The 57671-nt window shown below is 42.4% G+C and carries 52 protein-coding genes, 12 tRNA genes and 1 riboswitch (1 of these 65 running past the window's edge); of the genes, 11 read left to right on the top strand and 53 right to left on the bottom strand.

Annotated features, from left to right (window positions below):
- From ilvD to IGJ05_RS00285, 8 genes are all read right to left on the bottom strand, one after another.
- Positions 1-835, bottom strand: the 5' portion of a protein-coding gene (gene ilvD, locus IGJ05_RS00320; RefSeq protein WP_438724971.1) for a dihydroxy-acid dehydratase. It extends 854 nt beyond the left edge of the window; the window shows 835 of its 1689 coding nt (coding positions 1-835); its start codon is at positions 833-835; its stop codon lies beyond the left edge, outside the window.
- A 568-nt stretch (positions 836-1403) separates the two neighbouring features.
- Complete coding sequence (locus IGJ05_RS00315) at positions 1404-1679, bottom strand: HU family DNA-binding protein (RefSeq protein ID WP_003126821.1); 276 nt, start codon at positions 1677-1679, stop codon at positions 1404-1406.
- A 234-nt stretch (positions 1680-1913) separates the two neighbouring features.
- Positions 1914-3224, bottom strand: a complete 1311-nt coding sequence (der, locus tag IGJ05_RS00310; protein ID WP_081116288.1) for a ribosome biogenesis GTPase Der — start codon at positions 3222-3224, stop codon at positions 1914-1916.
- 163 nt (positions 3225-3387) lie between these two features.
- Positions 3388-4602: a 30S ribosomal protein S1 gene (gene rpsA / locus IGJ05_RS00305; protein ID WP_005229333.1), complete on the bottom strand. Its 1215-nt coding sequence runs from the start codon at positions 4600-4602 to the stop codon at positions 3388-3390.
- 212 nt (positions 4603-4814) lie between these two features.
- A complete protein-coding gene (gene cmk / locus IGJ05_RS00300) occupies positions 4815-5486 on the bottom strand; it encodes a (d)CMP kinase (RefSeq protein WP_225001229.1) in 672 nt (223 codons plus the stop codon).
- Positions 5487-5591: 105 nt separating this feature from the next.
- The gene (locus IGJ05_RS00295; protein ID WP_015510072.1) at positions 5592-6215 is read right to left on the bottom strand and encodes a LysM peptidoglycan-binding domain-containing protein; all 624 of its coding nucleotides are present in this window, start codon (positions 6213-6215) and stop codon (positions 5592-5594) included.
- A 72-nt stretch (positions 6216-6287) separates the two neighbouring features.
- Entirely contained in the window at positions 6288-7670 is a 1383-nt protein-coding gene (locus IGJ05_RS00290) for a RecQ family ATP-dependent DNA helicase (protein WP_010749234.1), read from the bottom strand.
- On the bottom strand, positions 7664-8659 hold the full coding sequence (locus tag IGJ05_RS00285) for a helix-turn-helix domain-containing protein (RefSeq protein WP_081116290.1): 996 nt from the start codon (positions 8657-8659) through the stop codon (positions 7664-7666). The genes IGJ05_RS00290 and IGJ05_RS00285 overlap by 7 nt, the downstream gene beginning before the upstream one ends.
- 26 nt (positions 8660-8685) lie before the next feature.
- Here IGJ05_RS00285 and IGJ05_RS00280 point away from each other — a divergent pair, with 26 nt between their 5' ends.
- Positions 8686-8901, top strand: coding sequence for a ferredoxin (locus IGJ05_RS00280; protein WP_005229322.1), 216 nt, complete (start codon positions 8686-8688; stop codon positions 8899-8901).
- A gap of 59 nt (positions 8902-8960) precedes the next feature.
- Here IGJ05_RS00280 and IGJ05_RS00275 read toward each other — a convergent pair whose 3' ends face one another.
- The 14 genes from IGJ05_RS00275 to tuf form a co-directional block, all read right to left on the bottom strand.
- Positions 8961-9554 carry an ECF transporter S component gene (locus tag IGJ05_RS00275; protein ID WP_010749232.1) on the bottom strand — a complete coding sequence of 198 codons (594 nt, stop codon included), beginning with the start codon at positions 9552-9554 and terminating at the stop codon, positions 8961-8963.
- A 150-nt stretch (positions 9555-9704) separates the two neighbouring features.
- Positions 9705-9829, bottom strand: a riboswitch (FMN riboswitch).
- A 79-nt stretch (positions 9830-9908) separates the two neighbouring features.
- Entirely contained in the window at positions 9909-10625 is a 717-nt protein-coding gene (locus tag IGJ05_RS00270) for a pseudouridine synthase (protein ID WP_081116291.1), read from the bottom strand.
- Positions 10626-10627: 2 nt separating this feature from the next.
- Positions 10628-11212: an SMC-Scp complex subunit ScpB gene (scpB, locus tag IGJ05_RS00265; protein ID WP_005229316.1), complete on the bottom strand. Its 585-nt coding sequence runs from the start codon at positions 11210-11212 to the stop codon at positions 10628-10630.
- Entirely contained in the window at positions 11205-11954 is a 750-nt protein-coding gene (locus IGJ05_RS00260) for a segregation/condensation protein A (protein WP_005229314.1), read from the bottom strand. The genes scpB and IGJ05_RS00260 overlap by 8 nt, the downstream gene beginning before the upstream one ends.
- Before the next feature lie 14 nt (positions 11955-11968).
- A complete protein-coding gene (gene xerD / locus IGJ05_RS00255; protein WP_015510075.1) occupies positions 11969-12859 on the bottom strand; it encodes a site-specific tyrosine recombinase XerD in 891 nt (296 codons plus the stop codon).
- A gap of 234 nt (positions 12860-13093) precedes the next feature.
- A complete protein-coding gene (gene fur / locus IGJ05_RS00250; RefSeq protein WP_015510076.1) occupies positions 13094-13543 on the bottom strand; it encodes a ferric iron uptake transcriptional regulator in 450 nt (149 codons plus the stop codon).
- Positions 13544-13652: 109 nt separating this feature from the next.
- Complete coding sequence (locus IGJ05_RS00245; RefSeq protein ID WP_081116293.1) at positions 13653-14516, bottom strand: CvfB family protein; 864 nt, start codon at positions 14514-14516, stop codon at positions 13653-13655.
- 34 nt (positions 14517-14550) lie between these two features.
- Complete coding sequence (locus IGJ05_RS00240; RefSeq protein WP_010749225.1) at positions 14551-14868, bottom strand: AzlD domain-containing protein; 318 nt, start codon at positions 14866-14868, stop codon at positions 14551-14553.
- Positions 14861-15568 (bottom strand): AzlC family ABC transporter permease, encoded by a 708-nt coding sequence (locus IGJ05_RS00235; protein ID WP_081116294.1) that lies wholly within the window; start codon positions 15566-15568, stop codon positions 14861-14863. The genes IGJ05_RS00240 and IGJ05_RS00235 overlap by 8 nt, the downstream gene beginning before the upstream one ends.
- 118 nt (positions 15569-15686) lie before the next feature.
- Positions 15687-17582, bottom strand: coding sequence for a cell division site-positioning protein MapZ family protein (locus IGJ05_RS00230; RefSeq protein ID WP_438724970.1), 1896 nt, complete (start codon positions 17580-17582; stop codon positions 15687-15689).
- 308 nt (positions 17583-17890) lie between these two features.
- Positions 17891-18997 carry an RNA polymerase sigma factor RpoD gene (gene rpoD / locus IGJ05_RS00225; protein ID WP_005229298.1) on the bottom strand — a complete coding sequence of 369 codons (1107 nt, stop codon included), beginning with the start codon at positions 18995-18997 and terminating at the stop codon, positions 17891-17893.
- 23 nt (positions 18998-19020) lie between these two features.
- Positions 19021-20856 carry a DNA primase gene (gene dnaG, locus IGJ05_RS00220; RefSeq protein ID WP_231472943.1) on the bottom strand — a complete coding sequence of 612 codons (1836 nt, stop codon included), beginning with the start codon at positions 20854-20856 and terminating at the stop codon, positions 19021-19023.
- A 158-nt stretch (positions 20857-21014) separates the two neighbouring features.
- Positions 21015-21644: a lysozyme family protein gene (locus IGJ05_RS00215; protein WP_225001225.1), complete on the bottom strand. Its 630-nt coding sequence runs from the start codon at positions 21642-21644 to the stop codon at positions 21015-21017.
- 212 nt (positions 21645-21856) lie between these two features.
- Positions 21857-23044 (bottom strand): elongation factor Tu, encoded by a 1188-nt coding sequence (tuf, locus tag IGJ05_RS00210; protein WP_005229289.1) that lies wholly within the window; start codon positions 23042-23044, stop codon positions 21857-21859.
- Positions 23045-23290: 246 nt separating this feature from the next.
- Between tuf and IGJ05_RS00205 the strand changes: the two genes are divergently transcribed.
- Positions 23291-23650 carry a YxeA family protein gene (locus IGJ05_RS00205; protein ID WP_015510082.1) on the top strand — a complete coding sequence of 120 codons (360 nt, stop codon included), beginning with the start codon at positions 23291-23293 and terminating at the stop codon, positions 23648-23650.
- Positions 23651-23845: 195 nt separating this feature from the next.
- Here IGJ05_RS00205 and IGJ05_RS00200 read toward each other — a convergent pair whose 3' ends face one another.
- Positions 23846-24850, bottom strand: a complete 1005-nt coding sequence (locus tag IGJ05_RS00200; RefSeq protein WP_005229284.1) for a nucleoid-associated protein — start codon at positions 24848-24850, stop codon at positions 23846-23848.
- Between the two features lie 163 nt (positions 24851-25013).
- Here IGJ05_RS00200 and IGJ05_RS00195 point away from each other — a divergent pair, with 163 nt between their 5' ends.
- From IGJ05_RS00195 to IGJ05_RS00185, 3 genes are all read left to right on the top strand, one after another.
- The gene (locus tag IGJ05_RS00195; RefSeq protein WP_375352071.1) at positions 25014-25859 is read left to right on the top strand and encodes an aldo/keto reductase; all 846 of its coding nucleotides are present in this window, start codon (positions 25014-25016) and stop codon (positions 25857-25859) included.
- 26 nt (positions 25860-25885) lie between these two features.
- Positions 25886-26167, top strand: a complete 282-nt coding sequence (locus tag IGJ05_RS00190; RefSeq protein WP_015510084.1) for a hypothetical protein — start codon at positions 25886-25888, stop codon at positions 26165-26167.
- A 114-nt stretch (positions 26168-26281) separates the two neighbouring features.
- Entirely contained in the window at positions 26282-27001 is a 720-nt protein-coding gene (locus IGJ05_RS00185; protein WP_225001223.1) for a hypothetical protein, read from the top strand.
- Positions 27002-27039: 38 nt separating this feature from the next.
- Here IGJ05_RS00185 and IGJ05_RS00180 read toward each other — a convergent pair whose 3' ends face one another.
- Positions 27040-29514 carry a hydroxymethylglutaryl-CoA reductase, degradative gene (locus tag IGJ05_RS00180; RefSeq protein WP_225001222.1) on the bottom strand — a complete coding sequence of 825 codons (2475 nt, stop codon included), beginning with the start codon at positions 29512-29514 and terminating at the stop codon, positions 27040-27042.
- A 192-nt stretch (positions 29515-29706) separates the two neighbouring features.
- Between IGJ05_RS00180 and IGJ05_RS00175 the strand changes: the two genes are divergently transcribed.
- The 4 genes from IGJ05_RS00175 (at position 29707) to IGJ05_RS00160 (ending at position 34100) form a co-directional block, all read left to right on the top strand.
- Positions 29707-30867 carry a hydroxymethylglutaryl-CoA synthase gene (locus tag IGJ05_RS00175; RefSeq protein ID WP_010749215.1) on the top strand — a complete coding sequence of 387 codons (1161 nt, stop codon included), beginning with the start codon at positions 29707-29709 and terminating at the stop codon, positions 30865-30867.
- Positions 30868-31366: 499 nt separating this feature from the next.
- Positions 31367-32344: an ABC transporter substrate binding protein gene (locus tag IGJ05_RS00170; protein WP_438724969.1), complete on the top strand. Its 978-nt coding sequence runs from the start codon at positions 31367-31369 to the stop codon at positions 32342-32344.
- Between the two features lie 29 nt (positions 32345-32373).
- Complete coding sequence (locus IGJ05_RS00165; protein ID WP_005229245.1) at positions 32374-33294, top strand: ABC transporter permease; 921 nt, start codon at positions 32374-32376, stop codon at positions 33292-33294.
- Entirely contained in the window at positions 33294-34100 is an 807-nt protein-coding gene (locus IGJ05_RS00160; protein WP_015510090.1) for an ABC transporter ATP-binding protein, read from the top strand. Before IGJ05_RS00165 ends, IGJ05_RS00160 begins: the two co-directional genes overlap by 1 nt.
- Positions 34101-34175: 75 nt before the next feature.
- On the opposite strand, the gene IGJ05_RS00155 is transcribed toward IGJ05_RS00160, so the two are convergent.
- The 10 genes from IGJ05_RS00155 to arcA all read right to left on the bottom strand — a co-directional run bounded on the left by IGJ05_RS00155 (position 34176) and on the right by arcA (position 44307).
- Positions 34176-34820, bottom strand: coding sequence for a V-type ATP synthase subunit D (locus tag IGJ05_RS00155; protein WP_005229243.1), 645 nt, complete (start codon positions 34818-34820; stop codon positions 34176-34178).
- Positions 34820-36208 (bottom strand): V-type ATP synthase subunit B, encoded by a 1389-nt coding sequence (locus tag IGJ05_RS00150; RefSeq protein ID WP_005237151.1) that lies wholly within the window; start codon positions 36206-36208, stop codon positions 34820-34822. Before IGJ05_RS00150 ends, IGJ05_RS00155 begins: the two co-directional genes overlap by 1 nt.
- A complete protein-coding gene (locus IGJ05_RS00145) occupies positions 36208-37983 on the bottom strand; it encodes a V-type ATP synthase subunit A (protein ID WP_438724968.1) in 1776 nt (591 codons plus the stop codon). The genes IGJ05_RS00150 and IGJ05_RS00145 overlap by 1 nt, the downstream gene beginning before the upstream one ends.
- A gap of 31 nt (positions 37984-38014) precedes the next feature.
- On the bottom strand, positions 38015-38329 hold the full coding sequence (locus tag IGJ05_RS00140) for a V-type ATP synthase subunit F (protein ID WP_016613063.1): 315 nt from the start codon (positions 38327-38329) through the stop codon (positions 38015-38017).
- Positions 38322-39323 carry a V-type ATP synthase subunit C gene (locus IGJ05_RS00135; protein ID WP_438724967.1) on the bottom strand — a complete coding sequence of 334 codons (1002 nt, stop codon included), beginning with the start codon at positions 39321-39323 and terminating at the stop codon, positions 38322-38324. The genes IGJ05_RS00140 and IGJ05_RS00135 overlap by 8 nt, the downstream gene beginning before the upstream one ends.
- A gap of 14 nt (positions 39324-39337) precedes the next feature.
- Positions 39338-39928, bottom strand: a complete 591-nt coding sequence (locus tag IGJ05_RS00130) for a V-type ATP synthase subunit E (RefSeq protein WP_438724966.1) — start codon at positions 39926-39928, stop codon at positions 39338-39340.
- A 16-nt stretch (positions 39929-39944) separates the two neighbouring features.
- A complete protein-coding gene (locus IGJ05_RS00125; RefSeq protein ID WP_005229236.1) occupies positions 39945-40418 on the bottom strand; it encodes a V-type ATP synthase subunit K in 474 nt (157 codons plus the stop codon).
- Positions 40402-42393, bottom strand: coding sequence for a V-type ATP synthase subunit I (locus IGJ05_RS00120; RefSeq protein ID WP_438724965.1), 1992 nt, complete (start codon positions 42391-42393; stop codon positions 40402-40404). Before IGJ05_RS00120 ends, IGJ05_RS00125 begins: the two co-directional genes overlap by 17 nt.
- A complete protein-coding gene (locus tag IGJ05_RS00115; RefSeq protein WP_438724964.1) occupies positions 42394-42705 on the bottom strand; it encodes a hypothetical protein in 312 nt (103 codons plus the stop codon).
- Positions 42706-43089: 384 nt separating this feature from the next.
- Positions 43090-44307: an arginine deiminase gene (gene arcA, locus IGJ05_RS00110; RefSeq protein ID WP_438724963.1), complete on the bottom strand. Its 1218-nt coding sequence runs from the start codon at positions 44305-44307 to the stop codon at positions 43090-43092.
- A 433-nt stretch (positions 44308-44740) separates the two neighbouring features.
- Here arcA and IGJ05_RS00105 point away from each other — a divergent pair, with 433 nt between their 5' ends.
- Positions 44741-46738, top strand: a complete 1998-nt coding sequence (locus tag IGJ05_RS00105; RefSeq protein WP_438724962.1) for a beta-galactosidase — start codon at positions 44741-44743, stop codon at positions 46736-46738.
- 535 nt (positions 46739-47273) lie between these two features.
- Here IGJ05_RS00105 and IGJ05_RS00100 read toward each other — a convergent pair.
- The 7 genes from IGJ05_RS00100 to IGJ05_RS00070 form a co-directional block, all read right to left on the bottom strand.
- On the bottom strand, positions 47274-47891 hold the full coding sequence (locus IGJ05_RS00100) for a hypothetical protein (RefSeq protein WP_438724961.1): 618 nt from the start codon (positions 47889-47891) through the stop codon (positions 47274-47276).
- A 147-nt stretch (positions 47892-48038) separates the two neighbouring features.
- Complete coding sequence (locus IGJ05_RS00095) at positions 48039-48647, bottom strand: helix-turn-helix domain-containing protein (RefSeq protein ID WP_438724960.1); 609 nt, start codon at positions 48645-48647, stop codon at positions 48039-48041.
- A 95-nt stretch (positions 48648-48742) separates the two neighbouring features.
- Complete coding sequence (locus tag IGJ05_RS00090) at positions 48743-51103, bottom strand: lectin-like domain-containing protein (protein WP_438724959.1); 2361 nt, start codon at positions 51101-51103, stop codon at positions 48743-48745.
- Between the two features lie 5 nt (positions 51104-51108).
- Positions 51109-52131 carry a DUF916 and DUF3324 domain-containing protein gene (locus IGJ05_RS00085; RefSeq protein ID WP_375352182.1) on the bottom strand — a complete coding sequence of 341 codons (1023 nt, stop codon included), beginning with the start codon at positions 52129-52131 and terminating at the stop codon, positions 51109-51111.
- 128 nt (positions 52132-52259) lie between these two features.
- Entirely contained in the window at positions 52260-53087 is an 828-nt protein-coding gene (locus tag IGJ05_RS00080; protein WP_438724958.1) for a WxL domain-containing protein, read from the bottom strand.
- A gap of 46 nt (positions 53088-53133) precedes the next feature.
- Positions 53134-53952, bottom strand: coding sequence for a WxL domain-containing protein (locus IGJ05_RS00075; protein WP_438724957.1), 819 nt, complete (start codon positions 53950-53952; stop codon positions 53134-53136).
- A gap of 12 nt (positions 53953-53964) precedes the next feature.
- Positions 53965-54333 carry an LPXTG cell wall anchor domain-containing protein gene (locus IGJ05_RS00070; protein ID WP_225001433.1) on the bottom strand — a complete coding sequence of 123 codons (369 nt, stop codon included), beginning with the start codon at positions 54331-54333 and terminating at the stop codon, positions 53965-53967.
- Between the two features lie 731 nt (positions 54334-55064).
- Between IGJ05_RS00070 and IGJ05_RS00065 the strand changes: the two genes are divergently transcribed.
- Positions 55065-56360 carry an ISL3-like element ISEfa11 family transposase gene (locus IGJ05_RS00065; protein WP_438724956.1) on the top strand — a complete coding sequence of 432 codons (1296 nt, stop codon included), beginning with the start codon at positions 55065-55067 and terminating at the stop codon, positions 56358-56360.
- A gap of 151 nt (positions 56361-56511) precedes the next feature.
- Here IGJ05_RS00065 and IGJ05_RS00060 read toward each other — a convergent pair.
- The 12 genes from IGJ05_RS00060 to IGJ05_RS00005 form a co-directional block, all read right to left on the bottom strand.
- Positions 56512-56596: transfer RNA gene (locus IGJ05_RS00060), tRNA-Leu, on the bottom strand.
- Positions 56597-56623: 27 nt separating this feature from the next.
- Positions 56624-56694, bottom strand: a tRNA-Cys gene (locus IGJ05_RS00055).
- A gap of 41 nt (positions 56695-56735) precedes the next feature.
- A tRNA-Gln gene (locus IGJ05_RS00050) sits at positions 56736-56807 on the bottom strand.
- 10 nt (positions 56808-56817) lie between these two features.
- Positions 56818-56890, bottom strand: a tRNA-His gene (locus tag IGJ05_RS00045).
- A gap of 29 nt (positions 56891-56919) precedes the next feature.
- Positions 56920-56993: transfer RNA gene (locus IGJ05_RS00040), tRNA-Trp, on the bottom strand.
- A gap of 5 nt (positions 56994-56998) precedes the next feature.
- A tRNA-Tyr gene (locus IGJ05_RS00035) sits at positions 56999-57079 on the bottom strand.
- Position 57080: 1 nt separating this feature from the next.
- Positions 57081-57156: transfer RNA gene (locus tag IGJ05_RS00030), tRNA-Phe, on the bottom strand.
- Between the two features lie 36 nt (positions 57157-57192).
- Positions 57193-57266 (bottom strand) — tRNA-Asp (locus tag IGJ05_RS00025).
- 4 nt (positions 57267-57270) lie between these two features.
- Positions 57271-57343: transfer RNA gene (locus IGJ05_RS00020), tRNA-Val, on the bottom strand.
- Between the two features lie 23 nt (positions 57344-57366).
- Positions 57367-57438: transfer RNA gene (locus IGJ05_RS00015), tRNA-Glu, on the bottom strand.
- Between the two features lie 11 nt (positions 57439-57449).
- Positions 57450-57538: transfer RNA gene (locus tag IGJ05_RS00010), tRNA-Ser, on the bottom strand.
- Positions 57539-57586: 48 nt separating this feature from the next.
- A tRNA-Asn gene (locus tag IGJ05_RS00005) sits at positions 57587-57660 on the bottom strand.
- Between the last annotated feature and the right edge of the window lie 11 nt (positions 57661-57671).

Genomic DNA, 57671 nt, shown 5'->3' with positions numbered 1-57671 from the left:
CTAAGGTATGCAGCACTGTGTTGGTGGAACCCCCCATCGCCATGTCTAAAGCGAAGGCATCATCAATAGCTTCTTTGGTCACGATGTCTCGAGGTTTCACTTGTTTTTCAACAAGATCCATCAACTTAAAGGCGGCTTGTCTAACTAGTTCTCGTCGTTCTTCAGACACGGCGAGGATCGTACCATTGCCTGGCATTGCCAATCCTAAGATCTCTAGGAGACAGTTCATTGAATTGGCAGTAAACATCCCTGCACAGGAACCACAAGTCGGACAGGCATTTTGCTCCATAAATTCAAAGTCTTCTTTCGTCATGTTGCCAGTCTTGTAAGTCCCCACGGCTTCAAACATGGAAGACAAGGTTATCTGGTGGCCCCGTGGATCAATACCGGCTTTCATTGGACCGCCAGAACAAAAGATCCCCGGTACGTTCGTCCGCATCGCTGCTAAAATCATGCCAGGAGTGATCTTGTCGCAATTCGGGATATAAAATACGCCGTCAAACCAGTGAGCATTGATCACGGTTTCTGCGGAATCAGCGATCAATTCTCGGCTGGGTAGCGAATAACGCATGCCAATATGGCCCATCGCAATGCCATCATCCACACCGATCGTATTGAACTCAAAAGGGATGCCGCCAGCTTCACGAATCGCTTCCTTAGCGATATCTGCTAACTCCCGTAAATGCACATGTCCAGGCACAATATCGATATAGGAATTACATATCGCAATAAATGGCTTGTTCATGTCATGGATATTTTTTACTTGTCCTGTGGCATAGAGCAGACTCCTAGCTGGCGCTGCATCGATCCCTTTTTTAATCTGATCACTTCTCACACTCATCATCTCCTGCATTTTGGAATAAAAAAAAGCATCCCGGTTATAAAAAACTGGGATGCTTTGCCAGAATCCCATTTTACTTACGCAAATAGGACTCAAACAAACGGATAATTTTTGCTTCCGTGTTCTAAGTCCTGGTATCAATAATAATGACTAATAAATATTGATTAAAATTGCGCATAGAAAATGGCTCCTTCATTAGAAATAGTAACGTTCTTGTAATTGTTTACCAATATACCCTTTGCAAAAACACTTGTCAACGAATTTTCTGAATTTTTTTTCAATAATGACAATTCCAAGGAACCCTTTCTCACATTAGATGTCATTTAATCGCTTGCTTCTTTTGATAAAAATGACTTTTAAAACACCTTTATTCTTGCTTGAGAATTAAAGTGTGCCCGCAACCCTTGTTTTTTTTTAGACCAAAAGAAAAACAAAAAATATTTTTGAATTTTCTGACAATAATAACCGTTTCTTTTCCCATTCGATCCGCCTGCATGGTGGCAGTCCCTAGTTAGACAAAAGAAAAAACCCTTGATTACTCAAGGGTTTCTACAAGACTCAATTATTTCACTGCGTCTTTAAGAGCTTTACCTGGTTTGAATGCAGGTACTTTGCTAGCAGGGATCTTGATTTCTTCACCAGTTTGTGGGTTGCGTCCTTTGCGTTCTGCACGAGAACGAACTTCAAAGTTACCAAAGCCGATCAATTGAACTTTTTCACCGTTAGCTAAAGCGTCTTGAATTGTTGAGAATACAGCGTCTACTGCTGCAGTTGCGTCTTTCTTAGTTAAGTCAGTAGCTGCTGCAACTTTTTCGATTAATTCTGCTTTATTTGCCATGGATGGTTTCACCTCCTGATATTTTTTTTGATGTCATGCATCAACAAAAATCTTGAGTGGTCCAAGGTTTTTGTCAAATATTGATTACCATCAATATTCTGATATAACGTTATCATAAGAACCTTGTAATATCAAGGATTTTAACGTTTTTAGGGGGTTTTTTTTTGGTTTTTTCCCATTTTTCTAGAAAAGGACAGATTTCTTTGTAAAAAGAAACAAAGTATGATAAAATCTCTATTTTCTTCTGCGAGGAATGATCCGAATCGGCGTTCCTTCAAAAGTGAATGCCTTGCGGATTTGATTTTCTAAGAAACGTGCATAAGAGAAATGCATCAGTTCTTCTTCGTTGACAAAAATAACAAAAGTTGGCGGTTTGACAGCCACTTGCGTCGCATAAAAAATCTTCAAACGTTTGCCTTTGTCTGTTGGTGTTGGATTGATCGCCACCGCATCCATAATGACGTCATTCAACAACGCAGATGGAATACGCATGTTTTGATTCATGCTGACTTCTTCGATCAACTGCGGCAACTTATTCAAGCGCTGTTTCGTCACTGCGGAAACGAAAATGATTGGTGCATAATCCAAATATTGGAATTCATCTCTGATTTCTTCTTCAAAATCACGCATCGTATTCGTTTCTTTTTTCAATGTATCCCATTTATTGACAACGATAATGATTCCACGGCCTGCTTCATGGGCATAGCCAGCGATCCGTTTGTCTTGCTCGCGAATCCCTTCTTCGGCGTTCAAGACCATCAAGACGACGTCTGAACGTTCAATGGCCCGCATCGCCCGCATCACACTGTATTTTTCAGTAGATTCGTAGACCTTCCCTTTTTTACGCATGCCGGCGGTATCGATCATGGTAAATTCTTGACCGCTTTCGCTGGTAAAATGGGTATCGATCGCATCACGAGTCGTTCCTTCGATATCTGAAACGATCACTCGCTCTTCCCCTAGAATCGCATTGATCAAAGAGGATTTCCCGACGTTTGGTCGACCGATCAAACTAAACTTGATGATAGAATCGTCTTCTTCTTCCGCTTCATTGGTAAAGTGTTTGACTGCTTCATCAAGAACATCCCCGATCCCTAATCCATGACTTCCTGAGATTGGGTATGGATCGCCTAGACCCAAACCATAAAATTCATAGATGTCGGTACGCATCTCGGGATTATCAACTTTGTTGACCGCTAAAATCACGGGTTTGTTGCTTTTGTATAACAAACGAGCCACAAGCTCATCAGCATCTGTTACTCCTTCACGAGCACTCGTAATAAAAACAATGACATCTGCTTCATCGATGGCGATTTCTGCTTGATGCTTGATTTGATCCATAAACGGCTCATCACTTAAATCGATCCCACCTGTATCGATTACGCTAAACTCACGGCCTAGCCATTCACCAGTGGCATAAATACGATCTCTGGTCACTCCTGGAGTATCCTCAACGATCGAAATTCGTTCTCCAGCTATCCGGTTGAAAATGGTCGATTTCCCCACATTCGGACGTCCAACGATCGCTATTGTTGGATTTGTCATTTTTTACCCTCCATTTAAAAAAGCAGTCCTTGTACGCTGCTTCTTGTATTCAATCTTACTTAGTTTACCTAAAGCCATGGAAAGTTGCAAGCTTTCCTGGCAAACAAAAAACCAGCTTATAACAAATTCAAACATCGAATCGTTATAAGCTGATGGCATACAATTACTCTTCGTCGCTGTCTTTTAAGGCATCGCCTAAGATATCACCCATGGTAAACCCAGTTGATTCTTCTGGCAATTGATAGTCGTCCTCTGAAACTTCTTGTGTTTCATTGGTATTTTCGGCTTTTTCTAATGCTTTGATACTTAATGCGATTCGGTGTTCTGAAGGGTTCACTTCGAGCACTTTCACTTGCACTTCATCGCCTTCTTGTAAGACTTCATGTGGTGTCGCAATGTGTTTATGGGAGATTTGTGAAATATGGATCAGCCCTTCAACACCTGGGAAGACTTCCACAAACGCACCGAAGCTTGTCAAGCGTTTAACAGTCCCCGTCAAGACACTGCCAACAGCCGCTTGCTCTTCAATATTGGTCCAAGGTCCAGGCAATGTGTCTTTGATCGAAAGTGACACACGTTCTTTGTCTGCATCAACAGATAAGATCCGGACATTGACGGTATCGCCAACAGATAAAACATCACTCGGTTTGCCAACATGTCCATGAGAAATTTCAGAGACATGGACAAGTCCATCGATGCCGCCAAGGTCTACGAAGGCACCAAAGTCGGTCAAACGCGCTACTTTTCCTTCTACTTCTTGTCCTTCATATAAATCAGCTAATAAAGCTTCTTTTTGTTTTGCTTTTTCTGCTTCGACAACTGCTTTATGAGAAAGGATCAAACGGTTTTCTGAAGGCTCGATCTCAACGATTTTGAAGGTCAATGTTTTCCCTTTGTAATCTTCGAAATCCGCAACAAAATGGTCTTCGACCATTGATGCTGGGACAAACCCACGAACACCTACATCAACCACTAACCCGCCCTTAACGACGTTGGTGACTGGTGCTTCAATGATTTTTCCTTCTTGGAAATCTTTTTCGATATCTTCCCAAACTTTTTTCGCGTCTAAGCGACGTTTAGAAAGGAGATAGCTGCCGTTTTCTTTGTCTTTACCAATTGCTGAAATCACAACCAATTCTAAGACATCCCCAACTTTGACTGCTTCGTTGATGTCTTCAACAGGTAAAGTTGATAATTCTTTTGCAGGAACAACGCCTTCAACGCCGGCGCCTTCGATCCCTACGATCGCTTGTTTATCCTCAATGGCCAATACCTCACCTTTAACGATATCTCCAACTTTTACTTCTTGGAAATTGTCTAAAGCGGCTTCCATTGATTCATTTCCACTCTCAACCTGATTATTTTCAAATTCTGTCATCTCTCATGTCCTCCTAACCAACAATTCTGCAATAATTGCACTACATCTTTTAGTTTAAAATAGAATGAAAAAAAAATAAAGCGATTTCTCTTATTTTCCTAAAAAACTACGGTTTTTTCGTTAAAAAAGTCTTTTCACCTCTGTTTTCTTACTCACTTTCATCTTTTGGTTTCGAAAAATAAAAAAACAATGGGGAACACCCATTGTTTTTGTTAATCAATTTTTTCTTTGATGGTTTTTTTGATTGCTTCGACGACTTGCTCGATCGTTAAACCAGACGTATCGATTCGAACCGCATCCTCCGCTTGTTTCAAAGGGGAGACTTCTCTGTGAGAATCCAGATAATCTCTTTGCTGGATCTCTTCTTTCAACGTCTCATAATCGGTTTTGATCCCTTTTTGCTGATTTTCTTTAAAACGGCGCTGTGCGCGTTCTTCCACACTTGCTACCAGAAAAATCTTGACTTCTGCTTGTGGTAAAACCGCCGTACCAATATCGCGGCCATCCATCACGACACCGCCATCTTTAGCGATCATCTGCTGTTGTTGGACGAGTTTTTCGCGGATCGCAGGGTATGCCGACACCTTCGAAACTGCGTTGGTTACTTCTGGCTGACGGATCGCTTCGGTGACTTGCTCTCCTCCTGCAAAGACCTCTTGACCGTGTTCAGTCGGTTCAAAAGTGATGGGGTATTGATCGATCAAAGCAGCGACCGCCGCTTCATCTTCAAGTGAACAGCCCGTTTTTAAAGCTAAATACGTGATGCTTCGATACATGGCACCAGTATCCGTATAAATAAATCCCAGGTCATTCGCGATGATTTTTGCCACTGTGCTTTTCCCAGATGACGCAGGACCATCAATAGCGATGTTGATTTTTTTCATTTTTCTTACTCCTCGTTTCCCAACGATGTGTATTCCTTCATCGTTTCTGCTTATCGCCCACCTTGGCTTCTTTCTTTCAAGAAAAAAAACCGCCAAAGCGGTTTTTTATTTAATTCGTAAGGTGTCGCCAGGGTAAAGCATGTAGTTGTTTGGATCAATCCCATTTAATTGATATAGGGTTTCAACTGAGATGCCTGTACGGGCTGCCACTTGTTCAGGACCTTCGCCAGCTTGGACTGTCGTGTATTCCTCGGTACCAGTTGCGCCTTGACCTTGATCAGTTTGCGTATTCTCTTGTCCCGCATTGTTTTCTTGTTGCGCCGGTTCACTACTTGATGGCGTCGTTGAAGCTGGTGCAGAACTACTGCTACTTGATGAAGAACTTGATTCACTTGTTGACGAACTCGTTTCACTTGTCGATTCCGTAGTGGATGATTCCGTCGTTGATGATTCGGTTGTTGAAGACTCTGTCGTACTTTCTACAGTACTGCTCGAACTTGCTGTGGTTGGGGCATCATTGTTATGGTTCAATACCCAAATACCGGCACCAACCGGAATTGCCACGATCAAGAAAAGCAAAACTAAAACGATCGTCAAAAAGAGTGAATTCCCACGCTTTTGTTTTCTTTGTTGGGATCTTGATGCAGAATCATCGTATTCTGTATCATAGATTGGTTGTTCCCACGGTTCTTGATTTTCTGAATTGTAGTCATTGTCTTTCTTGCTCACTCGTATTCCCTCCTAGTTTCCTTCCGATGTATTATACCATAGGTAAATAAAAACTGTCCTACAAAATACGATTCAATTTATATCTTTAAAAATTTTTATTAAACGTTCCTGCCAATGATGGGCTTCCTTTTTCTCGGGCAGCTGTTCTTCACCCGCTATTTCGATCCCGTCATTGTCGCAACAATAAGGATTCTCCTGGGCTTCCTCTCCGAAATGCGCCAGTAAAAATTGCCGGCGACAACCTGTAAAATGAATATAAGCCAACATTTTCTGTAATTGTTCTTGTTTTTGCTGTTCATTGCGTTTCAATGTTTCCAGCCAAAAGGAAGTCCCCAACTCTTTCATTTTTTGCTGCCACTTTTCTTGCAACGGTGTCAAGGGTTCTTTCCTCTTCTCCTGAACCATTCGTTCTAAAGCAAGGCGTTCTTCTTTATTTTCTCGCTGAAAGAAGTAATGGATCTGCTCATCATGTTCCTGATAAAGCAAAATCGCATTGCTTTGTTTGCCATCACGACCAGCTCGCCCGATTTCTTGACTGTAATTCTCTAACGAATCAGGTAGATCATAATGGATCACAAAGCGAATATCTTCCTTATTGATCCCCATCCCAAACGCATTGGTAGCAACGAGTAATTTTAATTTATTCTGAGAAAACTGCTGCTGCAACGTTTTTCTTTGATCACTCGCGAGACCACCATGATAATAGCCTACCAAATAGCGCTGACGCAGTTTGTTATAGACTTCTTCGACTTTGCTTCTTGTGGAACAGTAGATGATCCCAGCCCCGCCTAAGCGGCTGAGATAGTCTGCTAATGCCGCATCTTTGTCTGTCGTTTGCTCTACGAACAAGCCGATATTGCTGCGGTTCATCGAATAACGGTAGACATTGGCGTTCTTTGCTAATAATACTTGCCGTATGTCTGCTTCCACTTGTGCTGTTGCAGTAGCCGTCAAGGCTAACGTAACGGGTGCCTTCAAGCGTTTCTTTACTTCACCAAGCTGCAAGTACTCTGGTCGAAAATCAATGCCCCATTGCGAAACACAATGGGCTTCATCCACCACGAGCATGGCGATCTTAACCTGTTCCAATTGATGCAAAACAGCTTCTTGTACGATCATTTCTGGACTTAAAAACAAAAACTTGTACTTCTGCAAATGCTGCATCACATACTGGCGATCGGCAAGGTCCAATTGACTATTAAACGCAATCGCGCGTTTTTCCCCTTGCTTTTGTAAGCCGTAGACTTGATCTTCCATCAAAGAGACTAACGGCGAGATAATGATCACGATCCCGTCTACTAGGTACCCTGGCAGCTGATAGCACAGACTTTTGCCATTCCCAGTAGGCAGAATCGCTAACGTATCTTGCTGTGCTAAAACACTTTCGATGACTTCTTTTTGTCCTTGGCGGAATGTTTTGAAACCAAAATACTGATTCAGTGCATCTTCTAACATCGAATCCCCCGCTTCTGAGCAATCTGTAACAAACGAATCGTCAAAAAATCAGTCGTAAGAAGCGCCTGTAATTCTTGATAGCTATTTTTCCAAGAAGCTTCTGGCAGCTTTTTCAACAACGCTGTATCAAAGCGCTGAAAAGGAAACGTTGGATCAAGCAATGCCCACTCAATCAAATGATCATTAACAGTTCCTCGTTTGATCCTTCTTTTTTCCATAATCTGCTCGACAGAATCGCCTCGCAAAAACAATGCTCGGCTTTCCACCATACTTTGGTTTAAATTTCTCTTTAGAAAAGGCGACAAGCCTCGAAACAGGATCGTCTGGGGCGTTTTTTCGATCAAGGTTAAAAATTGATGGATCGAAGCTCCTACATAAAGAGTGTCCCAAGGCTTACTTTGAACATTTTCTGGTAAAAGCTGAAAAAACGCCTGCCCTAGAATATCTGGACCAGATAAGGTGCCCGCTAAAAAATCTGCCATTTCTGCGGGAAGCTGGTCAAAAATTGCTGATAGCTCTTGATACAGGCACTTTTTGATGTCAGGATTGTGACGGATCAGCTGACGGACAGGTTCTGTATAGAGTGGCGTGTTTTCAACGGGAATATACTGATTGGTCACGCCTTGATACGCAGCTGCTTGAACCAGCAGCCGAACAAAACGCCAAGCCTCCTCCGTCGTTCGTCCATAACGAAAGTAATTCGCATAACGCAACAATCGTTCACCTGGCTGCTGGCTGTTTCTAGCGGTCGTTTTGAGCAGCAGACCATCTGAATCTCGACTTAGAGCCCCTCGTTGGATCAAGTCAGCGAGCGTCTGTTGATACGCTTTCTCATTCAACTGGGGCAACGATTGAAAGAGACCTAAGCGATCATAAAAAAAGGCATAACTCAAGACAGAGCTAGTACGCTTACCAATGAGAATTTGATAAAGTGTTGATGGGCGCAGCTTGTCAGTATCAGAAAACAGCGCTAAAATAAAAGAATCCATATTTCCCCTCCAGAAAGGACTAAAAAATGTCACAACGCTGTAAAATTATTCCTGAGCGCTGCATTGCTTGTGGCCTATGTGCGATCTATGCCCCCGAGATCTTCGATTATGATGAAGACGGGATCGTTTTATTTGCCCAAGAACCGAATGCTCGGCAACAGTTTATCATAGAAGACCAACAAGAAAAAGTCAAAACTGCTTATCGCAAATGCCCTACCCGTGCGATTATCATGGAAAAATAAAAAAAGCCGACTTGCCATTGACAGACCTTTCGTCTGCAACAGCAAGTCGGCTCATTTTTTTATTTTCCTATAGCAGAATGATGGGGCTGCTTACGAGCCAACCATGGCAACAGTTTGGCGTGAAGTGCTAAAAAGACGGCACTGACGATTGCGCCTTTTACCAAATTGAAAGGTAAGATCCCGATCGCCACATATTGCGGCAAAGACATTCCTAAAAATTGATCGGCTGTGACCCCGAAAAAGCGCAGGTAAAGCGGTGTGATCACAAATAGGTTCGCCACACTCATAAAAATCGTTACCGACAAGATACCGCTGATGACACCAACCATTTTGTTTTTGGTGTGAATACCTTTGCGGAAAAAGTAGTACATTGGCAAAGTAAAGGCACATGATGCTAAAAAGCTTGCCGTATCCCCCACCATATCAGCAGGTGAAAAACCAGATAAGAACAAATGCAGCACCGAACGAATGAAAGCAGTCAATACCCCACTCCAAGGACCAAATAAAAACATCATGATCATCACGGGAATATCACTAAAATCGATCTTTAAAAAGCTGAATGCTGGGAAAATCGGAAAAGCGATAAATTGCAAAATTGTTCCCATAGCAGCACACATGGCGATTGTCACCATTTTTCTTGTTTTGTTGTTCATCAGTATAAATCCTCCTAAGTTCAGGATTCCTCTTCAAACGAACCTATTAAATTTCCTCGGCTTTCTTGTCGGCGCCAGACAAAAAATGCCCTCTTTTTTCCACAGGGAAAAAAGAGGGCATTCGAAATAGCCATAAGCAAATCAAATACGCTCTATCTTCTTTATCCAGACTGTACTGTCGGTATCGGAATTTCACCGATTCAGCTATTTCCGAAGAAATAGGTCGTGGACTATAACCACCGGTCGGGAATTGCACCCTGCCCCTGAAGACGAACCTTTATTCTATTTATTACATGTCCTATTATACACAAAATCTAAAAATTAACAATAGTTACGTTTTCAGATACTTTTCAACTATTTTGCACTATTTTTCAGCTGACTGACTTCCTTCTTCGACAATTCTCGATATTCCCCTGGACGAAGACCTTTCAAATCTAACGGACCATAATTTTCCCGTTTTAATTTTTGCACAGGCAAACCAACTGCTTTTAACATATTTTTGACTTGATGGTTGCGTCCTTCATGGATCGTCAATTGCACAATACTAGATTGCGTCGTTTGGTCTGTCGACAAGATCTCAAAGCGAGCAGGTGCCGTCTTACGGCCTTCGATCCGAATCCCTTTTGTCAATGGGAGCAGCTGCTTTTTATCCGCAATCCCTTTGACTTTGGCAACGTACACTTTGTCGACTTCGTGTTTCGGATGCATCAGTGTCTGTGACAATTCCCCATCATTTGTCAGCAATAACAAACCAGAGGTATCATAGTCCAAGCGCCCGACGGGATACACCCGTTCAGGAACTTCAGCAAAATAATCCAAAACGACTTTGCGCTTTTTATCATCCGTTACAGCTGAGATCACACCACGAGGTTTGTAGAATAGATAATAGACGTGTTGTTCTTGTTCGATTGGTACACCATCGACTTCAACAACATCTTTTGAGCTAACTTGGACCCCTAATTCTTTGATCACTTGCCCGTTGACACGCACTCGGCCTTCGGTTATCAATCCTTCAGCTTTTCTTCTTGAGGTGATGCCAGCATGGGCAATCACTTTTTGCAAACGTTCCATCTTCATTCTCCTTCTGTTTCTGCTTGTTTGTAGCGGTCGTAAAAAAGATCAAACGGTGCATCTTCTTCAAGTTCATCTTCCATGGATTGGATATCGGGTAATTCAGCCAAACTTTTTAAGCCAAAATAATCCATAAAGTATTCCGTCGTACCATATAGGATCGCTCGTCCTGGTCCGTCAACGCGGCCTTTTTCTTCAATCAGTCGTTTTGCCACCAATTTTTGAACCGATCCGCTAGATTGGACGCCGCGGATCTCTTCTACTTCCATCCGAGTGATCGGCTGCTTGTAAGCAATGATCGACAACGTTTCTAAAGCGGCCTGCGACAACGAGCTGCCCATCGGTGATTCAGCATATTTCTTCAATAAAGGGGCAAATTGTTTCTTGGTGGTCAAAATAAAATGATTGCCCACTTCAAGAATATGCAACGCAGTATGTTCATTTTCTTCATATTGCTGATTTAGTTCCTGCAAATGCTGATAGACACTGGCAGTATTGCTTTTGACTAAGTAACTCAATTCTTCAAGTCCGATCCCCTCATCACCGACGACGAATAAGATCGCTTCTAATTCACTATATTTACTCATCTTCTTTACCTGTTGGATAGAGCAGAATCGACGCATAATTGTCTGTTTGCTCTACTCGAATCGTTCCTTTTTTCATTAATTCTAACAGTGCCATAAAAGTTACCACAACTTCTGTTTTATTGTAGGTCGTAAAAAACGAATCAAAGCTGCGGCCTTTTTTGGCACTGACATGCTGCATCTCCAGCTGAATCGCCGCCATCTTTTCATCGATGGTGCTTTCATCAGGAGAAATTTTTGTTTCTAGTACTTGGCGATTTTTCTTTTTCTCGATCATTTTTTGAAAAGCCAAAAAGAGATCGATCGTATTGAATTGATTGGCTCTTAACTGATCTTCTTCCTCTTTGTATTCATCGACGTCCATCGGATCTTTCGTATAATACAAACTGCGCTCTTCCGCTTTTTCGGAAAGCTGCTCGGCTGCATACTTAAATTTGCGGTATTCTAGCAGCTGTGCCACCAGCATATCCCGTGGATCTTCTTCGTACTCTTCCACTTCAGCAATCAGCTCTTGTTTCGGTAACAGCATCTGGCTTTTGATCGCCATCAGAGTTGCCGCCATGACTAAATATTCACCAGCGACTTCTAATTCTAAAATTTTCATGGCATGGATATACTGCATGTATTGTTCGGTGATGGTTGCAACTGGAATGTCATAAACATCGATTTCCAGTTTTTTGATCAAATGAAGCAGCAAATCCAACGGTCCTTCAAAGACAGCTAATTTTATTTTGATTTCTTCCATTCCATCCTCGATTTCTAGGCGCGCGGAAAGTGCTGCTTGTACACTTCCGTCATCCGTTTCTTCGTTATATGCGTGTAAATCTGAGTGGTCGAGATATCTGCGTGTCCTAACAGCTCTTGAACCGTTCGCAGATCTGCCCCGTTTTCTAATAGATGGGTCGCAAAACTATGGCGCAACGTATGGGGAGTCACATTTTTGGTGATCCCAGCTTGTCGAACCAAGGCTTTTAAATTTTTCCAGATTCCTTGACGAGACAGCTGCGTGCCATGGTTGTTTACAAACAGGTGGCTTTCATCCGGTGTTTTTCTCGTCAAATACGGACGTGCATCGCTGAGATACGTTTCGATCCATTGAATCGCTAAATCCCCTAATGGGACGATCCGTTCTTTGTCGCCTTTCCCGGTTGTTTGCAACAAGCCCATACTTAAATGCAAATCATTCAATTTCAAACCGATCAACTCGCTGACGCGCAAACCTGTCGCATACATCACTTCCAAAATCGCTCGATCGCGAATGCCCAACACCGCTCGAGTATCTGGTGTTTCGATCAAGCGCTCCACTTCCTGCAAACTCAAAGTGTCAGGTAGCTTCTGCTGTTTTTTCGGCGAATCAATATGCTGCATCGGATCATGATCTGTCAACCGTTCTTGACGCAAATATTGATGGAATCTTCGCAAACTGGAAACCATCCGAATCACGGTTGCCGAGGATTTTCCCGCCTCTTGCAAACTTTGCAAAAAAGACAAAACGATCACTCGGTCGATCTGTTGCCACTGCGTCACTTGTTTTTTTTGTAAAAACGCAAGATACTGTTGCAGATCCCGCTGGTAGCTGGCACGGGTATTTTGGGATAGCCCGCGCTCAATGGTCAAATAATGAAGATAATCAATAATTTGTTCGTTCATGGGGCTTCCTCTACTTTCAGCTTTTTTATCATATCAAATTCTGGCTCGTTTAGATAGTAGCTTGCCAACAAAAAAAGAGGCATCTACCCGTATCTTTTTCCCAAGGAAACACCCGAATCATAGCAGATTTTTTGGTTTCTTTCAAATTGGAAAAAAGAGCACTCTTCCTATCGAAACCATCTGACTATCATTCGGGTGATAACAAATTTTTTTCAAATTACCCAGCTACAGACACTAGGCTTTGTTTTGGCATTTTTGGCAGACACCATGAAATGTCAACCGATGATCCTTTACTAAAAAATGGTACTTTTGTTCGACGATCTCTTCGACTGTGCCCAACAGATCCTCTTCAACCTCTTCGATATTGCCGCATTCCAAACACAACAAGTGATGATGGAAATGTTTGGCGCCTTCTTTACGTAGGTCATAACGAGCGACACCGTCATTAAAACTGACTTTATCGACGATTTTCAAATCCGTCAAAATCTCCAATGTTCGATAGACGGTTGCTAAGCCAATCTCAGAATTTTTTTTGCGCACAAAGAAGAAAATCTCTTCGGCGGATAAATGATCTTTCTCATTTTCTAATAAGACCAACAACGTCGCTTCTCGCTGAGGAGTTAATTTGAACCCCGACTCGTGCAATTGTTTCTTGGTCTTTTTTAACGCTGCTGTTGTGTTCATAGTTGCCTCCGTATGCCGCTAATTTATAACGATTCTAATTTGAGTGAGAATCACCCAAGACAAACATTGTAATCATTATAAATTAGAACAGCAAAAGAAACAAGTATTCTCAATTAGGTTTTTTAACAAGAATCGTAAAGCCATCTTTTTGCTCAATCAAACGCTGTTTCATCAAGGTTCCTAACGCCCGTTTAAATTGGCCTTTACTAATACCAAACGTTTGTAAAATCTCTTCTGGTGCTGATTTATCGGTAAAAGGAATTTTATTTTCTGGTGCTCGTTCTAAAAAGGTTAGGACCATGGCGGCATCATTTGAAATCGCCTCGTGGGCTCTTGGTTTCAACGAAAGGTTCAAGACGCCATCTGGACGAATCCCAATCACTCGTCCTTTGACAACTTCCCCAAGACGCGGCTCTTGATAGCGCTCTGATGGGTGGACGAAGCCAATATAAAAATCATCCGTCAATAAGTAGGTTCCCGCTAGTTTTAAGCGATACACGGTACCTGTAACATCTTGATTCTTCATCTGTTCCGTACCATTCTTACTCAGTGCCTTGAAGATTTTCTCATCTGCTAACGAAGCCCATATACGCTCTTTGTCGTCGACGCGCAAGCTGACCATCAAACGATCGCCTTTTTTGGGCCAAAGTTCCCGCATTGTTGGCAATTCATCTAATGAAACCACCATGTCCTTGTCTTTTAAACCGATATCGACGAAAACGCCTAAGTCGCGACGGCTTCCTGTGACTGTACCAAAGGCATAATGCCCTTTGCGGCTTTTCGGAATATTCGTAGTGAGTACATTTTCTTGCTTTTGGTTTTGATAGCCAAACCCTTCGACGGCTTCACCTAAATGATGTTCGCCTTCTTCCTTGGCTAGTCGGAAGGTAACCCCGCCTTTTTGAACAAAATAATTCTGTTCATTTTCATCAATGATCAATCCGCTAAATACGGATGCTAATAAGTCTTTCATCTATTCTCTCCTTCTTCATAAAAACTGCCCGTTGCTAGAAAAAGAAACGCAGCAGTGCCATAGCAATAACGCCTGTGATAACGATCTTCATCAAATCTTTTGTATAATACCCCACCAACAATGCTGGGATACAGGCAACAGTTTCTTTGACTTTCAAGATGGGAAATTGCCCTTCTCGAAAGATCAGCAAATTTTGAACCAACAATGCCGCCAAAATACACAACGGCAAGTAACTCAAAAAGATGGTGAAAGGTTTCGGAAATACGAGCTTTTTAGAAAATAAAAAAGGAACGATCCGCGGAATCCAAGTAACCAACCCACATGCTAGCATTAGTATAACAAAATTAGTCATGATGTGTCACCGTCCCAACCAAACATCCTGCCAAGGTCGCAGCAATTACCGCGATCTCAGCAGTAGAAAAACGCATAAATAAAATCAATGTCCCCACAACTGCCCCGAGTACTAAGAGCGTTTGCTGGGTTTTCTTCTTGAGGGGTCGCTCTACTTGAAATAAAAAAAGACCAACAAACATGGCTACCAAGGCAAAATCTAAGCCTAACGCTTCTGGATCTGGAATAAACGAGCCTAATAGTCCGCCCAAAAAGGTTGCGAAGATCCAACTCAAATACGCCATCACGTTCAACCCATGGGTCCATTTCGCTGTGACTGGTTTGTCTTGTTGCAGTGCCGTCGTCAAAACACCATAGGACTCATCAGTCAAAAGCGTCCCAATCCCAATAGCAGAAAGCAAAGGAGTCTTTTTAAAATAGGAAGCCACTGATAAGCTCATTAAGAAATGTCGTAAATTCACTAAAAAGACGGTTGCGACGATCGTCATGAAAGGTGCTTGAATCGCGAGTAATGCACAAATAATAAATTGAGCACTGCCTGCATAGACAATAATAGACATTAAAATAATTTCAAGAATCGACAACCCAACACCTTTTCCTACGACCCCCATCGCAAAACCAATCCCTAAGTACCCAAGAATCGTTGGTACACAAGCAATGACCCCATCTTCAAAGCGATCATATCTTTCTATTTTCTGCACAAAAAACCCTCCCTGTTTGAACGATTATCTTTCATCATATCGAAAACAGGGAGGGGAAACAAGTATTTTTCACATGTGCATGTAATAACTCTGAAAGTTTTCTAGTGACTCAGGAGACTTAGCGAACGGTGTGATCGTTCCCATTGCCTCTGAAATAGCCAGTTTTGGCGTTTACCGTAAATAAGTATAGCGGGAACGCTGAATCATCCGTTCCTTTAAGCAAGCTGCCTTGGGCATTTGTCGCATAAAAATTGTAATAGCCTTCGCCGTTGACGATCCGCACGCGTTCAAAAGTATAACCACCATCAACCACGTAACCACGGGCAATCGCTGTGGCAATGATTTTTTCTTGGACACCATCTGCCCACACCCAAGCGCTATTGTTTACATCATTCAAATCACTTTGACGGGCTGGAATAATTGGCTGATTATTGGTATTTGTTGGCGTATTTGGCGAAAGCACATACTCTTCTTCAGACGTGCTTTGTGCAGGCGTCGCAGCGCTTGTAGAACCGCCGCTTGAAGCGGAAGCGTTGTTCTCAGAAGCCGCCGCTTGTGCTGCTTCTTGGGCCGCTTGTTGTTGTGCCGCTGCTTCTTGCGTAGCGGTTTCACGCTTCGTCAACGCAGTATCGACTTTGCGCAGATCAGCAGTGAGACTTTCCACCAATGAATCGATCGGTAAAGCTTGGACTTTTTTCATCAAGGCATTGTAGTTCTCACGGGTGACACTTGCAGGTGCTTCACCATCACCACTTAAAGCCACCATGCTCTTCACTGCATTTTGAACTTCCTCGATCGCGCTGAACTCTTTTTGTCCCATGTCGATGGCTTGATTGATCAACTCATCAAAGGCATCCCCGTTCTCGCGCTTCGCCATTGTGACAGCAGCTGCTTCTTTCAATGAAACTTCTTCCAACTGATCCTCCACAACGGCAGGACTGCTAAAATAGCTGTTGATTTCGGTCAAAGCTGCTAGTTTGTCAGCGATCGTCTCTGCTTCTTGTGACAAGGCATCGTACCGTTCATGGTCTTGAAACTCTGCCAACTGATTCGTCACAGCCGTCAGCTGTTCTGCTGTCTTGTCGCTTTTAATGAACACTCGTTCATCATTTGTATAAAAATCATTCAGCTCATTTTCAATTTGATCGAGTGTACGGTTTTCTTGCGCCAGTTGCGTTTGGCGGGCAGTTTCTTGTTGCTGCTGTTGATAGTAGTACGCCCAACCGCCACCAGCTGCCACTAATAAACAAGCCGCTGTAATATAGAGTGCTTTGCGAGGACTCTTCTTTTTTTCGCTAGGCGTCGACGTTTTTTCTTCAGTAGTCGCCTTTTTCGGTGCTTCATCCGCTGCGGTGATCGGCTCAGGAATTGGATCGATCACTGGTTCTGGCTGCTTCTTCGCTTCTTTAATGACTGGATCCGTCACTGGTTCATCTTCGCTTATCAGTAGAGGTTCCTCACTGGCTTGTTCCTGACTTTCTTCTTCAGTAGCAGACAAATCATCAGCGTCGGCTTCTGCTTCTAGAGCAGCGGCTTTTTCTTCTTCATCAAGTTTGTGTTGGCGGATATAAGCAGCCAAAATATCAGCGTCATGCTGTTCCTCCGTACTTAATGCATCGGTTTCACTTGCTTCCTCACTGGCTGATGTCGTTTGCTCTTGCGTTGCGCTAGAGCTTTCTACTTCCGTTTTTTCCTCAGCTTCTTTCTTAGAGGCTGATGTGGGGGGTACGTGTTGCTCATCGGAAAGAGTCCCTTGCTGCGCGAGGTCGATCGTTTCTTCATTTGAGGATGGCCGATCACCTAAGTGCTCCTCCATTTTTCCGATTGGGACGTTTTTAAAGTCTGACCAGCGAATATCATCATTTTTATTCTGGGGCTCTTCTGGCGTAACGGAAGAGTCAGATGTTGGTTCCAGTTCATTCTCCTTTGCCTGGTTCCATTGGAACCCGCAATTGGGACAAACGGGTGTTTCTTCTATTGCTTGAAATCCACATTCAGGACATGTCTTCTTCATTGATTCAAACTGACTCCTTTTGTTTTTTGCATTTCCTTTTATAAAGCAGTTGCCTCTTTTATCAGACGCTTGCTGTACCTACTGCTTCTTTTTTTAGACCAGCAAATAATGGGTCTTTTTTGACACTTCGTTGTTTGTTACGTTTTGATGCAGATGCACAAAATTAAATTTATCACATTCTTGGCAATTAGCCAACACTTGCTTGGTTACGTTTTTATTAAGTTCTTTACCAATCTTGTGTCGAGAGGACAGAATCTGAATAAAAAAGACTTTCCAAAGGGTTCCTTTGGAAAGTCGATAAACCTTGATTATTCTAAGAAATCTTTCAATTGTTTTGAACGAGATGGATGGCGTAGTTTCCGTAATGCTTTTGCTTCAATCTGACGAATCCGTTCTCTCGTTACCCCAAAGACTTTGCCGACTTCTTCTAATGTCCGAGTACGACCATCATCGATTCCGAAACGCAAGCGCAGCACGTTTTCTTCACGATCAGTCAACGTATCCAGTACATCTTCTAACTGCTCTTTCAACAGCTCATAAGCCGCATGCTCTGCTGGACTTGTGGCATCTTGGTCTTCAATAAAATCACCTAGATGAGAATCGTCTTCTTCGCCGATCGGTGTTTCTAATGAAACAGGTTCTTGAGCGATCTTCAAGATTTCACGAACTTTTTCCGTCGGCAGATCCATTTCTGCGCCGATTTCTTCTGGTGTCGGTTCGCGCCCTAAGTCTTGCAGCAATTGCCGTTGAATACGGATCAATTTGTTGATGGTTTCCACCATATGCACAGGAATACGAATGGTTCGCGCTTGGTCAGCGATCGCACGGGTGATCGCTTGACGGATCCACCAGGTCGCATACGTCGAGAATTTGAACCCTTTGCGGTAGTCGAATTTCTCAACGGCTTTCATCAAGCCCATGTTTCCTTCTTGGATCAAATCAAGGAATTGCATTCCTCGACCCACATAACGTTTGGCAATACTAACGACCAAACGTAGGTTGGCTTCTGCCAAACGCTGTTTTGCCTCTTGGTCGCCTTCTTCGATTTTCAGTGCGAGAGCCACTTCTTCTTCTGCGGTCAATAACGGCACACGACCGATTTCTTTCAAGTACATCCGAACGGGGTCATTGATTTTCACACCAGTTGGTGCAGACAGATCTTCTTGAGGTTGTGTTTCTTGTCGTTTTTCATTGCTCTTTAGACTATGGACTGAAGGCTCTCCATTTTCATCCACGACACTGATGCCTGAATCCTCCAGTTTTTGAATTAATTTGTCCATTGCATCAGCATCCAAAGTATACGGCGTTGCTAAACGATTCGTAATGTCATCGTAAACAACTTGCCCCTTTGTTTTGTTTTCTCGGATGTATTCGGCAACTGCTTTGTCATACGTTTTTTTTGTTTCTTCTGCCATGAAAGAAAGCCCCTTTCAGTTCGCTATTTAGCTTGTTTCAACCGTTTGGTCAAATCAATGATTTCGATCGCAAGTTCAAGTTCTAATTGCTGGTTTCCTTTTTGTCTTGCTTCTTGCTGCTGGATTCGTTTTTGATTGATTTCTTCAGCAATGCCCGACTTTTGAAATACCTGCAGAATGTCCTGAAATTCTTGTTCAGTCCCTTCCTCAGAAGCTTTAAGATCTGCAATATCGATCACCATTTTTTTCATTGAATCTTCTTTTAAAAAATCTAAGAACTTTGCTAAAACAAAGTGTTCTTCTGTTTCCATATACGCATCAAACAGCAGATAAAGCTGTTGGTAACGATCATGGATAAAGGATATGCCACTCGCTCGAAAGCGATGGTTTAACGTACTGTCATGAAACAAACGGTACAATAATAATTCTTGTGCTTTTTCTACCTGTGTTTTGGGCTGCTGCCGCGTAGGCGGCGTGAAGACCATAGGATTGGTTGTTGGCGCTGGCGGCGGTGCATCTTGCCGCGGCTGCTGCTCTTGCCGGTTTTGCTTGAGCTGCTGCTGCAAGGTCTCACGGCTCAAGTTGAACTCTGTGGACAGCTGAGTCAAATAACGGTCTTGCTCCAACAAAGAATCTACCCGCTGTAATTCATTTAAAACGACTTGGACATAATCTAGCTGCTCTTTCTCATTGGCCAAATTTCGATTCGCTCGATGGTAATCCATTTTGAAAGCAAAGACGGTTTCTTTCCCATGTACAGCTAATTTATAAAAAGCTTCTGTCCCATATTTGCGCAAATAGTCATCTGGGTCCATCCGTTCCGGCACTCGAACCACAGATAATTTCAAGCGGCTATTGTTTTGCAAAAGATCGATCCCACGGTTCGTGGCTTCAACCCCTGCACTATCTCCATCGTAACAAAGAATCACTTCTTGTGCCACTCGCTCGATGTGGGCGATCTGCTGATTGGTCAGGCTGGTCCCCATCGAGGCGATCCCATTTTCGATCCCTGCTTGCCAAGCGGCGATCACGTCCATAAATCCTTCAAATAAATACACTTGGCCATCTTTACGCATCGCTCGTCGCGCTTTGTCAAAGTTGAAAAGAACCTCGCGTTTATTGAAAAGAATCGTTTCAGGACTATTTAAATATTTTGGTTGGTCTTGATCACCGACTTTTTCGCTTGCTAACCACCGACCAGAAAAACCAATCGTTTTCCCCTGAGGATTGCGGATCGGAAACATGATTCGCTGGTAAAAGCGATCCGCCAGTGAGCCATCGTTGCGCTGAACAAAGAGTCCTGTATCAGGAAAAAACTCTGCTTTGGCTTTTTCATTCAAAAAAACTTTCTCCAAAAACGAGCGTTCATTCGGTGCAAAGCCAATATTGAACTCTTCGATCAGTGCCATCGTCAATCCACGATCTAATAAATAATCAAGTGCTTCTTGTCCAGCAGCCGTATTCACCAACATGTGATGATAGACTTCGGCGGCTTTTTCATGTAACGCAATCAATTGACTCGTTTGTGAGGTCGCTTCATTGATGCCTTCAGACTGCTGATATTGCGGATCAAGAGGAATATCGTTCATTTCTGCTACTTTGACGACTGCTTCTGGAAAACTGATCCCTTCAAGCTCCTGTAAGAAACCATACACATTTCCACCACGACCACAACCAAAGCAATGAAAAATTTGTTTGTCCTCTGCAACGGAAAAAGAAGGTGATTTTTCATTATGGAACGGACACAAACCAAAATAATTTTTTCCAGACTTCTTTAACTGGACATACTGTCCCACGATATCGACGATATTGCTACGTTCGCGAATGTCGTCAATGACCGTTTGAGGAATTCGTGCCATCCACTCACCTCCATTTGGTAAGTATTCATCGGTTTACTAGGTAAAAAAACGCACTAATAGATATCAGTGCGAAGAATAATTAGACAGAATCACTCATAATGATTTTACCATATTTTATTTGTATTTCAAGCTTTTTTGTTTCACTTATTTTACAACGCTTATGAAAAGAAACGCGCCGTAACATTGATCTTCCATTGATTCATTTTTATTAAATCAGCGTAGAATAAATTGCCGCCGTTATGATACAGGTGACCACCATTATAAAATACGGATTGGATGCCCCAGTAACGATAGGTTTGTTCCGTATCATTGCCTAACAATGGAGATAAAACCTCTCTGGAATATGTTTCTGCTAACTCTAAGGTGTTCACTCCCCCTCGGCCAGCGACATAATCAATATAATCTGTACCAAAATTATACGCCTGTACGGCGGTCCAAAGATCACAGTTCATTTGCTCGGCTTTTTCAATCAACTCAGCTAAATAGGAAACACCTTGTTCGATGCTTTGTTCTGGCGTATCGAACTGATTTTGTTTTCCATAAACACTTTCAGAACTTTGCATCGGGTCGTTGCCTTGTCCTTTTGACTCCGTCAGCATGATGCTCATGGCTAATGACTGATATTCAGAGATGTCGTGGGCTTGCGTCTGTTGCGCGATTGCTTCTTCATACGCATAGACAGCTTTCAATGCCGTGTAGTTTCGATAGACCCAAACCCCTGCCCCGATCAGCAGCAGCACGAGGGCCAGCTTCAGTATAAATCCTAGGAAACGTCGAATTTTTCTCATCAAATACATCCCATCTTTTCTAAGTCAGAATCTATCGTACTATGAAATGAACGGGCTGACTAGAATTTTTTCTCTCCTAAAAAATCCTTAATAAAATCACAAGATTATTTAGAAAAAAACAAGCAATCCTAAGCTGACCGAGGGATTGGCGATCTTTCGACAAGAAAAAGGAAACAGCGCTTCTTCAAAAGGAAGCACTGTTTCACTCATCATTATTTTTCGATCGTGGTAACAATACCAGAACCGACTGTTCGTCCACCTTCACGAATCGAGAAGGTCGTTCCATTTTCTACAGCGATCGGATGGATCAATTCCACATCGATCGTTACGTTGTCACCAGGCATCACCATTTCCGTTCCTTCTGGTAAAACGATATTCCCAGTTACGTCCGTTGTACGGAAGTAAAATTGTGGGCGATAGTTATTAAAGAATGGGGTATGGCGACCGCCTTCTTCTTTTGTCAACACATAGACTTCCGCTTGGAATTTCGTATGCGGTGTGATAGAACCTGGTTTTGCTAACACTTGGCCACGTTCAATTTCATCACGGGTGATGCCCCGTAACAATACCCCTACGTTATCGCCAGCTTCTCCGAAGTCCATCGTTTTGCGGAACATTTCTACCCCTGTCACGACTGCTTTTTGTGTTTCAGGTTTGATTCCGACGATTTCTACTTCATCCCCGACTTTTACCATGCCGCGATCGATCCGACCAGAAGCAACGGTTCCCCGTCCTGTGATCGAAAAGACATCTTCGATCGGTAACAACAATGGTTTGTCAGTATCTCGTTCAGGCGTTGGGATATATTCATCTACTGTATCCATCAGCGTTAAGATCGCTGCTTCAGCATCTGGGTCACCTTCCAAGGCTTTTAACGCAGAGCCCTTGATCACAGGAATGTCGTCGCCAGGAAAATCATATTCAGTCAGCAATTCTCTGACTTCCATTTCAACTAAATCGATCAACTCGTCATCATCGACAAGGTCCGTCTTATTCAAAAAGACGATCAAATGTTTCACACCCACTTGACGAGAAAGCAAAATATGCTCCCGTGTTTGTGGCATTGGGCCATCTGTCGCTGATACGACCAAGATTGCGCCGTCCATTTGAGCAGCCCCTGTAATCATATTTTTCACATAATCCGCGTGTCCCGGTGCATCGATATGGGCATAGTGGCGTTTTTCCGTTTCATATTCCACATGAGCAGTATTGATTGTGATACCACGTTCGCGTTCCTCAGGAGCCGCGTCGATACTTGCGTAATCTTGCGGATTGGCAAGCCCTTTTTTCCCAAGAACTGTCGTAATTGCAGCAGTCAAGGTGGTTTTCCCATGGTCGACGTGTCCAATCGTTCCGATGTTGACATGGGGTTTGCTACGATCATAATGTTGTTTTGCCATATTGTTTCCCTCCTAGAGAAAGTTGAGTCGTTGGTTGACTCGAATCATATTTTTGCGATTTACGCTTCCAAAGAGATAAGGATTAACTTATTTTTTGTAAGTTTAAATCTACCCTTATTATAGGTCAAAATTAGTCAAAGTCAAGCAAGAGGTCTCGGCAACTAATCCCTAAGAATTTCTTTGCTTTTTGTGATCCATTGGACGCAAGCCTAGTTTTTATGAATAATAGAAGATGAGGTGAGAAATGTGAAGAAAATCATTGCAGCGCTGGTTTTTACAGCAATTTTCCTTGGCGGCTGCTTCCTTACTTATGATTATTACTATGGTGGAAGTGACTACTATACAGTTATCAACGATGCGGGGGAACACGATACCGAGGTCAGTGACGAGGGGGTCGTTGAAAACATCTATCGTTATACACAAACAGCCTACAGCGCCTCTGGTGACGTCAAAACGGTCAAAATGAATGAACATCGTTCCGCTCCTTTGAAAGAAGGCGCCTATTTGAAACTATTGGTCAATCCAAACAAAGGCGTTATAAGCTGGGAAGAAGTTTCTGAAGAAGACGTTCCTCAAGCGGCTCTCGAAAAGTTGACCCCTCAATAATTGCTGCTGTCGATCAAGCAAGCGTCTGTAAAAAAGCAGGGCGTCCTCTTTCTAAATGAGGACGCCCTGCTTTTTGTGCTCTATTAATTATGGGCCTGATGAATCAGAATTGATTCTTCAGCTCCATTTTCATTATTGACAAAGAGCCGCTTTTTTGTACTTGTTCTGCCATCGTCTGCTTAGAAACAGCTCTTGTTACATCCGATTGATCACTTCTTCTACATTTTTGATCGTTACGGAAATCGTGCCATCGGGATTATTGATAAATTCGATCAAATTCGGATCTCGGTAAACATCCAAAGGAACGATCAATTCGATTCCATTCGATAATTTTAGTTTTTGCTTACCAAATTTTTTCTCCGAGATTTCACGAACATCCCGCATCATCGGTGCTTGATTGACGAATCCTTTTTCAACCACTTCTTCTTGAAATGAAAGCTGAGCAGTAATATTGTCTTTAAAAACTTTTTGCGCCACTTCACTCACATCGATATGACCAGACTCTTCGATCGTATCGTAGACCGCTTCTTTCAAATCGGCAACGACGTTATAGGTGGGTGTTTCAAATTTCTGACCAATTTTTTCGGCTACTTTTTTGATGACTTTGACATTTTCTTCTAAAGATGGGATCGGTTCGGCATCAATGACTTTTGTTGAAAAGTAGGCGTATTTTTCACCTGAAAAGCTATATTTCTTTTCAATCAGTTCAAAGTCTAAGCTCTCCACATCGATCGTGATCCCTTCATCTGCCTTTTGGGTTTTACCTGCTAGTAAGGCACGATGCAAAATCAAATTATTTTCGATCCCAGCCTCCCCATTATCAATAAAATGCGTATAGCCATCTTGATAATTGACCTTCAAAAAAGCCAGCTGCATTCTTGTATCTAATTCATATAAGACGACAAACGCATCCGCACTTGGCGCATCTTCACTTTCCTTGTACGCTTCATACCAGCGTTGCACGATCGCTTCACTGGCTGCGATAAAGTCGTCTGGTGCTTGTTTGACCAATTGAGCGATCGTTGAAGTTTCGAGTAAACGACCTGTTTTGGTTTGCGGTGTAGCAAGTTTCTGTATTTTCTTCGTCAAATAATCACGAATGTATTCCGTTGTTAAATCAAGTTCAACTTGAGAAAAAACTGGATCGCCTGTTTGACGGTCCACAATGTGTAAAATCGCATGTTTCAAATAAATATCCATTGGTTACGCTCCTTATCCATTTGTCTAGTGTACAAAATAAATAGGCGAACTGACAAGAGCGAATCGGCATTTTCCTTCAACATTCGCTTTCTTTTTAAAAGGTGCAATCATTGGAAATTCCTGCCTCGTCTGCTAAACTAGAAGTATCACAGAAAACGGAGGAATGAACATGAACAGCTATACGTTATCAAACAATGTGACCATCCCTGAGCTAGGCTTTGGCACATGGCAAACACCAGACGGCGACGTTGCCGTAGCATCAGTCAAAAAAGCACTGGACGTAGGTTACCGCCATATTGATACAGCACAAGGCTATAAAAATGAAGCCAGTGTTGGTCAAGCGATCAAAGAAAGCGGCATTCCCCGCGAAGAGCTTTTCTTGACTACAAAATTATGGAATGCGAACCATTCTTATGATCTTGTGATGTCCTCTTTTGAAGAATCTTTAGAAAAATTACAAACAGACTATATCGATCTTTTCTTGATCCATTGGCCAAATCCAGTGGCTTTTCGCGACAATTGGCAAACAGCGAACGCAGAAACATGGCGTGCTTTTGAAGAGTTGTATCAAGCAGGTAAAATCAAAGCGATCGGCGTCAGCAACTTCTTACCACATCATTTTGAAGAATTGAAAAAAACAGCGACTATCTTCCCAATGGTCAATCAAATTTTCCTTGCACCTGGCGAGTTACAAGAAGAAGTCGTGACTTATTGCCAAGAACACGATGTATTGCTTGAAGCATACAGCCCATTAGGTACTGGGAAGATCTTTGATGTACCAGAAATGAAAGCATTAGCTGAAAAGCATCAAAAATCAATCGCTCAAGTTGCATTACGCTGGTCTTTACAACATGGTTTCTTGCCATTACCAAAATCAGTCACACCAAGTCGGATCGAAGAAAACATTCACGTCTTTGATTTTGAGCTATCTGAAGAGGACATGAAAACGATCGATCAATTAGATGGTGTGGTTGGGAAAGCGACCAATCCAGATACGACAGGGTTTTAATTTCACTCTCTATAAAGGAGAAGCCTATGAAAAAAACTGATTTGAATCACCTCTCCCCTGCTGTTCAAAAAGCCTTACATGCTGATTTTGTTTTTCTCGTTTGGCCAGACAAAGTCCAACACTTTCCAGCACGTCAATGGACGACCAGCGACTATCAGCAGATGCTGACCGAGAAACTTACTGGGGAACCACGCTTTTTTCTTTGGGAAAACTACTTAGTCGCCACTGGAGAAAATGACCTTTTGGTCCTGATGCCTAAGTACCATCAAATCAATGATCTAGTAGAAACACCAGCGCCGCTTTTTTAGCAGCGTTGGTGTTTTTTCAGGAAGTATATAAATTTTTTTGTATTTTTTCATGAGAATCACTGTTCTTTTCTGCAAATTTTCCTTATAATCGATAGTGATCGAGAGGAGAAGATTATGAAAAAGAAACAATTAGCAAAATTGAAACAACAATTCCGCCCGTCTTATGAAACAGCTCGACAACAGTTGTTTACAGCGATCGAGCGCAAAACAGCAGATAAGTTTGACCTTCCGACGACTGTGTATATCAATCCTAAAAACCAAGAGGAATTATTGATTGAATTGTTGAAGGAAACGCCAAAAGAGCAAAAAATCGCTGTTCCTTTAGATGAAAATTTCAAGATCGTTGTGAAACGAATCCAACGGCTAGAAGCTGGTTTGCTTGATCGTTTCAGCGATAACTTAGTCGATGAGATCGCTGCTTACTGGTTGCCGACCAATACGCAAGAAAGTGCGGCACCCGCTCCTGCAAAAGAACCAGCGAAAGTGAAGGAAGAATCAGCACCATCTGAAGCGGCTGCACCGACTACCTCTGCATCAACTAAAGAAGTAGAAAAAGCAACTGAAACAATGGCTGATACTGCTGACGACACAATGACTTTTTCAGCATTTGCTGAAAAAATTGCAGCATTCCCTAAATTTTCTGCCAAACAATCTTCAGGAGAAACGATCGTGATCGAAGCTTCCCCGAAAGAAGATCGTGTTCTAGCAACGATTTCTGAAACAGAAAGTGATACTTTTACCATCGAAACTGCGCTAGAGCGCAAATACAAAGTAAAATTAGAAGTCATTCCATTGATCGAGGCGTATGCCCACACGGCGATTTCGAAACGATAAACAAAAGGTTCTCTAGACAAATGCCTAGAGAACCTTTTTTAATTGCGTATTTCGGTTAAAAATTTACGGGCTTGCTCTTGGTTCATTTGAGTCGCAGCTCGCAGCTTAGCTGCAAGCTGTTCAATCTCGTTTCCTTTTGCTCCAACTGAAATAGCTAATGAACGGGCTTGCATACTCATATGGCCTTGCTGGATACCTTCTGAAACCAATGCTCGCAACGCTGCCAGATTCTGAACCAACCCGACACTTGCCGCCAGCGAAGCTAACTCACTCGCCGTTTCAACACCAGTCAATGCCAACGCAGCTTGGGCTTTTGGCAATATTTTTGTGGCACCCCCGACTGTGGCGATCGCCAACGGCAGTGTGATACTACCAATCAAACGGTCTTCTATGATGGTCCAGGAAGTCAACCCTTGCATGCGGCCATTACGGGCAGCATAGCCATGACAAGCGGCAGAAACGGCGCGAGTGTCGTTTCCGGTAGCCAAAATCAGCGCTTCAACGCCATTCATTATCCCTTTGTTATGGGTAGCGGCACGATATGGATCGATCTTGGCAAAATCAGCTGCATGAACAATTTTTCCGGCAACTTGTCTGCCATTTCCGGTCTTGCTCAATTTGTCAAAAGGTACCGAGCAAGTGGCTGTTACTAACGATTCCGTAGCGAGATTGCTTAAAATACTAAAGAGAATTTCTTCTTCTGGGAACCATTTTCGAAAAAGCTCTGCCACTCCTTCTAAAATCGAATTGATGATATTGGCGCCCATCGCATCTTTGACATCAACCATTAAATCGATCGACACATAAGCGGTTGCTAAGTCAGATTCTGCTGGCGAGAAGTTCCGACCGATCACTCTTCGCAATCCACCGCCGCGTTTCACGATGGAAGGATACGTCTCATTCGCCACTGCAAAGATCGTTGCTTGCTCGGATTCAACTTTTGCCAAAATCGCTTCCGGATCCTGAACATCCATAAAGACGATCTGGCCTCGAAGCAAACGTTCTTGACTGGTCGTTGTAATGGGCCCAGCCATTTTTGCTCCATTGCTCATCGCTGCGATCACCGAGGGTTCTTCTGTGGCTAACGGGACATTGTATGCTTTGCCATTCACCTGCAGGTTCAGCCCTACGCCTAACGGGATCTCTACTTCACTGATTTGGTTTTCGATCAAGTGATTAGCAGTTTCCTTGTTTAGCGTCATTTCTTGAAAAACCAAGGATTCTGCTGCTGTGATCGCTCCTTGTGCTTCAAGAAAGGCTAATCGTTCATTAGGCGCGAGGGCGTAAAACTTTTTTTTTTCTGTTTTTTCTGATGCCGACTCTTCATCAAAATTCGTTTGACTTGCTGTCGCCGAAGGATTTTCTAACAGCATCGCTAGCCCTAATCCGCCACCGACACACAAAGAGGCGATTCCATAGCGCTCTTGGGTGTCTTTTAGCTGATAAGCGACGGTCGTTGCGATCCGCGCGCCAGTCGCTCCAATGGCATGTCCCAGTGAAATGCCCCCGCCGTAACGGTTGACTTTCTTCGGATCCAAACCAAGTTCACGTTCTACTACGATCGAAGAAGCTGCAAAGGCTTCATTGATCTCAAAAATACCGATATCTTCAATCGTCAGTGCTTGCTTTTTCAGTAACGTATCGATTGCTTTGATTGGTGAGATTCCCATGATCTCTGGGGCGAAACCGACTTCGACGATCTCTTTGATCACTGCCAGATAAGGAATCTGATGCTCTTCACAATAGCTTTTTGACGCGATCAAGACCATGGCCGCCCCATCATTGATGGTTGAGGCGTTCCCAGCAGTCACCGTACCGTCTTTTTTGAAAACTGTTTTTAATTCAGCTAATTTTTCGACTGTCGTAGCGGCGCGAATGCCTTCGTCCTGAAGAACGGTCGCCGATTTTTCAGTCAACGGCACGATCTCTTGATCAAATTTCTTTGCTGCTTGCGCTTTGGCAGCTTTCATTTGTGAGTGGTAGGCAAACTCATCTTGCTCTTTGCGAGTGATCCCGTATCTTTCTGCTACCGTCTCAGCCGTCAGTCCCATTGGCTTGCTACTGAATGCATCTGTTAATCCGTCATGCATCATTGTTGACACCGGGGCTGAATACTGATCTTCCGCCTTGTTATAATAACTAAAGAGCGGCGCATTCGTCATACTTTCAATCCCACCAGTCAATACGACGGATGCCTTGTTCAATTGAATTTGCTCCATCCCCATTAGAATCGCTTTCATTCCCGAACCACATACTTCGTTGATCGTTGAGGCTGGAATATCTGAGGAAAGTCCACTTTGCAAGGAAACTTGGCGTCCTGGATTTTGACCACTGCCTGCTTGTAGCACATTTCCGATAATCACTTGTGCGATATGTTCTTTTGCTTGTTGGTTTCTTGCCAACAAGGCTTTTGCAGCGACTGTTCCTAATTCTACCGCTGTATATTCTTTTAATGACCCATGGTATTTGCCAATTGGCGTTCTTAGTGCGTCGATAATGACAACTTCTTCCACGTACGTCACCTCCTCTTGAAATATATCATTAAATTCTCCAAAAAAGAATACCCCACATTCGGTTGTCGCACCCTTTTCTACTTTCTTTAATAAAGTTTAAATTCTAATCAATTCTTTTTCATTTTTTTCAAAAAATATGATACCTTAGAACGTGTAGCCTACTAAGTATGTAGAACATAAAGGAGCGACGGAATGAACGTTGGTATTGATAAAATAAATTTTTTTGTCCCCCCCTATTTTATAGATATGGTTGATCTAGCTCACGCCCGAGAGGTAGACCCGAATAAATTTACGATCGGGATCGGTCAAGATCAAATGGCGGTCAATAAAAAAACACAAGATATCGTCACCTTTGCCATGCACGCGGCAAAAGATATCCTTTCGAAAGAAGATTTACAAGCAATTGATATGGTGATCGTCGGAACAGAATCTGGCATCGATGAATCAAAAGCTTCGGCAGTGGTTTTGCATCGCCTATTAGGTATCCAGCCATTTGCACGGTCCTTTGAAATCAAAGAGGCGTGTTACGGCGCAACGGCGGGCTTACAATTTGCCAAAGCCCATGTACAAGCCAATCCACAAAGCAAAGTTTTGGTCGTGGCTTCAGATATCGCCCGTTATGGCTTAGCTTCTGGTGGCGAGCCCACTCAAGGTGTGGGAGCTGTTGCTATGTTGATCTCGGCGGATCCAGCAATTTTGCAGCTTGAAAATGATAATTTGATGTTGACGCAAGATATTTATGATTTTTGGCGTCCAGTAGGACATCAATATCCAATGGTAGATGGTCATTTGTCAAATGCCGTTTATATCGATTCTTTCAAACAAGTTTGGCAAGCCCATTGCGAAAAAAATCAGCGGACAGCAAAAGATTATGCGGCTTTGAGCTTCCATATCCCTTATACAAAAATGGGTAAAAAAGCCTTGTTGGCTGTTTTTGCCGAAGAAGATGAAACAGAACAAAAACGCCTGATGGCTCGCTATGAAGAATCAATCGTTTACAGTCGTCGTACCGGCAACTTGTATACTGGTTCACTGTATCTGGGCTTGATCTCTTTATTGGAAAATTCCTCTAGCCTGCAAGCAAATGATCGAATCGGATTATTTAGCTACGGATCTGGAGCGGTTGCTGAATTTTTCAGCGGCTTGTTGGTACCTGGCTATGAAAAACAGTTGGCGCAAGCGGCCCACCAAGCGTTGCTCGATGACCGTCAAAAACTAACGATCGCTGAATACGAAGCGATGTTCAATGAGACGATCGATATCGATCAAGATCAATCCTTCGAAGATGATCTGCTTTATAGTATTCGTGAAATCAAAAATACCATTCGTTATTATAAAGAAGAAAACGAATGACCCTGAAAAAAACTTTGCTTCTTTTTTAGCTAAAAAGCTTGAAGGAACAAAGTTTTTTTTCTTTCTTTGAAAATGATTGAAACAAAACTTGTTTTCCAAACATTTTCTGCATGTTATTCAAAAATTTTCAGATAATTCAGGAAAAACATTTGACAGTACGCTTTTTTTTGTCTATACTAAAATCAATTCAAGTTTGGAGGAACTTTTTATGTTAAACACGACCGTATCCCCACAACTGAATACCTTTTACTTTAGCTACTTTAGATAGTTTGTATTCATATCACATTATGGATGCAAACCAAAAACGAGTTTTGTTTGTATCTATGATGGCTAAAGCATTTTAACTTGAACTTGCAGCCATGTAGAAAATCTTCTAAATGGTTGCCAATAGACGTTTACGCTTGGTATAGGATCGAATCCATTTAGACGATTGTCTGAATGGATTTTTTTGTTCAGGTAAACCCCCATAAAAAAAGAGACGATCATAGGAGGAATTACAATGAAAATGAAAAAATGGATCACGACTGGGTTACTGACAGCTTCCCTACTGGCATTGGCAGCTTGCGGAGAATCAAGCAACACTTCGGAAGAAAACGACGGAACAAAAACAGTCGGTGTCTTACAATTGGTCGAACATGGCTCCTTGAATGCAGCCTACGAAGGGTTCAAAGAAGGCTTAGCAGAAGCGGGCTACACGGAAGGTGAAAACCTAACGATCGAATACCAAAATGCGCAAAACAGTCAAGACAATTTAAAAAGTATGAGCGAACGCCTAGTGAATGCCTCACCAGATCTTTTATTAGGCATTGCCACCCCTGCTGCTGTATCTTTAGCAAATGAAACCACCGACACCCCAATCGTAGTTACTGCCGTCACTGACTTAGTTGGAGCGAAATTGGCCGATTCAAATGAAGAACCTGGTCGCAACATCACCGGTACTTCAGACATGGTGCCGATTGAGCAACAGATCAACTTGCTGTTAAGCATCGTGCCTGATGCCAAAACGATCGGCATTATGTATAACGCAGGTGAAGCCAATTCAAAAATCCAAGCTGACTTGGCAGAAGAAGCCTTAAAAGCTGCGGGCGTTGATGTAAAAGTATTGACCGCCAATACAACCAATGATGTGCAACAAGTAACCACCAGCCTTGCAAAAGATGTTGACGGCATTTATGTTCCAACAGATAATACCTTTGCCTCTGCTGCTGCAATCGTCGGCGAAGTGGCCAAAGAAACCAAAACACCGATCGTCGCTGGTTCCGTAGAACAAGTCGATGATGGTGCCCTAGCAACTTACGGTATTGATTATAAATCCCTTGGCATTCAAACAGGGAAACTAGCAGCGAAAATTTTGGATGGCGATGCAGAGCCAGCAACGACGCCCGTTAAAACAGCGGATAATTTAGAGTTAGTCGTCAATGAAGAGATGGCTGCTGCTTTAGGGATTGATCCTGCCAGCATCACTGCACCAGAATAACCATACTAACTTAGATTTGAGGAAATCATATGAATTTAGTCGACACATTCTTGCTCTTACTACAATCTGCCACCTCTCAAGGGATCCTTTGGGCATTGCTGGCGATTGGTGTATTTTTAACCTTTCGTATTTTAGATATCGCTGATTTAACTGCTGAAGGGAGTTTCCCTTTAGGCGCTGGGATCGCAGCAATCAGTATTACGAATGGTCTCTCGCCTATTTTAGCGAGTCTGATGGGCTTTGGCGGCGGCATGGTAGCCGGCTTAGTATCTGGCCTGCTGCACACAAAACTAAAAATCCCTGCCTTATTGGCGGGGATCATCACGATGACTGGACTGTATTCCATCACAAATCGTGTGATGGGTGCTCCCAACATCGCCTTGCTGGGGCAAGACACGGTCTTCACCCAATTTCAAGCCATGGGACTGACCAAAAACAATGCCGTGATTCTTGCAGGCTTTCTCTTCGCGGCAATCGTCATTTTGTGCTTGTTCCTCTTTTTCCGTACAGAGATCGGCTTAGCATTGCGAGCGACGGGCGATAATTTAGCTATGAGCGAGGCCAACGGCATCAACACTGATAACATGAAGATTATCGGCTATATGATCTCTAATGGCTGTATCGCCCTCTCTGGTGCCCTCTTAGCCCAAAACAATGGCTTCGCTGATTTGAACTCAGGGATCGGTACGATCGTGATCGGTTTAGCATCGATCATTATTGCAGAAGTTTTATTTGCCAATAAATCTTTGCTTTTGCGATTGATCACCATCGTGATCGGGGCAATCGTTTATCGCTTTATCTTGGCCGTCGTATTCGAATTCAATGTCGAGGCCAACGATATCAAATTGGCATCTGCAATCGTCTTAGTCATCTGCCTCTCCTTACCGCAGCTTCGTTCAAAACTAGGACTTAAAAAGATGCTGCCAAAAACCAAAGGAGGCCAATCCTAATGACTTCAGTCTTAACAATCGAGAATCTACACCAAACCTTTGAAAAAGGAACGATCAATGAAAACCATGTCTTGCGAGGCATTGACCTGACGATGAATACCGGTGATTTTATTACGATCATCGGTGGGAATGGTGCTGGAAAATCGACCCTCTTAAACAGTATCGCAGGAACGATCCCAACAGAACAAGGAAAAATCACCTTAGATGGGAAAGACATTACCCGTTTATCCGTGACCAAACGGTCAAAAGATATTAGTCGGGTCTTTCAAGATCCACGTATGGGGACCGCGGTTCGTTTGACCGTTGAAGAAAATTTAGCATTGGCTTACAAACGCGGCCAAGTCCGCGGATTTGCGACAGGCGTCAAAGCGAAAAACCGCGCGTTTTTCCAAGAGAAGTTAGCCAGCTTAAACTTAGGCTTAGAAAATCGCCTTTCTGCTGAGATCGGTTTGCTATCAGGCGGACAGCGGCAAGCTATCACCCTCTTGATGGCAACGTTGCAGCAGCCTAAATTGATTTTATTAGATGAGCATACCGCAGCCCTTGATCCTAAGACCTCATTGACGGTCATGGCATTGACCGATCAGTTGATTCGGTCCCAACAGTTGACGGCTTTCATGGTCACTCATGACATGGAAGATGCCATTCGTTATGGCAATCGCCTGATCATGCTTCATCAAGGCAAGATCGTCGTAGACATTGCCGGTGAGCAAAAGCAGCATTTGACGGTCCCTGAATTGATGGAAATGTTCCATCAAAATAGTGGTGCTGAGTTGAAAGATGACCAACTGCTCTTACGCTCTTAATAAGCAAAAAAGGCACGTAGAAAGAATCTCCTTTCTACGTGCCTTTTTGCTGTAATCACACTGCTTGCAAAAGCCTTACTTCGCTTCGTTTTCTGCAATGATGTCCGTTACCTTCATCAAGCGAGTCAATGTTGCTCGTTCGTCTTCTGCCAGATTGCTTTCGATGTATTGAATGGTTTCTGTCAGCTTGGGAATCGTCATATACTCTAACGCATTGACTCTTCGTCTCGTCCGTTCGATCTCATTGGCCATCAGTTGACAGGTTTTCTCGATCTCGGCCAACTGCAGCATCACTGGCAGCATTTGATCCAGATGGGACAACGAGAGATCCAGCTCACTGGTGGTACTCACAAAACCGTAGGAAAAATCATCATCCGAGCTTTCTTCTTCGTAAACAGGGTTCAACACTGGCACATCCATATTCATGATGGTTCGGCTTTGCACATCTAAGGTCACTTTATTCAAAGGGATCATAAAGGCTTCTTGCAAAACAACATCGGGAATACTACTAGAAGCCAGCACATACTCTTCCATTCCTGCTTGCAATGCGGTCTCCATCTTTTTACGAAGTTCCTGGTTTTTCTTTACTAGCTGAATGAACTGACGTACTAGCTCATCTTGCTTGTCTTTCAATAATTTGTGACCACGGGTTGCCGTCGTCAGCCGCTTTTTCAAACGACTTAGTTCCATCCGTGTCGGATTGACATTTAAGATCGCCATTAAGAACTCACATCCTCGTCCGTTGGGTAATAGGCGTCGATAAATTCTTCTTTGATACGGCTCAACTCTTGTTTTGGCAAGGTAGCTAATAGCTTCCAGCCTAAATCTAACGTTTCTTCAATCGTCCGATTGGTTTCAAATCCTTGATTGACGTACTCTTTTTCAAAAAGATCAGCAAAGCGCGCGTACTTTTTATCAAGGTCAGATAAGGCAGACTCCCCTAAAACGATCGATAGCTCTTTGGCAGCTTTCCCATCGGAATAGGCGGCATAGATTTGATTCATCGTTGCCGCATGATCGGCACGGGTCTTACCTTCTCCCGTTCCTTTGTCCTTCAACCGTGAAAGACTTGGTAAAATATCCACTGGCGGGTTGATATTACGCTTGTAAAGGTCCCGCGACAAAATAATTTGTCCTTCCGTGATATAGCCGGTCAAATCAGGAATCGGGTGGGTTTTATCGCCATCTGGCATCGTTAAGATCGGTATTTGTGTGACCGATCCTTCTTTGCCCATCAAACGTCCTGCCCGTTCATACAGCGTCGCTAAATTGGTGTATAGATACCCTGGATAGCCGCGACGTCCTGGAACTTCTCGGCGGGCAGCGGAGATTTCTCGCAACGCTTCACAGTAATTCGTCATATCGGTCATGATCACTAAGACGTGCATGCCTTTTTCAAAAGCCAAATACTCTGCTGCGGTCAATGCCATCTTAGGTGTAGCGATCCGTTCGATTGCTGGATCATTGGCAAGGTTCATAAACAAAACAGAACGATCTAACGCACCGGTTTTGCGAAATTCATCCACGAAAAATTCAGCTTCTTCAAAAGGGATCCCAATTGCTGCGAAGACGATCGCGAAATTGCCTTCTTGGCTAGGTACTGTTGCTTGTCGTGCGATTTGAGCAGCGATCTCTTTATGAGGCAAACCAGACGCAGAAAAAATTGGTAGTTTTTGTCCACGAACTAATGTATTTAAATGATCGATCGTTGAGATCCCCGTTTGGATAAATTCATCTGGGAAGTCCCGCGCCATCGGATTGATGGCTTCACCGTTTACATCGATGCGTTTTTCTGGCAAGATTCTCGGGCCATTATCTTTTGGTTTTCCTAAACCGTCAAACACCCGACCCATCATATCTAGAGAAACTCCTAGAGTCAAACCAGTCCCTAGAAACCTTGCTTTGCTTTCTTCTGCACTCAAATTACTGGTACCTTCAAAGACTTGGACAACAGCATTGTCATCACTGACTTCCAGTACTTGTCCTTGACGGATCTCGCCTGTGTCCATGCGGACCTCAACGAGTTCGTCGAATTTCACGCCTCGAACATTTTCGACCACCATTAAGGGGCCAGCAATTTCGGAAACTGTACGATATTCTTTTAACATCAATGAACACCTCCAGTTTCAATGATTCGTTGTAACATTTCTTTGATGTCATGCTTGATCGTATCCAAGCGAGTCAATTCTTCTTCAGGAATGTATTTGCTGCGGGCGATGCGCTCACGCAGATCAACCGTTCCTTTGGTGATCTCATCTAAGTAAGCACCTAGCTGCAATGCACGCTGTGCTTGTTCATTAAAGTAGAGAATGTTTTCCAGCATATTGAACTGCTTGTTGCGGGAAGTGTACGTATCAACGTCATCGAAGGCGTTTTGCTGCAAGTAGTCTTGTCTTAAAGAACGAGCAGTCATCATCGTCAAGCGGTCTTTCTGGGAAAGAGAGTCCATCCCTACCAGCTGAACGATTTCTTCTAATCGGCTTTCCTCTTGGAGAATCGCCATGGATTCATTGACTAGCTCCGACCAGCGATCACCTAATAATTGATCCAAATAAGAATTGATTTGATCCTCATAAAGGGAATAGGAATTCATCCAGTTGATGGATGGAAAATGCCGCTTTTGCGCCAACATACTATCCAATGCCCAAAAGACTTTCACGATTCGCAAGGTATTTTGAGTGACCGGTTCTGAGATGTCTCCTCCAGCAGGTGAAACCGCACCAATTGCGGTAATGCTTCCTTCCCGAGGTTGCGTGCCTAATGAATGGAAACGCCCTGCTCGCTCATAGTATTCCGCAATTCGACTTCCAAGGTAAGCCGGATAGCCTTCATCTCCTGGGATCTCTTGCAAGCGCCCACTCATTTCTCGCAGCGCTTCTGCCCAACGAGAAGTTGAATCTGCCATGATGGCAACACTATAGCCCATGTCACGGTAATATTCCGCGATCGTGATTCCTGTATAGATCGAGGCTTCCCGAGCAGCAACTGGCATATTCGACGTATTGGCGATCAATACCGTTCGTTCCATGATCGACTTGCCGGTATTCGGATCGATCAACTCAGGAAATTCGTTCATGACATCCCGCATTTCGTTGCCCCGCTCACCGCAACCGACATAGACCACGATATCCACATCTGACCATTTAGCGATCTGATGCTGAACGACTGTTTTTCCAGCACCAAAAGGTCCAGGAACAGCAGCTGAGCCGCCTTTTGCCACTGGAAAATAGGTGTCGATGACTCGCTGTCCAGTGACTAGCGGTTCTCCTGGATTTAATTTAGCAGTAACTGGCCGCGGTTGACGCACTGGCCATTTCTGAACCATCGTCAAGGATTTTTCACCATCGATGGTTTCTAAAACACAGATCACTTCAGTAATCGCAAAATTTCCCACCATGATTTCTTTGACGGTTCCTTCATAGTTTGGTGGCACCATGATCTTATGCTCGATCACCGAAGTTTCTTGTACTGAACCTAAAATATCACCGGCTTGTACAGTATCGCCAACTTGTACTTGTGGGACGAAGGTCCATTTCTTTTGGCGATTCAGTGGATCGATGGTGACCCCCCGCTCCAAAAAATCACTCTCTGTTTGCGACATAAATGTATCTAATGGTCGTTGGATCCCATCAAACATCTGAGTCAACAAACCTGGTGCTAGTTCGACAGACAATGGTGCGCCTGTCGTTTCTACGGGCTCGCCTGGTCCGATCCCCGCTGTTTCTTCGTATACTTGGATCGAAACCAGCCCTTTTTTGATCTCAATGATCTCACCGATAAGGCCCTTGTCACTGACTTTGCAGATTTCGTGGATTTTTGCGCCACTTAATCCTGAGGCGGTGACCAGTGGTCCCGATACTTTTTCAATTGTGCCAAATGCCACATTTATTCCTCCTAGCTGGCTGACTTGTCTGTTATGAATCTAATATATTCATTCCTACCGCTTTTTCCACATTTTGCTGAATGCGTGCCATGCCGATCCCTAAACTACCCGTACTACTTGGAATCGGAATGATCGCTGGTGTCGGTACTTCTTCGTAACGACGAACGATCGGTTCTAATTGTTCGATCAACCGCTCGGTCAAAAAGATCACACCATACGCTTCAGCTATCTCTTCTAATTGTTGGGCGGCTTCATCCAAATCGCTGACTGGAAAGATATCGATCCCCAGCCCTTTGAAAGGCAAGATCGAGTTCTTACCACCCATCATTGCTATTTTTTTATGCATAACTATCACGCACCCGACTTCTTAAAATCTCTTCTGGCACCTTATTGATTTTACCAATCAAGAGAATACGCAAATTCTTGCTTTCAATTTCCTTGGCATACAGATACCCTGCCAATGCTGACGGCCCAAAAGGCACGATTTTTTGTTCTTTGAGCTTCGCCATTAGAAAATTGTCTTTACGTATATCAAAGGTATTCAAGGTCTTCTTTTCTACCAATTCTTCATAACTATGATTGATCAGCTCTTTATAAGGGGTTCCTTGCAAGTATCCCACAAACGCCTCAAGAGAAGTCGTGATTTCTGCTAACAACTCACTTGCAGGTAAATTCCCATGGTCGGCTAAAACTGCGCTGATAAAGCCGCGCTTGCGTTTCATCGCGTAACTGCGCAACGTTGTTGAAATATTGAAGATATCGATTTGACGGCGAATCAAGCTTTGCAGCAACTCGTCTTGGTATTCTTTACCGATCGTCCATAATTGCTCCCAATAATGGTTGTCAAAGATGATATCGATGGACTGGACTTCATGATAGTTCTCAATATAAGAAAAGACTTCTTCCACACAGGCAACCATTTCTTGCGCGACCTGAGTACTTTTTCTGGTCTTGACCAGATATTTAAGGACGGAAAGTGGCTGGGTGCCGATTGGGACGAGATACGCCGAAAAATCTTCTTGCATATACGCCGCTTTTACTAAAACTTTCAGATTTTGATAGTCATATTTCAAAGCAAAGAAATCAACGATCGCTTTTTCTGGTGTCAACTGATACATCGTTTCGTATACCCGTTTCAACTCAGCCATCAGGACTTGTTCAAAATCGTGTACACGATCATCTTCATTGATGAAGTCACCATAAACCGTTTCTTGCAGCATCCCATAGATTTCCTCTGCGCTGGCAGCTGAGAGCATTCGCTCATAGCGACTACGATCGAATAATTGCGATTCATACGTCCGAATTCTCGTATTCAACGTATTATATTTGATGTCATTCATCTGTTTGCACCTGCTTACTGTTCAAAAATCAATTGCAGTAACGTATTGCTTAACTCTTCTTTGTTGGCTTCTAGTAGCGCATCAAAGGTAAAATTCAACTCAATTGCTTCTTGTCGCAACAAAAAGCCACCCTTGCGAGGGATCGTTTTATTTACCAGTTTCAGCTGAACCTCTGGGACCGATGCTTGCAACTTAGTAAGGAATTCCTCATCTACGAAATGACGGGACTTCTCGCCTAAAAGCAACTCGACCTCACCAGTTAACCGTGCATTCGCCAAGCCTTTCGCGATAAACGTATAAAATGCTTCTTGATCCATCGTGTTTAAACGGGTCAGAGCCTCAGAAAACAGCTCATCTAAGACGGACTGCTTTGCTGCCAAGACCTTGTTTCTTGATTGGATATGCACATCTGAGATTTCCAAATACATCGCCGCACGTTTTTCTTTTTCATAAAAAGCTAACCGTTCACTAAGCTCTTTTTCTAACTGTGCTCGTTTTAAATTTTCTTGGTTTTCACTTTCTTTTTGTGCTTCTTTGATTTGAAGCTGGTATTTCTTCTCCGCATCAGCGGTTATTTTGTCAGTTAAACGTGTAATATCAGACATTCACTTTTCCCTCCTCTTAATTCAAGACAAGCAAGAAGGAAATAACGAACCCTAAAATACAATACGTTTCCATCATCGCTACCAAGATAATTCCTTTGGTCACATGTTCTGGTTTTTTGGCTAAAATCTGCATCGCAGCACTTGCGGCACGTCCCTGCCATTTACCAGCGATAATTGCTGTTAACGCGATCGGTAATGAAGCGATAAACAAATACAACCCGCGATCGAATGAGATCGAACCACTGATCTGACCAAAAATCATAAAGGAGATTACGAAACCGTATAGGCCCTGGGTACTAGAAAGCAATTCCAAAATCAACGCTTGCCCGAATTTCTCTGGCTGCTCTGAGATCAAGCCTGATGCTGCTTCACTGGTCATCCCAACACCGATTGTTGATCCGATACCACCACAAATCGTTGCGGTCGCTACACCTAAAGCTGCAAAAACAATTCCACCATTTTCGTAAAAGAAACTAATCCAATTTTCCATTATTATCCTCCTGTAACTTTTCTTCTGAGATGATCTCTACATAATTTTCATTTGATTTGAACGGGTCAAAGGCACGTCCGCCCCCCGTAAAGAATTTTCCGAAATACTCTAAATACTGCAAGCGGATACCATGAACATACGCACTAAGGTAACTTAAGAAAATATTCAGGCCATGTAGCGCCACAAATAATAAGATACCGACGGTAAACCGAGCTGCTGGCGGCAAGTAGCTAATGATCAAGTTGAAGGCTGAGGCGATACTTCCGCCGGCAACCCCTAATGCCATCAGACGGGTGTAACTGATCAAGTCACCAACATAATTGGTCACATCCATCAATCCGTACAATCCAGAACCGATTTTTCCTGCCAACGTTTTTCCTTCTAAACTGCCTCCGATTGCCACTGCTAAAAGACTGACAGCGATCATTACGATCCCAATCGTTTGTAACGGGGTGTCAGGGAAAAGCAGCATTCCTGCGGCGACAAAAACGACACTGATCAAAAAGACGATCCACGAACCGGCTTGGAACATCGCAGCCAGTTTCTGATCTTTTTTCTTCCATAAAATATAGAATTTCAGCGCCAAGCCAAACATGATCTGAATGTACCCAAAGATCACGGATAAGACTAAGATCTGATTGACATCATCCTGGGCAGACAACAGTTGGAATGAGAATTCAAATCCAAAGAAGTTGCCATAGATCAAGCCCCAAATAATCGTAGGGATCGAGCACAACTGAAAGAGAGTCAAGTTTTGTTCCAGCCCTTTGCTGAGGTGGAACAGCTTTTTCCCCAGAAATGTCGCCAGAAACAAGAGCAATCCATAGCCAAAATCGGCAACCATCATCCCGAATGCCACCATGTAAAAAGGCGCCATAAATGGTGTCGGATCTAACTCGTCATATTGCGGCAAGCTGTACATCCGAACAAGTCCTTCAAAAGGTTTGATCCAACGTGCGTTTTCTAATAAAATCGGCACATCAGCCAGCTCTTTTTCCGTCACTTCTTGGTATTCGAGGTAATAGTTATCCGTGGTCCCTTTTTTGATACGTTTTTCTAATTCGGCCGCCCCATCAACAGGAACCCAGCCAGAAATCGAGACCGCATGAGTCGAACGCAAAAGCATTTTACTGCTTTTTAAGCGGGTGATCGCTCCATCTAAATACTCGGCAACGATCCGCAAGGTTTCTTGCTCTTTTGTCATCGCACCAAGAGAAGCTTTGATTTCTTTTTCTTCATCAATTAGACGTTGGGATTTTTCTTTCATCGTTTGCAGATCTTCTTCTGGAATACCCTCATAAGGATAGATGTATTGCTCGAAGGCTGCTTTCTTTAGAAGAGTAGTTACTTTTTCTTTTACATCTTTATGGAAAAGTACCAATAAGTAAGTTGTCGTTTGGGATTGATAAATGGTTTCGACATAGACAAGCGGCAGCTTTTCACTGTTGGTCGTAAAGTCAGCCATTTCAGAAGTAGGAATCGATCCTAACAAGCCACCTGATTTTTTTAATTCTTTTAACACAGCTGGGCGCTCTTTGAAGTACTTCCAGATCGACAGCTCTGCTTCTTGTGCTAATACATCGCGTTTTTCTTGATCAATCAAGCGAAGACGTTTGTCTTGTTTACGAAGGGTTTGGCATAATTCTTGCCAAGGATAGGTGTGGGCTGTTTCAGCCAATTCTTGAAGGGTGTATTTTTTGATTGGTTGCCGCAGTTGTGCCAGCATTCCTTTTTTGGGTACATATTCTTCTAAAAAATTTAAGCTCCAGTTGACTTGACCAAACTGGTTCTCCATTTCTTCTTCAGACTGTTCCTCGCGAACCGGTGTCAAAACACCCGTCGTTTCTTCAGAATCATAATATTTTTCCGAAGAAAGCAGTTCTACGCCTTGAAAGTCTTGCAGCTGCTCTAAAACAGCTTCTTTCTGATCGTAAAAGGTCAACAGACTGAACTTTTGCATTTTTGCAATTGCCATTTATGTCACAACCTTATTTATTATTATTGCTAATGCTTCTTCTTTCAATTCATTAGGAATCGTTCGCAGTGTTTCCACTTCTGCTTTGGTCTTAGCCAAGAGTGGTTCCTTAGACTGTACCAACTCAGCTGCGATTTTTTGGTTGATTGCTTCTTTTTGTTGGGCTTCTTTTTCTGCCAACTCTTTTTTAAACGCCTTCAACCGTTCTTCTATTGCTTGTGCCAATTGTTTTTTTTCTGCTTCTGCTTCTTTATTTTTATTTTCCGCAAATTGCTCTGCTTCTTGTAATAATCGAATGGCATCTACTGTCATTTTCTCACCTGCTTTCACTTTTTTTCCGCAAAAAAAACCACTACAAATCAAGCATATGGCATTCGCTGATCGTAGGGTGTCAAAAATCAATAAGTGGCAAATACCTTCACCTATTTCCGTTTTCTAATATAACCGTAACATAAATTTTGCGATAGAACAAGGTTCCTAGCGTTTTTTTATAGTCTTTACATATAAAAGTCACAAAAATTACACATTTTCACAAAAAGAAATCCTTTTCATTTTATTGGGGGTTAAATGATGACAAAAAAGAAAGATTAGAAACAAAATGATGTTTCAAATCTTTCTTTTAGTTTTTTCTCGTCTTTTTCTTAACTTAAATGCTTCTAAAGAAAAGACAAGTATTTAAAATAACAAAGCATCGACCTACTCACGTATAAACGGCATACTCATACAGCGGGGGCCCCCACGTCCGCGAACCAATTCGCTGCCCGAGATTTCATTCAAAATGACTCCTGCCTCTTTTAACAGCCCATTGGTAATGGTGTTGCGGTCATAGACCACGACTTCTCCAGGTGCAATCGCCAAGGTATTAGACCCATCATTCCATTGCTCTCTAGCTGCCGCTGCTAAATCGTCGCCACCACAGCGGATCAAGTGTACTTCAGGCAAATCTAAATAACGGCAAAGAATGTTTTCCAACGTATCTTTTTCCTCATATACTCGCACACCGTCCTTGTGTTTAGTGATTGAATACAGCGAAAGTTCTCCCTCGATTTCTGGATGGATTGTGAACTTATCATGATCCACCATCGTGAAGACCGTATCTAAATGCATAAATTTTCGTTCCTCGCCGATATTAAATGCCAAGATATGTTCGAAACTCGGTTCTGTGGCAAAAATCGTTTCGGCAATTTTTTCAATTGAGGCAACTTCTGTTCGTTGAGAGATCCCGATCGCTACGATTTTATCTGATAAAATCAGCTGATCCCCGCCTTCCATCCGCGTCGTTTCGTCCCGATGATACAAAAAGTTCGTCTCATTGCGGGCAAACATCGGATGGTGCGTAAAAATTTGTTTTCCGTAGAGGGTTTCCCGTCTTCTCGTTGCAGAATACATTCGATTCAAGGAAACACTGTGTCCAATCGTCGCAAACGGATCTCGCGTGAAATACAAGTTTGGCATTGGATCGATCAAGAAAGGATATTCTGTTTCAACGATTGCCGTTAAGTTACTGGCTTTTGAAATTTCTACCTCACTTTTTTTCAAGCCCGCCATCGTATGATCGATAAAGGCGCGATTGTCTTTAATCGACAGGAAAAAGTTGCGCACTTCGTTGCGAATCTCTTCATCAAGGATCGTTGTCTCATTTAAATAGTCTTCTAAAAAGGCCTCTTTGGCACCAGTTGTTGTCAATGTTTCAGCAGCTAGATCCTCCAAATAAAGGACTTCCACCCCTTTGCTTCTTAACGTATCCGCAAAAAAATCATGTTCTTTTTGCGCTTGGGTTAAAAAAGGAATATCATCAAAAAACAATCGATCAAGATAATCCGGCATCAAGTTTTCTAATTCTGCGCCTGGACGATGCAACAGCACCCGTTTTAAAGGGGCAATCTCAGAAAAAATCTGTATTGGCTGGTTCATGAACTTGTCTCTCCTTCTTGGCAATTTTGTTGAATAACTTATGTCATTCATTTTTTATGATTCCTCAACACATAATTATTCATTTCTTTGACTCATCGTGTTTTTTCTACTCGTGATTCAAAGTTTTTCTGGATCATATAGTTATAAACATGCATTTTAGCAAAAAGAAACCCTCGATAAAAAAACAACTAGCTGAGAATATAAATTCTAGATACTTTAATTTACCGCCTTTTTCAATTGTATATTTTTGTTAAAAAAACAGCAAGGCAAAAGAACTGATGGACGATAGACCTAGCTGCGAAACCAGATTGAATTATTTTTGTTTTTTTGGATCATTTCATGATTTTCAAATGATACCGCTATCAAACAGATAAATTTTTGATATGATTCAAGTATCTTGATGCTAAAAAAACGTTTATAAAGGAGTGATTTGATGAAAACGCAACGTCAACTTTACTATGGTGCCGACTACAATCCTGAACAATGGTCTAAAGAAGTCATTCTTGAAGATATGCGCTTAATGAAAGAAGCAGGTGTGAACTATGTAAGTATCAATATTTTTGGCTGGGTCAATCTGCAGCCAGATGAATCCACCTATGATTTTGATTTTCTGGACTGGTTGATGGATCTTTTATATGAAAACAATATCATGATCGACCTAGCCAATGGAACGGCTTCGCCTCCCGCTTGGCTTGTTCAAAAACACCCTGAGATGCTGCCTGTGACCATTCATGGCAATCGACTGGTTCATGGGGCGCGCCAGCACTACTGTCCGACTTCCCCTATCTATCGTCAATATGCCACCGATTTGTCAGAAGCAGTCGCAAACCGTTATGCCAATCATCCAGGGCTAGTCATGTGGCATATCAATAACGAATATACCTGTCACATCCACGAGTGTTATTGCGATCATTGTCGGAAAAGATTTCAGACATGGTTAGCAGAGAAATATCAGAACATCGCTGGATTGAATGATGCTTGGTCAACCAAGTTTTGGAGTCAATCCTATGGCAGCTGGGACGAAATTTTTCTACCTGAAGCGATGCCGACCTTCAAAAATCCTGCGCAGCAGTTAGACTATCGCCGTTTTCTTTCCGACATGAATCTGGAGCTCTATCAACTCGAAAAGGCGGCGATCGCAAAATATTCCCAAGGCATCCCTTATATGACCAATCTTATGGGCTTGCACAAATACGTGGATGGGTTTAAATGGGCACCCGAAATGGATGTAGTCAGCTGGAATTCGTACCCGAATCCCTTTGAAAAGATCCCTTACCCGCAATTTCTTGCTAACGATCTAACTCGTAGTTTAAAGAAAAAACCTTTCTTGATCATGGAGCAAGCCACCAGCGCCGTTAATTGGCGGCAAATCAATGGTGCCAAGACACCCAACCAGCTGCGTCTTTGGAGTTATGAAGCGCTCGCTCATGGCGCTGATGGCATCATGTTCTTCCAATGGCGGCAGTCTCGTGGCGGTGCGGAAAAATTTCATAGTGCGATGGTGCCACACGGAGATCCTCATTCAAGCCGTATCTTTCGTGAATGTGCGCAATTAGGCAACGAATTTTCGCAACTGTCGGAAATTGTTGGGACGCGCTTCTTGGCTGATGTCGCGGTTGTCTTCGACTGGGAAAATTGGTGGGCGCTGGAGTTGGATGCCAAACCAAGAACCTTAAAGTACATTCATCAGTTACGCAGCCTGTATGCCGCGCTAAGGGCGTTAAATTTGAGCGTAGACTTTGTCCATCCTTCCGAATCCCTAGACGGCTATCCTTTAGTGATCGCCCCAAATCTCTATTCAGCACCCGAAGCCTTCGGCAAGAAGATCCATGATTACGTGCGACAAGGCGGCATCTTCTTGACCAATTTCTTTAGTGGGATCGTCAATGAATATGACCAAGTCTATCTTGGGGACTATCCAGGACTGTTTAAAGACACCTTAGGGATCATTGTAGAAGAGTTTTACCCAATGAAAGCAGCTACCCATCACCAAATTGACTTCCAAGGTCGTCGGTACAGCAATTCTCTATGGGAGGAAGTCATTCATCTAAAAGGTGCGAAAGCTTTGGCAACCTTCCAATCCGGTTATTTGTCCGATAAGCCAGCCATTACTATGAATCAGATCGACGATGGGTATGCGTATTACGTGGGAACAGAATTGAATCAGCGGGGACTAATAACTTTTTTATCAGATATTTTAAATACTAACCAATTAAAAACGAATGCTCAAAACTTTCTAGCCTCACCGACTGACCTTTCAGTGACTTGTCGTCAAGGAGATCACTTCACTTTCGTGTTTCTTTTGAACCATACGGATCAGATTCAACAAGTTGATTTTTTAAAAAAAGGGTTTTCTCTATTAACTCAAAAAGAGGTGGATCGAATCCAATTAGCAGCTACAGAGGTAGCTGTGATCAAATTCAGCGAATAAATCCAAAAGAACACTTTCTAAGTCCCAAACTTAAAAAGTGTTCTTTTAGGCTGCTGACATTATAGATAGCAAAAAACATATTGAAAAACTTCATAATCTATAGAAAGATTCCTAATAAGCAAAAGTCATAAGGGATAGTTTAGTTTCGTTATTTTTTTATTAATAACTTTTTAGCTAAATAGACGAAATTTTGGTTGCTATCTTATAAAAATAGCTCGTACTCAAATTTACCAATTATAATTCGATCTTTCATGGTGGTTTCGTCATTCTCTTTATGGAAAAATAAATAATTCTACCTTATGAAACGATTTTACATTAGTTAAATGTATACACGTTGGTAATGCGTTTAGTGTTCTGCTTTCGCATCGAACCTACCGATCCATAAGCATTATTCTCAGCCACCTAAATAGCTTCAGGTGATCCTATTGTTCTATAAAAGACATGTAACAGATAGATTCATTGAGTTTTCGCAAAAACTATCTTATAGCCCATCTCTAAAATATTCCTTTTCACACAATTAATTAATAATTATCACTTACATTGATTTTTCTAAATCTTTTACTATTCTGATTCCTAGTTGCTGAATCGCTTGCTCAGAAACGTTTCTCCCTAATCTATAAACTGGCGGTTGAGCAAATGTCTGTACCCATTGTTGATCTGTCACGATAACTTGTTTTATGTTAGCTTCTTCGAAAGTTTGATTCTTTTCAGAAATCACCTGAATTCCTTGTCGATTTAACCACCCGTTCAATTCATCTTGGATCCATTGATTTACTTTCCTTGGAACCTTCCAATAATAATGAATACCTAAGCATCTGACCAATTGATTTTTTATCTCAACTTTTCCCAGCGTTATTAAGTAATCAATCGCTTTTGTAGATAGGCCTTCTCTATATAATAGATTATTCTCTACTACTGCTGATTTGTCTCTTTGAGAAATTCTCGAAGTAATAGGTATTTGAAACAATCTATCTAATAGCATGCACACTAGTGTAAGTCTTGAAAAGAGCTGCTCATCTGTAATCTTTAATTCATAATTACTCGTAATCTCTTCTACAACATCTGAAATTTTGAAGGGAAACCTTTTTTCTAGCCAGTCGTTCTTTAGTAAAAAAGACAAAAGTTCTTCTTCATCCATCATTAAAAGATACAAAAGGCAATATTCCTGATCAGAAATAGATATACGGTAACCAAATAGAGTGATCGTAAACTCGGTATGTTCCTTAAATCGACGACAGAAATCACTAAATACCGGTTTTTCAGTTAACTTTCCCCCCTGAACCTCTCGTAAAATAAAAACTCAGAACCATTGCTTAGCTCTGGAGGTATCGAACAGGCTCGGACAATGAATTTCCATACCATTATCTAATTCGTCGTAAAAATGATAGGGTTGTTCATCTTCTCCAAAATAAAAAGCATGATAAAAACAATGAAGGCTCTCTTCAGAGCCTATCATTCGCCATGGTTTCTCACTAAAAGATAAATCATAATCTCCAAGAACTTTTTCTAAGTAACGGCGTTGCTTTTTGAATGTTTGGCTCCCAAATCCTGTTGTCTTCATCCAAAACTCTTTGATATTCGGTGCTTGTTGACAAAGTAGATGAAGAAACAAAAGATTCGCGTCTTTCAACAATAGCGATTTTTTTCGCTTTTGATAGCTAGCAAAATTAATAATCGTTAGTTCATAGCCATTGCTTGTAGCATGAATCGAAATTTCTTGATGAAAGTAATCACGTATACTTTCGATATCTGAAACGATCGTTCGTCTTGAGTAGCCGCAAACTATTGCTAAATGATCACCACTTGTAGGTTTATTTTCCTCAAACTGTCTTAAAATGATCATTTGCCTTTTAAGAGCTGTTGAATGAAGACATTTTATTAATAAAGAATTTTCTTCAACATCAAGCACTAAAACCACCTCAATGACTAATTAAAACGGAAGCTGTCGATTTCTCAAGCAGCTTCCATTTTTATTATACTTTATTAGATGTTTGTACGTAACGGTTAAGGAACAAATCTAAGTTCCCATTCAATCGTTGCACGATACGTAGCTTGCTTAGGATCTGCTCCGATCGGAACCTCTAATTTCACACTATTTCCCATCGTATTTAAATCCCCATAGCGTTGTACCCAGGTCCCTGTCCCCTGATTGTCTAAAGCTGAAGCAATAGGTGTAGGAATACCCGGTTCGATTTTTGCAGTTTCGTTATAAGTTGGTGGCACTGTTGATTGATTCATTGAATTTGTCACCATCTCGATATTCTCTAATAATATTCGCGCTCCTGGCAGTGAATCTCCCTCATTGCTCTGGAAACCATTTTCTGTCATTGTTGCTGTAAGGGTCCACCCATCATTTATTGCTCGACGGTCAGAAATCTGTAGATAATTTGGTCGTTCCTCGGTCGGATTTCCTTGTGGGTCAAGCAACCGTTGTGGCCGAGCAGGGTAGGTCGCTGTTCCGGCGCTAATACTTACATCACCAAAAATGTATTGAGAAACAAAATCAATACTGATCAGTCCTTGGTCTTCATCGATTTCAGGTGGATTTTCTGGTGAAACCTCATTGTCTGGATCAGTAGGATCGACAGGAGATGGTACCCCCATCATACGATAGACAAGAGTATATTCTTGTTCTTCACGTAGATGTCTCGTAGACAATGGTTTGTCGTCTGCTTCAAACTGAAATGCGTAGTTTTCAATCTCTATGACAGGGATTTCAACCTCATCATTTACATATCCATTTAGTTGAACCGAAGGGGCTCGCTCCTCGCCATCTTCGTCAACGTAGTGAACATTGATTTCTGATTCTGCACGTTTAAAATAATAGGTTACAACTTGCCGCTCTGCATCGATTGCAATCTGATTGGTTGCTGGATCAAAATTCTCAGAGTCTGTTTCAACTCGGACAAAGTCATATCCTTTTAAATATGGTTCATCCTCTGTCCCTGAACGAGGATCAAGTGTCACCGTGGTGCGCAGCGGTTCATCAAGAAAGGCGGTCGGCGAGATCTCCTCTTGGGTATCTATATCTCGGTAGTTGACTTCCACTTCCCCTGTTCCGATTGTGTAAGTCATACTCTCAAACATGAATGCATGAAGATTGTTTCTGGCACCGGTACTGCCGGCAATAAGAAAAGAAGAGGCTGTTACTTCAGGATTTTGCCAATCCCTTACATCACGACGCCAAGTTTGTCCTTTATAATCAATAACGAACCAATGTCCTGTTTCGTCTGGCAAATAACTTACAGTGATAGGTTCATAGACACCATCAATGTTCCCAGTCCTTCTTGCACGAGCCTCGTCATTGTTCCCCCACCAAGTAACGATATTGTTCGGTGAAGGATGGTAAACGTAGCCAGCAAAAGGAGCATCGCTTAATCCAGACGGATCTCGTTCTATTCTTACTCCATCTATTGTATCTGTATTTCGGTTATAATTCGAATCTAACTTAAAGCCAAAAGTATCTGTTAAACCACCAAGACCCATTCCATTTCCACGTACCCCAAGGGCATCATTTTCAGAATTATGAAAACCAAACGCCATCCCATCTGCTCCATTATCATTTGAACCAATATTAGCCCGCCCCTTTAAAATGAATGGCTGATTCACATTAAGTTTTTCTTTCAGTGTCACATTTCCAACTGAATTATTCGCTGCCGGAGTCAATAGTAAGTAACCAGTCTCTTGATTATAGTTCGCACTTCCATGTACCTCAAAATGCTCTAAGAAATTATCTTTATTTACAGTCATATTAAGAGCATTTGAATCATCTCTTGCAACATCCTGTACAAGTGCAGCATCTTCAGTGTCCTGGCCTTCTGGCAATGAATCTTCATTATCCGCTTCTTGGTCTTCTATAGCAGCATTTTCTTGCTCTTCTTGGTCTTCCTCAGTCGGGTCTTCTGCTTTTTCTTCCACGAGAAGAGATAATTCCGTATCTTCTTCGATCAAGATCGTATATTCGCCGCTTTGTGTCACACGAATAGGAAGCGTGAATTCATCAATTGCTTCTTGGCTATCAAGGAGCAATTCATCTTCCTTTTCTCCTTGAGTGACTGATAGTTCTGACGTCAGTTCTGAAAAATCGATTGCAACTGCTTCAGGGATCGTTAAATGAACCATTTGAATCAGCTGATCGACAGAAAATGTGAAAGTAAGTAATTGATCCACTTCCCCCTGAAGCGTTTCTTGTTCGAGGGAAAACTGCGGTTCCTCATTCGTTTCTGTTTCCGATGTATCATTTGTTTCGATTGCTGTTGAAAAAAGGGAGTCTGCATTTAATATCGTCATTGTTGTGAACAAGGGTACAACAGTCAGTAACGTGACGAAGCCCCCAATCATTTTTTTTCGGAAAAGTGATTTCATTTGTTTCACTCCTTCGATTCACTATCCTGCGTTTCTTTTTTTTCTTGTTTCGAGCGATAGATCATGTATGCTAGGATCCCCAAAAGGACGACGGAAACGGCAATGGCTGCGATCATCCACCAATTGATGCTGCGGTCGATTGAAACATCTGTCTCATTCAATTGTCGAGCTTCCTCCGCCTCAACTGTAAATGTCTGTTCCCACGTCCATTCTTCCTCTTCTGAACGAGCCGTCAAGTTCAAGATATACTCTCCTGTACGAAAACGATCTCCCTCAAGAGGAATCGGGAAATTCATATGGGAATTAGGTGCCATTTGCATTCCGCTTCGGTTACTTTCATACAAGATTTCCTCACTGTTGCTAGCACGAATACTCGCCTCTACCTCTAATCGATTAACAAAAGTCGACGTGTAGTTTTGGATCGTTGCACTAAAGACATTGCGGTAATTGACTTGATCCGCAAATACATCCAATAACTCTAATCCCGGATCCGTGGCAGAACGGTTGTTGCTGACCACCAAACCAATCACATAAGAAAAAGCATTTTTGATCCCTAGTCCTTCTTCCTGACTACTCTGGGTGTCTTCAGAAGGCACTTCTTGGATCCGAATCCCTCCAGCTAATACCCCTTCAAATGCCTCTTCCGGCATCGTGATCGGAAAATGGATCGTTCGTTTTTCCAACGGTTCTAATGTAATCGTTCCCGGAGCTTCTACCAACTCATCGATCATCGCAGGTAATGTGGGATCAGGTGTTTCTGCATCCTTAGCATACTCCACAACGCCATTGACATTCGTAAAAGCAGTATGAACGGTGATTGCTATCTCAATGGCTTGATCTGAACCGTTTTGGATCTCCAAGCCTAATTCGTCCTGGTCTCCCGCACCTATGTTCAAATCAAAGTAGCCGCTTGCCCCTCCTGCTAATTGACTGTCCGGTAAAATCGGCGTCACATAAAAATTCAATTCTGAATCGGTCTCAGCAAAGCCCTGTAAAGGGTTAATGAATAGCGTTACTAGGAGGATCAATCCTGTTAGTAGTTGTCGCCAGCTTGTTTTTGTTCGTCGTTCGCTCACTAATGGTTCTCCTTCCAAAAAAGGCGGGAATAAGTAGCTACTCCCACCTACAATTGTTGCTTCCTTCAAGTCTCTTCTATTTATTCTCCCGGAATATACTCTCCGGCACCATCTGCAGTATCAGATAAGATCCATTCCATAGTTGCTTGATAGGCAACATTAGCCTCAGGCATCGTTGTGCCTGGAATATGCAACTTGATGGCGTGATTTCTAACAGGGCCGTCTAGCTCATCACTATTGAAGTCAGCCGTCAATTCGTCTTGATCTCCCCAAATGGTTGAAGAGCTACCTCGTCCATGTCCTGCCGCTGCAGTCATCATCGGCACTACAGAATCGTCAGATTCTAAGATCAAACTGCCGTTTTCCCCGTTCACGATAGGTGCTAATGCTTGGTCTCCTTTGTCCTCATTAAATCTCTTTTGAGCGTTGATAAATTCAATCCGAGCACCAGTTAATTCGTCATTTGGATCTGTTGCTGAAACAAATGGGGATAACGAAACCGTTAAGTTCCATCCTGAATCTTTATTCCCACGCGTATCTTGGACTTGGATAAAGGAGACATAAGGTACTTTATCCTGAGTTCCGGTAACTGTCTGCTCCTCAGCGATCATGGAGTACGCTTGGTCTTGTGTAGAGATCGGGTTTGACCCAAAATCAAATACAGAAGGTGCATAAGAAATCGTTAATGGTCCCTTTTGTGGAGATGGATTTGGTCCCAAATCCACATCTGGTTCTTCAACTGGCGGTTGAACAACAACGTCTTCATCTCCATCACCTGTAAAGGTAACAGTGTTCTCTGTGGTGGTATTTCTGATTTCCTTTACATCATCATCCGCGAAGGCTTGAATGCCACCGGCTAAAATCGTAGAGGTCAAAACTGCAATCGTTGCTAAACGAATCATTTTCATTTTTATTTCCTTCTTTCTTGAATTAATTTCTTCTCTTCTCTATCGTTTATTCTGGAACGCTTTCGCCTGCTTCATCTGTTGTTGAAGTCAAATTCCATGTCAAGGTTGCTTCATACAAGGCCGCATCTTTCGCAGTTGCACCAGGCACCCACAATTGGATACCGTCGTTAACCACAACTTCTGCCCCCGCATTTACTTGCGCAGTAATAGCTACTTGGTCTCCCCATACAACAGAAGAAACACCGGCACCTTTGTCCTGGCCAGCTGACATCACAGTCATTGCTCCTCCGTCCGCGTCCAAGTACATACCAGCTTGATGAATGGCTGGTACGTTTTCTTCGTTATTGCCTTTGTAGTCGAGGGTTGGTGCCTTAAATAAAAGACGTGCACCACGCAATTCATTATTCAACGTACCTGATTCAAATTTACTCAACGAAACTTCTAGCTCCCAGCCTTGATTGTTTCCGCGTGTATCTTGAACTTGAGCAAATGAAACATAAGGAACTTTATGTTCATCACCTTCTGTGCCAGTTCTTTGTTGCATTTCAGCAACCATATCATAATAGATATCTTGATTCGAGATGACTTGTGTACCAAAATCCATAGTTGGTGCATATGCTATTGTCAAAGGTCCTGTTTGTCCCCCTGGAACTGGATCAATATCGACATCTGGTTGGTCGACCGGTGGTTGAACGATGGTCTCTTCGTCTGTGTTAGGAGCAAAAATGATTTGGCCATCTGTTTCCACATTCAGTGCTGGATTTGCACCTTCCACTTCCGCGATACCATCGGCAAAAGCAGAAATACCTCCAGCGAAAATTGTTGCAGTAAGAACAGTAATAGTAGTTAAACGTAAGAATTTCATGAGTTTTCTCCTTTAATGGTTTCTTGTAATGAGTAATGATTTGTACTTAGTCGGCATTTTTTTCAAATAACGTATGCCAACAATCAGTAGAAAAATAATACCTAAAATGATGTACCCGGGGTTTTGTAAGTCATTGGTCTGCGGCAATCGGTTTCCTGGTCTAGAAACAACCGGAGGCTTTTCGATTGGCTCACTCCCCTCTGGGGGTGGTGGCTCGGGTTGTCCTATTGGTTCATAAACACCCGTAAAGATCACTGAGCTTTCAGTTTCAACTGATTTAGCTTCTTCCGCGTTAACTTTGTTTGTAGAAAATGCTAAAAGTTGGAGCATAATTGCGAGCACTAAACAACTATTAATGACCCGAATGTTTGTCTTTTTCATTCTCCCTCCTCCTCTGAATTGTCTAACTTCAAAAACCATCGTTATTAGATCAGCAATTAATAGTGTCTCGATTCTCAAGATGCAAAAACAACCTGTGATTCGGTTTTAAATCAGATCGCTTTTTTTTGTTCATGTTACATGTGATGGTTTCTAAACTTGACATTCATCACTATAACGATAAATCAGATAAAATTAAAATAGAGAAATTCACCTATAGGTGAATTTCTCTATTTTGAAAAGTATTTCCTATTATTAAATAACATAAATGGCTATTAAGTGAAGCAAATAAGAACGGTTTTTCAGATAACCTATACTTTCTTTTGAAAACAATTCGGTCCAAGATATCAAGCACTTAAAGGTATAGAATATCACACTCTAATAAAAATAGTATTCTGCTATACCATTTTATTGACAATATATTCCTCACATAGATTATCAAGTTATCTCTAATTATCTAAAAACTATATTTTATAAACTTTACTCAAATCTTTCCATCCCACGGAAACTATATGGTGACAATTACATCCAGTCAGTTTTCAATCTTAATAAAGATCTTTCTCGTTTTAAAATCTTAAATGTTAGTTCTTAAAATAAGGGCTCTATAATGTATGGGACTGATGAATCAGAATTGATTCTTCAGCCCCATTTTCATTTTAGGTATTAAAAAACATATCGTTCTCTAGTATGATTAAATCACCACAAAATAAACAACTGAGAGGACGATATGCTATATGAATGATTCTATCAAAAAAATGCTGAGAATAATAGAGAAAGATTTGATGATTACAGAGGTCTCTTACGAGACCCTTCAGAAGAAAAAGACGTTGGTCGTCGATGCTGTTCTCTCGCCTACTCCTCGTGCTTGTAGAAGTTGTGGTTCTACTGTGGTAGATGGAAACGGGAAAGCAATTATAGTGAAAAATGGGAAGAAGGAAACGATTGTCCGTTTTGAACAATACAATCATATGCCTTTGGTTATGCGCCTAAAAAAGCAGCGCTATACCTGTAAAAACTGCCGAACCCATTGGACTGCTCAAAGTTATTTTGTCCAACCCAGACATTCAATCGCAAATCATGTTAGATATAAAATTGCTTCTTTACTGACTGAAAAAGTATCTTTATCTTTTATTGCGAAAAGCTGTCAGGTATCTTTGACCACCGTTATTCGTACATTAAAAGAGTTTAAAAGCTATTTGCCAAAGCAGTCTAAGAAGATTCTCCCCAGAGTATTGATGGTTGATGAATTTCGTTCGCACACTTCCATAGAAGATAAGATGAGCTTTATTTGTGCAGATGGCGAAACAGGAAAATTAATAGATGTTTTGCCTACGCGTAAATTACCCCGATTAACAAGCTATTTCTTAGGTTGTACCAATCCAGAAGAAGTAGAATTCTTGGTTACAGACATGAACGCTGCCTACTTCCAGCTCACCAAACGTGTTCTGCCAAATGCGAAAATAGTGATTGATCGGTTTCATATTGTCAAACACATGAATCAAGCGTTCAATGAGTTGCGTATCCGTGAAATGAATGAACTTCGTAAAGCAGGACAGAAAAGCCAGGCAGAAAAACTGAAAAAGAACTGGCGCTTTTTGCTAAAAAATCGTGCAAGCATCAACCATTATGAGTACAAAACATGGAAAAGTTTCCGAGCACCAAAATACCCATTTCTCACTGAAGCAATGATGATTGATCGATTGCTTGAGTTTTCTGCGCCCCTAAAGGAGGCGTATCCCTTTTTTCATGAATTAGTCGAAGCCTTTCGAGACAAAGACCCTGACTTATTTTTCTCCTTATTGGCAGAACTTCCCGAAACGTTAGATGACGGCTTTCGGGAGAAGCTTCAAAACCTTCTGACCTATGAAGAAGGCATCACCAACGCAATGATCTATCCTTATTCCAATGGAAAAATAGAAGCGAAGAATACCCACATAAAGACAATGAAACGAGTATCCTACGGATTTAAATCATTCGAGAACATGAGAATTAGAATCTTTTTGATCAATCAATTAATCAATGTAAGATAACAAAAAATCTGAGCCAGAATCTGGTTCATTCTGACCCAGATTTGATTTTGCACAACTCATCAGTCCTTATTGACAAAGAGCCAAAATAAGTGATTCTTACTTTATTAAAAACAAAAAACAGCAAATCAATTAAGATTTGCTGTTTTTGAGATACCGGCGGCCGGGGTCGAACCGGCACGCCCTCAACGGGCACTGGATTTTGAGTCCAGCGCGTCTGCCAATTCCGCCACGCCGGCATGTTGAAAGGTTAGTATTTAGTACTAAGGCGGTAACCGGATTTGAACCGGTGATGAAGGTTTTGCAGACCTCTGCCTTACCACTTGGCTATACCGCCATTATACTATTGTTGCAATCTACAATCAAGTGAAGATTGTACTGGGGTAGCTGGATTCGAACCAACGCATGACGGAGTCAAAGTCCGTTGCCTTACCGCTTGGCTATACCCCAAAAATGAAAGGGCGAGTGATGGGAATCGAACCCACGAATGCCGGAGCCACAATCCGGTGCGTTAACCACTTCGCCACACCCGCCGTGATAAGAAAACTGTTGAAATATATAATGGCAGGGGCAGCAGGAATTGAACCCACACTAACGGTTTTGGAGACCGCTGTTCTACCTTTAAACTATGCCCCTATGAATGGAGGAGAGTGGATTCGAACCACTGAACCCTAAGGAACGGATTTACAGTCCGTCGCGTTTAGCCACTTCGCTACTCCTCCATGGTGGCGCGGGACAGAATCGAACTGCCGACACATGGAGCTTCAATCCATTGCTCTACCAACTGAGCTACCGAGCCATATAAGAAAATATAAGTTTTACAAAAATAATGAAACGGTCTGGACGGGACTCGAACCCGCGACCTCCTGCGTGACAGGCAGGCATTCTAACCAACTGAACTACCAAACCGTAATGGGGGTTAACGGGATCGAACCGCTGACCCTCTGCTTGTAAGGCAGATGCTCTCCCAGCTGAGCTAAACCCCCGAAGGTTGTTCATTAAATTGTAATGATCCGTACGGGATTCGAACCCGTGTTACCGCCGTGAAAGGGCGGTGTCTTAACCACTTGACCAACGGACCTAAATTTAAAACGGAGAGTAAGGGATTCGAACCCTTGAGACAGCGATAGCCATCTACATGATTTCCAATCATGCTCCTTCGGCCACTCGGACAACTCTCCAGCCTAAAAGAAGCTCATTACTCTTGCTTGTTTTCTCTTATTAGAGAACTCCGGCAGTAGGACTCGAACCTACGACATCATGATTAACAGTCATGCGCTACTACCAACTGAGCTATGCCGGAAAAATTGAAAT

The sequence above is a fragment of the Enterococcus sp. AZ167 genome (assembly GCF_051714025.1).
Lineage (GTDB): Bacteria > Bacillota > Bacilli > Lactobacillales > Enterococcaceae > Enterococcus_D > Enterococcus_D casseliflavus.
Note: the sequence above shows the minus strand (reverse complement) of the source record. Positions and strands in the feature narration are given on the sequence as shown.

Bases quoted from the DNA above. Each gene is read 5' to 3' on its own strand.
- IGJ05_RS00315 (WP_003126821.1), bottom strand. From the start codon at position 1,679: ATGGCAAATAAAGCAGAATTAATCGAAAAAGTTGCAGCAGCTACTGAC.
- der (WP_081116288.1), bottom strand. From the start codon at position 3,224: ATGACAAATCCAACAATAGCGATCGTTGGACGTCCGAATGTGGGGAAA.
- rpsA (WP_005229333.1), bottom strand. From the start codon at position 4,602: ATGACAGAATTTGAAAATAATCAGGTTGAGAGTGGAAATGAATCAATG.
- cmk (WP_225001229.1), bottom strand. From the start codon at position 5,486: ATGAAAAAAATCAACATCGCTATTGATGGTCCTGCGTCATCTGGGAAA.
- IGJ05_RS00290 (WP_010749234.1), bottom strand. From the start codon at position 7,670: ATGTTAGAAGATGCACTGAATCAGTATTTTGGTTTCAAAACATTCCGC.
- IGJ05_RS00285 (WP_081116290.1), bottom strand. From the start codon at position 8,659: ATGGATTCTTTTATTTTAGCGCTGTTTTCTGATACTGACAAGCTGCGC.
- IGJ05_RS00280 (WP_005229322.1), top strand. From the start codon at position 8,686: ATGTCACAACGCTGTAAAATTATTCCTGAGCGCTGCATTGCTTGTGGC.
- IGJ05_RS00275 (WP_010749232.1), bottom strand. From the start codon at position 9,554: ATGAACAACAAAACAAGAAAAATGGTGACAATCGCCATGTGTGCTGCT.
- IGJ05_RS00270 (WP_081116291.1), bottom strand. From the start codon at position 10,625: ATGGAACGTTTGCAAAAAGTGATTGCCCATGCTGGCATCACCTCAAGA.
- scpB (WP_005229316.1), bottom strand. From the start codon at position 11,212: ATGAGTAAATATAGTGAATTAGAAGCGATCTTATTCGTCGTCGGTGAT.
- IGJ05_RS00260 (WP_005229314.1), bottom strand. From the start codon at position 11,954: ATGGAAGAAATCAAAATAAAATTAGCTGTCTTTGAAGGACCGTTGGAT.
- xerD (WP_015510075.1), bottom strand. From the start codon at position 12,859: ATGAACGAACAAATTATTGATTATCTTCATTATTTGACCATTGAGCGC.
- fur (WP_015510076.1), bottom strand. From the start codon at position 13,543: ATGAACACAACAGCAGCGTTAAAAAAGACCAAGAAACAATTGCACGAG.
- IGJ05_RS00245 (WP_081116293.1), bottom strand. From the start codon at position 14,516: ATGAAAGACTTATTAGCATCCGTATTTAGCGGATTGATCATTGATGAA.
- IGJ05_RS00240 (WP_010749225.1), bottom strand. From the start codon at position 14,868: ATGACTAATTTTGTTATACTAATGCTAGCATGTGGGTTGGTTACTTGG.
- IGJ05_RS00230 (WP_438724970.1), bottom strand. From the start codon at position 17,582: ATGAAGAAGACATGTCCTGAATGTGGATTTCAAGCAATAGAAGAAACA.
- rpoD (WP_005229298.1), bottom strand. From the start codon at position 18,997: ATGGCAGAAGAAACAAAAAAAACGTATGACAAAGCAGTTGCCGAATAC.
- dnaG (WP_231472943.1), bottom strand. From the start codon at position 20,856: ATGGCACGAATTCCTCAAACGGTCATTGACGACATTCGCGAACGTAGC.
- IGJ05_RS00215 (WP_225001225.1), bottom strand. From the start codon at position 21,644: ATGAGAAAAATTCGACGTTTCCTAGGATTTATACTGAAGCTGGCCCTC.
- tuf (WP_005229289.1), bottom strand. From the start codon at position 23,044: ATGGCAAAACAACATTATGATCGTAGCAAACCCCATGTCAACATCGGA.
- IGJ05_RS00200 (WP_005229284.1), bottom strand. From the start codon at position 24,850: ATGGATATTTATTTGAAACATGCGATTTTACACATTGTGGACCGTCAA.
- IGJ05_RS00195 (WP_375352071.1), top strand. From the start codon at position 25,014: ATGAACATGAACAGCTATACGTTATCAAACAATGTGACCATCCCTGAG.
- IGJ05_RS00190 (WP_015510084.1), top strand. From the start codon at position 25,886: ATGAAAAAAACTGATTTGAATCACCTCTCCCCTGCTGTTCAAAAAGCC.
- IGJ05_RS00185 (WP_225001223.1), top strand. From the start codon at position 26,282: ATGAAAAAGAAACAATTAGCAAAATTGAAACAACAATTCCGCCCGTCT.
- IGJ05_RS00175 (WP_010749215.1), top strand. From the start codon at position 29,707: ATGAACGTTGGTATTGATAAAATAAATTTTTTTGTCCCCCCCTATTTT.
- IGJ05_RS00170 (WP_438724969.1), top strand. From the start codon at position 31,367: ATGAAAATGAAAAAATGGATCACGACTGGGTTACTGACAGCTTCCCTA.
- IGJ05_RS00165 (WP_005229245.1), top strand. From the start codon at position 32,374: ATGAATTTAGTCGACACATTCTTGCTCTTACTACAATCTGCCACCTCT.
- IGJ05_RS00160 (WP_015510090.1), top strand. From the start codon at position 33,294: ATGACTTCAGTCTTAACAATCGAGAATCTACACCAAACCTTTGAAAAA.
- IGJ05_RS00155 (WP_005229243.1), bottom strand. From the start codon at position 34,820: ATGGCGATCTTAAATGTCAATCCGACACGGATGGAACTAAGTCGTTTG.
- IGJ05_RS00150 (WP_005237151.1), bottom strand. From the start codon at position 36,208: ATGTTAAAAGAATATCGTACAGTTTCCGAAATTGCTGGCCCCTTAATG.
- IGJ05_RS00140 (WP_016613063.1), bottom strand. From the start codon at position 38,329: ATGCATAAAAAAATAGCAATGATGGGTGGTAAGAACTCGATCTTGCCT.
- IGJ05_RS00135 (WP_438724967.1), bottom strand. From the start codon at position 39,323: ATGAATGACATCAAATATAATACGTTGAATACGAGAATTCGGACGTAT.
- IGJ05_RS00130 (WP_438724966.1), bottom strand. From the start codon at position 39,928: ATGTCTGATATTACACGTTTAACTGACAAAATAACCGCTGATGCGGAG.
- IGJ05_RS00125 (WP_005229236.1), bottom strand. From the start codon at position 40,418: ATGGAAAATTGGATTAGTTTCTTTTACGAAAATGGTGGAATTGTTTTT.
- IGJ05_RS00120 (WP_438724965.1), bottom strand. From the start codon at position 42,393: ATGGCAATTGCAAAAATGCAAAAGTTCAGTCTGTTGACCTTTTACGAT.
- IGJ05_RS00115 (WP_438724964.1), bottom strand. From the start codon at position 42,705: ATGACAGTAGATGCCATTCGATTATTACAAGAAGCAGAGCAATTTGCG.
- arcA (WP_438724963.1), bottom strand. From the start codon at position 44,307: ATGAACCAGCCAATACAGATTTTTTCTGAGATTGCCCCTTTAAAACGG.
- IGJ05_RS00105 (WP_438724962.1), top strand. From the start codon at position 44,741: ATGAAAACGCAACGTCAACTTTACTATGGTGCCGACTACAATCCTGAA.
- IGJ05_RS00090 (WP_438724959.1), bottom strand. From the start codon at position 51,103: ATGAAATCACTTTTCCGAAAAAAAATGATTGGGGGCTTCGTCACGTTA.
- IGJ05_RS00080 (WP_438724958.1), bottom strand. From the start codon at position 53,087: ATGAAAATGATTCGTTTAGCAACGATTGCAGTTTTGACCTCTACGATT.
- IGJ05_RS00075 (WP_438724957.1), bottom strand. From the start codon at position 53,952: ATGAAATTCTTACGTTTAACTACTATTACTGTTCTTACTGCAACAATT.
- IGJ05_RS00070 (WP_225001433.1), bottom strand. From the start codon at position 54,333: ATGAAAAAGACAAACATTCGGGTCATTAATAGTTGTTTAGTGCTCGCA.
- IGJ05_RS00065 (WP_438724956.1), top strand. From the start codon at position 55,065: ATGAATGATTCTATCAAAAAAATGCTGAGAATAATAGAGAAAGATTTG.